Annotated in this window: 58 protein-coding genes (1 of these 58 only partly in view); 43 read left to right on the top strand and 15 right to left on the bottom strand. The window is 43.5% G+C overall.

Annotated elements, in window-relative coordinates:
• The 21 genes from WA256_RS05465 to WA256_RS05365 form a co-directional block, all read left to right on the top strand.
• Positions 1 to 1,979, top strand: partial view of a hypothetical protein gene (locus WA256_RS05465; protein ID WP_335989576.1) — the 3' portion only. 100 nt of this gene lie to the left of the window's left edge; the window shows 1,979 of its 2,079 coding nt (coding positions 101-2,079); its start codon lies beyond the left edge, outside the window; the stop codon is at positions 1,977 to 1,979.
• Between the two features lie 61 nt (positions 1,980 to 2,040).
• Entirely contained in the window at positions 2,041 to 2,766 is a 726-nt protein-coding gene (locus tag WA256_RS05460) for a hypothetical protein (RefSeq protein ID WP_250660484.1), read from the top strand.
• A 1-nt stretch (position 2,767) separates the two neighbouring features.
• Positions 2,768 to 3,127, top strand: coding sequence for a hypothetical protein (locus WA256_RS05455; protein ID WP_250660483.1), 360 nt, complete (start codon positions 2,768 to 2,770; stop codon positions 3,125 to 3,127).
• A gap of 62 nt (positions 3,128 to 3,189) precedes the next feature.
• The gene (locus WA256_RS05450) at positions 3,190 to 3,408 is read left to right on the top strand and encodes a hypothetical protein (protein WP_250660482.1); all 219 of its coding nucleotides are present in this window, start codon (positions 3,190 to 3,192) and stop codon (positions 3,406 to 3,408) included.
• 219 nt (positions 3,409 to 3,627) lie between these two features.
• The gene (locus tag WA256_RS05445) at positions 3,628 to 4,521 is read left to right on the top strand and encodes a DUF932 domain-containing protein (protein WP_335989573.1); all 894 of its coding nucleotides are present in this window, start codon (positions 3,628 to 3,630) and stop codon (positions 4,519 to 4,521) included.
• A 270-nt stretch (positions 4,522 to 4,791) separates the two neighbouring features.
• The gene (locus WA256_RS05440; RefSeq protein WP_335989571.1) at positions 4,792 to 7,449 is read left to right on the top strand and encodes a primase-helicase family protein; all 2,658 of its coding nucleotides are present in this window, start codon (positions 4,792 to 4,794) and stop codon (positions 7,447 to 7,449) included.
• Positions 7,446 to 7,664, top strand: a complete 219-nt coding sequence (locus WA256_RS05435; protein ID WP_335989570.1) for a hypothetical protein — start codon at positions 7,446 to 7,448, stop codon at positions 7,662 to 7,664. Before WA256_RS05440 ends, WA256_RS05435 begins: the two co-directional genes overlap by 4 nt.
• Positions 7,664 to 8,692, top strand: a complete 1,029-nt coding sequence (locus WA256_RS05430; protein ID WP_335989568.1) for a PD-(D/E)XK nuclease family protein — start codon at positions 7,664 to 7,666, stop codon at positions 8,690 to 8,692. Before WA256_RS05435 ends, WA256_RS05430 begins: the two co-directional genes overlap by 1 nt.
• A complete protein-coding gene (locus WA256_RS05425) occupies positions 8,679 to 10,058 on the top strand; it encodes a DEAD/DEAH box helicase (protein WP_335989566.1) in 1,380 nt (459 codons plus the stop codon). Before WA256_RS05430 ends, WA256_RS05425 begins: the two co-directional genes overlap by 14 nt.
• 40 nt (positions 10,059 to 10,098) lie before the next feature.
• Positions 10,099 to 10,491 carry a hypothetical protein gene (locus tag WA256_RS05420; RefSeq protein WP_335989565.1) on the top strand — a complete coding sequence of 131 codons (393 nt, stop codon included), beginning with the start codon at positions 10,099 to 10,101 and terminating at the stop codon, positions 10,489 to 10,491.
• Between the two features lies 1 nt (position 10,492).
• Positions 10,493 to 10,915, top strand: coding sequence for a hypothetical protein (locus WA256_RS05415; protein ID WP_335989564.1), 423 nt, complete (start codon positions 10,493 to 10,495; stop codon positions 10,913 to 10,915).
• Positions 10,916 to 11,113: 198 nt separating this feature from the next.
• Entirely contained in the window at positions 11,114 to 11,821 is a 708-nt protein-coding gene (locus WA256_RS05410) for a hypothetical protein (protein WP_335989563.1), read from the top strand.
• Between the two features lie 398 nt (positions 11,822 to 12,219).
• Entirely contained in the window at positions 12,220 to 12,777 is a 558-nt protein-coding gene (locus tag WA256_RS05405) for a 3'-5' exonuclease (protein ID WP_335989561.1), read from the top strand.
• Positions 12,777 to 13,229, top strand: a complete 453-nt coding sequence (locus tag WA256_RS05400; protein ID WP_335989560.1) for a hypothetical protein — start codon at positions 12,777 to 12,779, stop codon at positions 13,227 to 13,229. Before WA256_RS05405 ends, WA256_RS05400 begins: the two co-directional genes overlap by 1 nt.
• Before the next feature lie 134 nt (positions 13,230 to 13,363).
• Positions 13,364 to 13,975 carry a helix-turn-helix domain-containing protein gene (locus WA256_RS05395; protein ID WP_335989558.1) on the top strand — a complete coding sequence of 204 codons (612 nt, stop codon included), beginning with the start codon at positions 13,364 to 13,366 and terminating at the stop codon, positions 13,973 to 13,975.
• Positions 13,976 to 13,997: 22 nt separating this feature from the next.
• Positions 13,998 to 14,408: a DUF3310 domain-containing protein gene (locus WA256_RS05390; protein WP_250660470.1), complete on the top strand. Its 411-nt coding sequence runs from the start codon at positions 13,998 to 14,000 to the stop codon at positions 14,406 to 14,408.
• Between the two features lies 1 nt (position 14,409).
• Entirely contained in the window at positions 14,410 to 14,592 is a 183-nt protein-coding gene (locus tag WA256_RS05385; protein ID WP_335989555.1) for an excisionase, read from the top strand.
• Complete coding sequence (locus WA256_RS05380; RefSeq protein WP_335989553.1) at positions 14,573 to 15,481, top strand: FAD-dependent thymidylate synthase; 909 nt, start codon at positions 14,573 to 14,575, stop codon at positions 15,479 to 15,481. The genes WA256_RS05385 and WA256_RS05380 overlap by 20 nt, the downstream gene beginning before the upstream one ends.
• Before the next feature lie 177 nt (positions 15,482 to 15,658).
• Positions 15,659 to 16,399: a hypothetical protein gene (locus tag WA256_RS05375; protein ID WP_335989551.1), complete on the top strand. Its 741-nt coding sequence runs from the start codon at positions 15,659 to 15,661 to the stop codon at positions 16,397 to 16,399.
• Positions 16,399 to 16,800, top strand: a complete 402-nt coding sequence (locus tag WA256_RS05370; RefSeq protein WP_335989549.1) for a hypothetical protein — start codon at positions 16,399 to 16,401, stop codon at positions 16,798 to 16,800. The genes WA256_RS05375 and WA256_RS05370 overlap by 1 nt, the downstream gene beginning before the upstream one ends.
• Positions 16,801 to 16,884: 84 nt before the next feature.
• Positions 16,885 to 17,418: a hypothetical protein gene (locus WA256_RS05365; RefSeq protein ID WP_335989546.1), complete on the top strand. Its 534-nt coding sequence runs from the start codon at positions 16,885 to 16,887 to the stop codon at positions 17,416 to 17,418.
• Between the two features lie 86 nt (positions 17,419 to 17,504).
• Here the strand turns inward: WA256_RS05365 and WA256_RS05360 are convergent, their stop codons facing one another.
• Positions 17,505 to 17,870: a LexA family protein gene (locus tag WA256_RS05360; protein WP_335989544.1), complete on the bottom strand. Its 366-nt coding sequence runs from the start codon at positions 17,868 to 17,870 to the stop codon at positions 17,505 to 17,507.
• A 150-nt stretch (positions 17,871 to 18,020) separates the two neighbouring features.
• On the opposite strand from WA256_RS05360, the gene WA256_RS05355 reads away from it, so the two are divergent.
• Positions 18,021 to 18,572, top strand: a complete 552-nt coding sequence (locus WA256_RS05355) for a hypothetical protein (protein WP_335989542.1) — start codon at positions 18,021 to 18,023, stop codon at positions 18,570 to 18,572.
• A 28-nt stretch (positions 18,573 to 18,600) separates the two neighbouring features.
• Here the strand turns inward: WA256_RS05355 and WA256_RS05350 are convergent, their stop codons facing one another.
• Positions 18,601 to 19,038 (bottom strand): thermonuclease family protein, encoded by a 438-nt coding sequence (locus WA256_RS05350; RefSeq protein ID WP_335989539.1) that lies wholly within the window; start codon positions 19,036 to 19,038, stop codon positions 18,601 to 18,603.
• A 301-nt stretch (positions 19,039 to 19,339) separates the two neighbouring features.
• On the bottom strand, positions 19,340 to 19,873 hold the full coding sequence (locus tag WA256_RS05345; protein WP_063528008.1) for a lipocalin family protein: 534 nt from the start codon (positions 19,871 to 19,873) through the stop codon (positions 19,340 to 19,342).
• A gap of 104 nt (positions 19,874 to 19,977) precedes the next feature.
• Between WA256_RS05345 and WA256_RS05340 the strand changes: the two genes are divergently transcribed.
• The 12 genes from WA256_RS05340 (at position 19,978) to WA256_RS05285 (ending at position 28,173) form a co-directional block, all read left to right on the top strand.
• Positions 19,978 to 20,427 (top strand): YaiI/YqxD family protein, encoded by a 450-nt coding sequence (locus WA256_RS05340; RefSeq protein ID WP_062565438.1) that lies wholly within the window; start codon positions 19,978 to 19,980, stop codon positions 20,425 to 20,427.
• Entirely contained in the window at positions 20,424 to 20,966 is a 543-nt protein-coding gene (locus WA256_RS05335) for a DUF6942 family protein (RefSeq protein ID WP_335989534.1), read from the top strand. The genes WA256_RS05340 and WA256_RS05335 overlap by 4 nt, the downstream gene beginning before the upstream one ends.
• A 70-nt stretch (positions 20,967 to 21,036) precedes the next feature.
• Positions 21,037 to 21,405 (top strand): response regulator, encoded by a 369-nt coding sequence (locus WA256_RS05330; protein WP_063530004.1) that lies wholly within the window; start codon positions 21,037 to 21,039, stop codon positions 21,403 to 21,405.
• Positions 21,406 to 21,430: 25 nt separating this feature from the next.
• On the top strand, positions 21,431 to 22,243 hold the full coding sequence (locus WA256_RS05325; protein WP_335989528.1) for a substrate-binding periplasmic protein: 813 nt from the start codon (positions 21,431 to 21,433) through the stop codon (positions 22,241 to 22,243).
• Positions 22,244 to 22,385: 142 nt separating this feature from the next.
• Positions 22,386 to 24,083 carry a gamma-glutamyltransferase gene (gene ggt / locus WA256_RS05320; RefSeq protein ID WP_335989526.1) on the top strand — a complete coding sequence of 566 codons (1,698 nt, stop codon included), beginning with the start codon at positions 22,386 to 22,388 and terminating at the stop codon, positions 24,081 to 24,083.
• A gap of 525 nt (positions 24,084 to 24,608) precedes the next feature.
• The gene (locus WA256_RS05315) at positions 24,609 to 24,923 is read left to right on the top strand and encodes a hypothetical protein (protein ID WP_335989523.1); all 315 of its coding nucleotides are present in this window, start codon (positions 24,609 to 24,611) and stop codon (positions 24,921 to 24,923) included.
• 65 nt (positions 24,924 to 24,988) lie between these two features.
• Positions 24,989 to 25,291 (top strand): hypothetical protein, encoded by a 303-nt coding sequence (locus tag WA256_RS05310; protein WP_335989521.1) that lies wholly within the window; start codon positions 24,989 to 24,991, stop codon positions 25,289 to 25,291.
• Between the two features lie 582 nt (positions 25,292 to 25,873).
• Positions 25,874 to 26,269 (top strand): hypothetical protein, encoded by a 396-nt coding sequence (locus WA256_RS05305; RefSeq protein ID WP_235377424.1) that lies wholly within the window; start codon positions 25,874 to 25,876, stop codon positions 26,267 to 26,269.
• Between the two features lie 125 nt (positions 26,270 to 26,394).
• Positions 26,395 to 26,766 carry a hypothetical protein gene (locus WA256_RS05300; protein WP_235377425.1) on the top strand — a complete coding sequence of 124 codons (372 nt, stop codon included), beginning with the start codon at positions 26,395 to 26,397 and terminating at the stop codon, positions 26,764 to 26,766.
• Between the two features lie 288 nt (positions 26,767 to 27,054).
• A complete protein-coding gene (locus WA256_RS05295; RefSeq protein WP_335989515.1) occupies positions 27,055 to 27,315 on the top strand; it encodes a hypothetical protein in 261 nt (86 codons plus the stop codon).
• A gap of 105 nt (positions 27,316 to 27,420) precedes the next feature.
• Complete coding sequence (locus WA256_RS05290) at positions 27,421 to 27,762, top strand: hypothetical protein (RefSeq protein WP_335989513.1); 342 nt, start codon at positions 27,421 to 27,423, stop codon at positions 27,760 to 27,762.
• Between the two features lie 108 nt (positions 27,763 to 27,870).
• Positions 27,871 to 28,173 carry a hypothetical protein gene (locus WA256_RS05285; RefSeq protein WP_335989511.1) on the top strand — a complete coding sequence of 101 codons (303 nt, stop codon included), beginning with the start codon at positions 27,871 to 27,873 and terminating at the stop codon, positions 28,171 to 28,173.
• Between the two features lie 211 nt (positions 28,174 to 28,384).
• On the opposite strand, the gene WA256_RS05280 is transcribed toward WA256_RS05285, so the two are convergent.
• The 5 genes from WA256_RS05280 to WA256_RS05260 form a co-directional block, all read right to left on the bottom strand.
• Positions 28,385 to 29,047, bottom strand: coding sequence for a class I SAM-dependent methyltransferase (locus WA256_RS05280; protein ID WP_063528147.1), 663 nt, complete (start codon positions 29,045 to 29,047; stop codon positions 28,385 to 28,387).
• Between the two features lie 9 nt (positions 29,048 to 29,056).
• The gene (locus WA256_RS05275) at positions 29,057 to 32,710 is read right to left on the bottom strand and encodes an SbcC/MukB-like Walker B domain-containing protein (RefSeq protein ID WP_335989508.1); all 3,654 of its coding nucleotides are present in this window, start codon (positions 32,708 to 32,710) and stop codon (positions 29,057 to 29,059) included.
• Entirely contained in the window at positions 32,707 to 33,939 is a 1,233-nt protein-coding gene (locus WA256_RS05270; protein WP_335989506.1) for an exonuclease SbcCD subunit D C-terminal domain-containing protein, read from the bottom strand. Before WA256_RS05270 ends, WA256_RS05275 begins: the two co-directional genes overlap by 4 nt.
• Before the next feature lie 69 nt (positions 33,940 to 34,008).
• Positions 34,009 to 34,245, bottom strand: a complete 237-nt coding sequence (locus WA256_RS05265) for a hypothetical protein (protein ID WP_054553375.1) — start codon at positions 34,243 to 34,245, stop codon at positions 34,009 to 34,011.
• A gap of 134 nt (positions 34,246 to 34,379) precedes the next feature.
• A complete protein-coding gene (locus tag WA256_RS05260) occupies positions 34,380 to 34,616 on the bottom strand; it encodes a hypothetical protein (RefSeq protein ID WP_054563150.1) in 237 nt (78 codons plus the stop codon).
• 271 nt (positions 34,617 to 34,887) lie between these two features.
• On the opposite strand from WA256_RS05260, the gene WA256_RS05255 reads away from it, so the two are divergent.
• From WA256_RS05255 to WA256_RS05240, 4 genes are all read left to right on the top strand, one after another.
• Complete coding sequence (locus WA256_RS05255; protein ID WP_062565432.1) at positions 34,888 to 37,326, top strand: M1 family metallopeptidase; 2,439 nt, start codon at positions 34,888 to 34,890, stop codon at positions 37,324 to 37,326.
• Positions 37,326 to 37,829, top strand: coding sequence for a DUF6702 family protein (locus WA256_RS05250; protein ID WP_335989501.1), 504 nt, complete (start codon positions 37,326 to 37,328; stop codon positions 37,827 to 37,829). Before WA256_RS05255 ends, WA256_RS05250 begins: the two co-directional genes overlap by 1 nt.
• Before the next feature lie 124 nt (positions 37,830 to 37,953).
• Entirely contained in the window at positions 37,954 to 38,571 is a 618-nt protein-coding gene (locus WA256_RS05245) for an HAD family hydrolase (protein ID WP_055021253.1), read from the top strand.
• Positions 38,572 to 38,703: 132 nt separating this feature from the next.
• Positions 38,704 to 39,429: a YebC/PmpR family DNA-binding transcriptional regulator gene (locus WA256_RS05240; protein ID WP_335989497.1), complete on the top strand. Its 726-nt coding sequence runs from the start codon at positions 38,704 to 38,706 to the stop codon at positions 39,427 to 39,429.
• Between the two features lie 361 nt (positions 39,430 to 39,790).
• Here the strand turns inward: WA256_RS05240 and WA256_RS05235 are convergent, their stop codons facing one another.
• Positions 39,791 to 41,965: a malate synthase G gene (locus WA256_RS05235; protein WP_442961419.1), complete on the bottom strand. Its 2,175-nt coding sequence runs from the start codon at positions 41,963 to 41,965 to the stop codon at positions 39,791 to 39,793.
• A gap of 230 nt (positions 41,966 to 42,195) precedes the next feature.
• Between WA256_RS05235 and WA256_RS05230 the strand changes: the two genes are divergently transcribed.
• Positions 42,196 to 43,797, top strand: a complete 1,602-nt coding sequence (locus tag WA256_RS05230; RefSeq protein WP_335989494.1) for an isocitrate lyase — start codon at positions 42,196 to 42,198, stop codon at positions 43,795 to 43,797.
• A 953-nt stretch (positions 43,798 to 44,750) separates the two neighbouring features.
• Here WA256_RS05230 and WA256_RS05225 read toward each other — a convergent pair.
• Positions 44,751 to 46,772, bottom strand: coding sequence for a S9 family peptidase (locus WA256_RS05225; protein WP_253048961.1), 2,022 nt, complete (start codon positions 46,770 to 46,772; stop codon positions 44,751 to 44,753).
• Between the two features lie 162 nt (positions 46,773 to 46,934).
• Here WA256_RS05225 and WA256_RS05220 point away from each other — a divergent pair, with 162 nt between their 5' ends.
• The 3 genes from WA256_RS05220 to WA256_RS05210 all read left to right on the top strand — a co-directional run bounded on the left by WA256_RS05220 (position 46,935) and on the right by WA256_RS05210 (position 49,289).
• Positions 46,935 to 47,312, top strand: coding sequence for a VOC family protein (locus WA256_RS05220; RefSeq protein WP_063528517.1), 378 nt, complete (start codon positions 46,935 to 46,937; stop codon positions 47,310 to 47,312).
• Positions 47,313 to 47,582: 270 nt separating this feature from the next.
• Positions 47,583 to 47,897 (top strand): hypothetical protein, encoded by a 315-nt coding sequence (locus tag WA256_RS05215; protein ID WP_253048956.1) that lies wholly within the window; start codon positions 47,583 to 47,585, stop codon positions 47,895 to 47,897.
• 408 nt (positions 47,898 to 48,305) lie between these two features.
• Positions 48,306 to 49,289, top strand: a complete 984-nt coding sequence (locus tag WA256_RS05210) for a WD40 repeat domain-containing protein (protein WP_335989487.1) — start codon at positions 48,306 to 48,308, stop codon at positions 49,287 to 49,289.
• A gap of 56 nt (positions 49,290 to 49,345) precedes the next feature.
• Here WA256_RS05210 and WA256_RS05205 read toward each other — a convergent pair whose 3' ends face one another.
• From WA256_RS05205 to WA256_RS05185, 5 genes are read right to left on the bottom strand one after another with little or no spacing between them, the layout of a single operon-like run.
• Positions 49,346 to 50,203 (bottom strand): aminotransferase class IV, encoded by an 858-nt coding sequence (locus WA256_RS05205; RefSeq protein WP_062565426.1) that lies wholly within the window; start codon positions 50,201 to 50,203, stop codon positions 49,346 to 49,348.
• Between the two features lie 2 nt (positions 50,204 to 50,205).
• Positions 50,206 to 51,069, bottom strand: coding sequence for a glutamate cyclase domain-containing protein (locus WA256_RS05200; protein ID WP_335989485.1), 864 nt, complete (start codon positions 51,067 to 51,069; stop codon positions 50,206 to 50,208).
• Positions 51,054 to 51,785: a 5-oxoprolinase subunit PxpA gene (locus tag WA256_RS05195; RefSeq protein ID WP_063527743.1), complete on the bottom strand. Its 732-nt coding sequence runs from the start codon at positions 51,783 to 51,785 to the stop codon at positions 51,054 to 51,056. The genes WA256_RS05200 and WA256_RS05195 overlap by 16 nt, the downstream gene beginning before the upstream one ends.
• Before the next feature lie 6 nt (positions 51,786 to 51,791).
• Positions 51,792 to 52,589 (bottom strand): putative hydro-lyase, encoded by a 798-nt coding sequence (locus WA256_RS05190; RefSeq protein ID WP_063528520.1) that lies wholly within the window; start codon positions 52,587 to 52,589, stop codon positions 51,792 to 51,794.
• Between the two features lie 48 nt (positions 52,590 to 52,637).
• Entirely contained in the window at positions 52,638 to 54,446 is a 1,809-nt protein-coding gene (locus WA256_RS05185; RefSeq protein ID WP_335989482.1) for a glycoside hydrolase family 3 protein, read from the bottom strand.
• 350 nt (positions 54,447 to 54,796) lie between these two features.
• On the opposite strand from WA256_RS05185, the gene WA256_RS05180 reads away from it, so the two are divergent.
• Positions 54,797 to 57,661, top strand: coding sequence for an FAD-binding and (Fe-S)-binding domain-containing protein (locus WA256_RS05180; protein WP_335989480.1), 2,865 nt, complete (start codon positions 54,797 to 54,799; stop codon positions 57,659 to 57,661).
• The last annotated feature ends 10 nt before the right edge of the window (positions 57,662 to 57,671 follow it).

Raw genomic sequence — 57,671 nt, 5'->3', positions numbered from 1 at the left:
ACAAGTCGAAGGCCAACCAAGGTTCTAAGTCGTACAGCCTGAAGTCTCTAACCTACCCTGAGTACATCTTAGGTGAGCGTTTCCATGAGACAGGCCTAGGCTTAGCAATCGACCTTGACGAGACCATTCTGTACGGACACGGCAAAGATTTCTACCGTGAACAGATGGACATGATCAAACGTGCAAGAGCAGACGGCCTACGTGTTGGCCTTGTTGCCCACAATACAACGTTTGATGGTGCAATCTGTAACTGGGTGCATGGCGTTGAGTTTGACTTCTACTTCGACACAATGCTGATGCGTAAGTATCTAGCTGCGCACAAACCAGCACGCCTTGACGCGTGTGCTAAAGACGAGTGGCCTGATGACCCTGCATTGCGTAAAGGTAATGACTTGGCGGACGTTGACGGTATCAAGTACGAGTACATCACCGACGAGCAGCACGCATCGCTGGCTAAGTATTGTCGTCAGGACGTTAACTTAATGCGTCGCTTGTTCTTGGCTTACGTACCGCGTATTGGCCTTGGCGAAAGCATCGAGTTAAACGCTATGAACATCACGCTACGTGGTGCGATTGAGCCGCAGTTCGACATCAAAAACGAGCTACTGCATGAAGTGTTGGTCGAAGAGCGAGAGAAAGACGGCAAAGCGGTTGTTGCGGCTATTGAGTATTGCTTAGAGCATGACATCAAGGACGTTACACCTAAGACGTTCGGTTCTAACCAGCAGTACGAACAGCTACTACGTGAGTTCGGCCTAACTGTGCCTAAGAAGATTTCGAAGACCACAGGCCTACTGTCACCGGCACTGGGCAAAGGCGACCCTGAGTACATTCGTTTGCAGATTGACAACCCACAGCACGCGGCGCTCTACAAAGCCCGTGAACGTGTGAAGTCAACCATCGCGTCGAGTCGTGCCGAGCGTATGCTTAGCGTTTCAGAGACCTTCCGCAGCGTTGGTTTTGATGACGCATGTATGCCGTTTTTCCTTAACTACTATGGTGCGGGACAAACAGGCCGTTGGTCGGGTGGTCAGAAACTTAATCAGCAGAACAACACCCGTGGCGGCAAGCACCGTCTATCAATGTTAGCGCCTGATGGTTATCAGATTGGTGTGTGTGACTTATCGAACATCGAGCTACGTGTGAATATGTGGTTCTGTGGTCAAACTGACGTATTAGATCAGATGAAGGCCACCGATGACCTACCAGACGACCACCCAGACAAGTATGACTACTACTGTGACGTAGCGGGCGGCATCTTCGACCGTAAAATCACAAAGTCGCAGGACAAGAACGAGCGCCAAATGGGTAAGGCTGCGGGCTTAGGCCTAGGCTTCGCTATGGGCTGGTTCGGCTTCCAACAATACCTTGCAAGTGGTCCGCTGGGCATGGAACCGATGTTCAAAGACGATGCGTTCTGTCGCGGCGTAAAGAACTCGTACGACACCAAGCACTATGCAGTTAAGGCTATGTGGCACTACCTAGCGAACACTGTAATGCCAGTGTTGGTTAACGGTGGCGAGCTACGATTCGGCCCTAACGACTCGTACTTGGCACGCAAAGACCAGATTGTTCTACCTTCAGGCCGCGTACTTCAGTACAGCAACGCCCGTTACAAAGGCGAAGAGACTCAGTCAGGCGTGACGATGAAAGTCGTGTTCGACTCTGACAAGTACGACCGCTGGGGTAAACCAGTTCCTAAATACCTATGGCACGGCCTACTAATCGAGAACATCGCGCAGGCAACAGCTCGCGACATTCTTGCCGAACAGCTTGTGAACGTGAACGCAGAGCTTGAAGACACTGGCCTAGGCTGGGTTATGGGCAGCGTACACGATGAAATTCTAGCCGCTCTAACTGAGCGAGACCTTGACCGTGCGTACGCCGTAATGGAGCGACACATGGCAGTAGCCCCTAGCTGGGCAGTGGGCTTACCACTGGCTAACGACGGTGGCTACGCGAAAGAGTATTCAAAATAAGAGTAAACCAGAGGGCGGCGTCCTTGTACCCGCCCTATTTCCCCATTGAAGAGAATTAAATATGTCAGTTCAAAACATCGCAGACAACGCTACAGCAATCCTTGAAGAAATCGTAAAAGTAGCTGATGACCATAACAAAACCGTTGACCAATTTAACGAGGCCGTTGACGAAATCGAACGTCTACGCGCACAGGTGGACGACATGCAGAACGTCATCAATGAGAAGAACCGACTACTAGACAAACAAAGCATGGTGATTGACAAAGCCGTCGAGCACAAAGGCATCGACAAGGCAGAAATCACGCGCTTAAAGGCAGAGCTGAAGCACCTACAGCAGCTTGACCCTAAACGCTTGTTCAAAGTTAACAAGACCCAGAAAGCAACGATTGCTGACCTTAAGGCGACAATCAAAGACCTTGAAGAGAAGCGCAAAGACTCAATGCGCAAGGCTACTGAGATTGCACGCAAGGCCAAAGAAGAAGGACAAGCGCCGTTCTACGTTGACCCTGTGACGGGCAACAGCCTCCGAGCTATTCCACGCATGTATGTAGCTAAGAACAATGAGTACGGCGGTATGCCTGACACACCAGTTCTTGAGTTCCATCACCGAGACCGTGGCATCACACGCCAAGGCACATTGCTGCAGAACGGCAAGGTCGCATGGGCAGCAGCACAGAACTCAGCGCCGACCGAGTCTGACGCTCAAATCGCAAAAGATTATATCCTGACGGACGCTAAGCGCCGTGGGGTGAAAATTAAATTCACTAAAGAACTAGAGGCCGCATAACATGGCAAAGCCAAACAATTTCGCACAAACAAAACCAGTCGTTGTATTGCTTGTAGTACCTGACGAAGAAATCAAGGTACTGAAGGACGACAATAACGAAGTAATGGTATTCCCTAACCTCAAGAAAGCGCAGAAACACGTTTCTAACCGCATTGAGTCAGAGTTCCACCCTTTCATCCAATACGCCAACGAAATGCCTGTAGCGGGCGCAGGAGACCGTGAAGAGACCAACAATCGTCGTTGCCTTCGCTGCAAGGAGTTCCTACGACCGAGTTACCGCCAGACAATGTCGAAGATGCCTGACGGCTCTCAGATGGCAGTAACCGAGCTAGATTGTCCTAAGTGTGACTTAGGCGAGTAAATTCACAATAGTTCCTTGGGGGGTGTGCGGAAACGCCACCCCTTTTTTCTGTGGAGTAAAACATGAGAACAGTTGATCAACTAGTCGTGAATGGCGGCAAGAAAGTTTATTCAGTAATGAAAGAAGCAAATACCGGTGTATTCGTTTACATCGAAATGACGTACAGCAAGAAGACCGGTATCAAGCATAAGGTTATCCAAGCGCACGAGAAAGAGTGTATTCGAATGATGGATAAGGCCAAGTTACACGCACGCAAACAAGAAGAAATGAAGGCAGCATGATAACGCACCAATTCGACAAAAAGCGAGGGATGCTAACCCTTGAACACATTAATGACGAGCTGGCGATAGTAATCGAAAGTCGGTTCGTTCAATACCAGGGCACTACGACACATACCAGGATTAGTTCACCTTCTGATTCTGAGTCGTACTACCTTCAACGCAAGCAAGAACTATCACCGCCGAAAGTGCGGAAAGACCACAACACAAGGATTTAAAGACATGAGCGCAGTATTGAATTTCCCTACACAGCCATCGGCCTTGAACTTAATCAAAGCCCGTGACGAAGCAGCTAAGCAACATGCCGCAGCAGGCCTGTTCTTCCCTGTAGACTGTCAACCGCTGTCAGACCTAACAGGTATGCCAGACCGAGGCCTACAGGCCGTTGTACGTAAAGACACGGACACTGTACTGGCGGTGCATGGTCAACGTTACAGCCTAATCAAGAATAGCGAAGTGTATGAGCGTGTAGACGCTGCAATTCGTGAATCAGACGTACTCGATACGAACGGCATGGAGATTGTCGATTCTATCGCGTATGAAGGTGGTCGTTCGATTCGTTCGTACATCTTCCCTGAGCACAAGATTAGCATTGGTCGCGGTCGTCGTGATGTAACCAATCTGCGCTTGAATGTAATCAACAGCTACGACGGTTCGACGAACCTACGCATCAACATGGGCGGCTATCGCTTAGTGTGTGCGAACGGTATGGTCGTCGGGACTGACGTGTCGAACTACGTTGCCCGCCACACATCAGGCTTCAAAGTTGACGAAGTTAAGCAGCGTGTAGCCGCTTCAGTAGAGAACTTTGTGACTATGGGCAACCAGTGGCGCAAGTGGTCGAAAGAGCCATGTTCCGACGAGAAGGCAATCGGCCTAATCAGTGAGTTCGCTCGCGGTTCGTTAGCCATGAACAACAAGCTGTTCGACATTTGGATGAACGAAAGTAAAACACTCGGCAAGACCATGTGGGCGTTCTTCAATGCCCTGACCTACTGGTCTACACACGCCGAGATTAAAGAGGCCAGCATACCAAACGCCCCAGCTATCGTGCTTGAACGTGAAGCTCGCGTATCACGATTCTTGGGTAATCCGCTAATTAAAGCCGCAGCTTAGGTTTCATAATTATTAGTAATACTGTTAGAATACTAAATTTATTCACTAATAATCATAACAACAAATGCCCGACATTATAGATAACTCCGTGGCACAGCAGGAAATGATGCTTGCTGTCCACATACAAAACGCGCGGCTTAACACACCGCGCTTAACACCCAAAGAAGCTTGTCACAACTGCGATGAACCGCTGGACAACCCTGAACAGTTGTTCTGTGACGCAGATTGTGCCGAAGACTACGAAAAATACCCGAGGGAGGCTTAAATCCAATGAAACTGCACTTTGTTTCTGCACTAAGTAAGATCGGCCCCTTACGTAAAACAATCGGTCTAGCTGATGGTAGCTCGCGCTCGTACCCACTTGCCGCAAAGCTAACATCGCATGAAGCAGAGTTGAACGTCGAAGAAGACGGGTTAAAAGGCTACCGCAGTCTACTTGTAGAGAACGCTAACTTAGGTAGAGCACTTTACAAAGGCCAATTCGTACGCCCACTAAAAGCTGAGTCGCGCCGTGGTATGACAGACCAAGACGCTAAGACGCAGTTCCTTGTGTTGGACATCGACGGCCTGAAGCTAGAAGGTGGGATCAAAGACCGATACCGCAAATCGGACGTTGAAGCCGTAGCCGAATCAGTAATCGAAATGCTGCCGAAACAACTAGCCAATGTGTCATACGTGGCAATGGCGTCTAGCTCGTTCGGCCTGCACAAAGACGAAGTATCGGTACATATCCACTTCTTGCTTGAAAACCCAGTTAGCCACCGTGCATTGAAAGACTGGCTCACCTCGTTGAACTATACACAGTCTGAGATTTACGAACGACTCAAGCTTACAAAAACCAAGACACGTCTTAAAAGTGTTATTGACCCTTGTTTAGCTGAGCCGTCACGCCTTGTGTATATCGCACCGCCTAGTTTTGGTCCTAAGAAAGCAAACCCGTTTGTTAACGATGAAGACCGCTTTGTGTTGGTTGAGAAAGAGCATGAATTGCTTGACCTTGAACCACTGCTAGAAGAAGTGCTCGACAAGATGGAGCGCGTTAACCAAGTACGTGACCAACGCATTAAGGACTTACAAGCGGAAGCTGGCATCACCCGCCACAAACCGAAGTATGACCGAATTAATGTGAACGGTCGTGCGGTGAACGTCATGTCTAACCCGCCGCCTGCCCGTATGGAGTTTGCATACGAAGACGACGAGTTTGTTCGCTATAACGTTGGCGGTAGCCGTAATAACGCGTACTGGGTAGCCCGTTCTAACCCTGAGATTGTCCGCTGTTTCGTGCCTGACGAACCTGCGTTCTTGTTCAAAGCCGCTGACCCAGAGGCCTATGCCAAGCACGTTGAGAAGTACGGTGCGGCCTATGACGAAGTGAAGGACGAGGAAGTCGGTGTCGTACGTAAAGTACAACGCAGCATGTTCATTGACCAAACCACTGACGCTTATGTCACGATGGAATACGACAAGGAACACGACGAAATCGTTGAAATGAACGAGCGACGTAATGGACAGGTAGCCGAAGAGTGGATGAAGCACTACGGTCAACTTGTACCAGACCCAGTCCCTGCCCGTCATGTAGTTCTCGACCCTAACAACTCTAAAACGTTGTTTACCATTGGCGACAAAGACTACGTGAACCGATTTAAGCCAACTGTGTTTATGCGTGATAAGACAGTTCACGAACACCAAGACACGTTGCGCTACGGTAATGGCTGGATGCTCAGCTTAGACTGCCCAATTATCAGTGAAATCATCCTGAACATGCTCGGCGATGATATGGACTGTTTTGAGCACTTCATTAACTGGCTGGCCTTCATCATTCAGAAGAAGGACAAGACACAAACAGCATGGCTAGTACACGGTACTGAGGGTACGGGTAAAGGCCTGTTCTTCAAAGCTGTACTTCGCCCTCTATTCGGTCATGACTACGTTGCACAGAATACCCTACAAGGTATCGCTGACGACCAGTTCAACGGCTGGATGGAAGACTTAATGCTGCTAATGGTGGACGAGTTCAACATGCGTGGTGCGCAAAGTCTGACTAAGACTGCATCGCTACTTAAAACGCGCATTACTGAACCGACAATGATGCTTCGTAAGATGCAACAGCAACAGCGCGAAGTCGTGCAACGCTTGAACTTCATCTTTGCGACGAACGACCTAGATGCAATGCCTGTAGAAGACAAACGTCGTTACAACATCGCACCTAGACAACAACGTATGCTTGAGGCTCGATTAGCGTATCTTAAGGTTTTCCGAGAGCACTCTAACGAGTTAATCAAGGCCGAGCTGTTCAAGTTCGCTACGTTCCTACGCTCGTTCAAAGTTGATGTGAACCAATCAGGCTCGATCATCATGAACCAAGCGCGTATCGACACCCAGAAAGCGGGTATGAGTGCTGCTGACAGTTTCTTCGACGCTTTAACGACTGGCGATTTTGGTGCCTTCATCGGCATTTTAGATAAGTCAGCCGCCAACCTAGAAGCTGCGGACTTCACGCAACTATCACGCGTCAAAACGTTCCTGACTGCGAACCTAGAGCACGTAAACACGGGCAAGCCTTGTTACCTATTACCTGACGACCTAAAGATGCTGTACGGCTATCTGGCGGGCAAGGAAATATCAGACAACGCCCTATCACGAATGCTCAGTACGCATGACATCGTACGTAAACGCAAATCGACACCAGTAGGCGCACCTAAAGCCCTACCTACACGCCCTCGCTGTGTAGAGGTTGTCTGGAAGTACAACGACCTTGAGATTCTAGAAGAAATCCGAGAGGCCAACGCTGCACTGCCGACCAACGTGTCATCAATCAACAAAAGAAACAGCTCTGAAGAGTTCGAGCGTGCAATGGCTGAGGCTAAAGCAGAGCTAGAGCAATCGGCTGAACCAGAAATATATTCAAACGAAGGTTACGAACTATGACCCCTGTACTATTCAAAACAAAGACCTGTAAATTCTGCGGTGACGTCCGCGACTACGCAAATTTCGCTGGCGTTGAGCTAGAAGAGAAATTCATTGAAGAAGAGAACCCGCACAACCTACGTACTGCGCCTGTAATCGCTCATGAAGGTGAGCTTTTCACTGGTCTAGACGAATGTGCAGCGTTCCTTCGTCGTCAAGCAAAGCGAGCCGCCTAATGGGGTTCGCTGAAACGCTTAAGGCCAAAGCGAAAGAAACAGGCCAGCAGACTATTCAAGGCACGTCAATCGAAGGCCAAGCCAAGAAGGAGACAACGAAAGAAAGTTTCGCTGCCCGTCTTGGCGCAGTGGCTAAGGCGACGAAGCAGAAGGCCGTGAGCACCCCACCGCCATCTGCCCAACCCGTCGGCAAGTCGAAAGACCTTAAGAGCCTAGCTGACTCACTGAAGAAGGCTAAGGAAACACGTGACAATGAGCGTGGCGCAATGGTTGTAGACTTCCCTGTCGCAGCCGTTAAAGCATGGTCATTCTCAACCCTTAAGAAGTTCGAGAACTGCCAGTGGGCGGTGAAGCTTGGCAAGGTAGACAAAATCTACGTTGAGTCAGGCGAAGCAGCACAGCGCGGTACACTGATTCACGATGGTTGTGAGGCTTGGGTACGCGGTAAGATTCCTGAACTACCAGCCGACGGTCGCACTAAGTTCGACGCTTTCTCAGCCGACTTCGCACAGCTTCGTGAAGACTTCCGAGCTGGCAAGGTATCACTTGAGGACGACTGGGGTATTCGCAAAGACTGGTCGCCGTGTGACTGGGACGACGAAGAGTTGTGGGGACGCGCTAAGCTAGATGGTTTTGTGATGGAGAATGAGAACTCATGTGTGATCATCGACTACAAAACCGGTAAGAAGTTTGGCAACGAAATGAAGCACGCTGACCAAGGCCTAAGCTACGCATTGCACGCGATGCACCGCTACCCTGAGTTAGATGTGTTTAAAGTTGAGTTCTGGTACATAGACGAAGGCGTGAAGATGATTCGCTCATTCAACCGCCGTCAGTTATCAATGCTATTACTTCGCTATCATAACCGTGCTGTGAAGCTTACGACGACCCGTGACTTCATCCCATCAGCCAACGCACATACCTGTCGTTTCTGTGAGTACGGCTGTAACACTAACCGTGACGGTGTTGCATACGGCAATGGCGCATGTGGTTTCGACCACTATAGGGGGTTAGATGAAGCCGTCTAAGCCAACCTTTAAACCATTCACGCACCAAGAGCGCTTTGCCGCTCTTTGGGGCGCTAACGAACGCGTATTGAACTTCGACGGTTGTGGTACGGGCAAGACGCTTGCCTGTGTCCACACGGTCAAAACGTACTGGCCTGATGCCCGTGTGTTGGTTCTTGCTCCCCTTTCTATCCTCACGCCTGCATGGGCTAAAGACCTACGTTTCGGCTGGCCTGAAACGACATACGCTGTTGCTGCTGGTACTGCCGCTAAGAAGCGCAAGGCCTTTGAGAGCGATGCGCAATGGGTTATCACCAACCACGACACCATTAAGATGGTCGATAAAGAAGGCTATGCCGACAAGTTCGACGTTTTGATCATCGACGAAGGTGACGCATTCCGCAATAGAACGTCGATTCGTTCTAAGTCCCTGAACGCTGTTTCCGCAGTAATCCCACGAATGACGCTTATGACAGGTACGCCAACACCTAATACCATTTTAGACATTTGGCACTTGGCTTTTCTTGTTGACCGTGGCGAGCGCTTGGGTAAAAACTTCTTTGGTTTCCGCCAACAAGTTTGTGACCCTAAGCCTATTCTCGGAGCACCACCGGGGGCTATGGAATGGAAGGACAAAGCAGGCGCGGCTGACCACGTGACTTCAATGTTATGTGACATCACCTCGCGAGTAGCACTAGATGACGTTCAAGAACTACCAGACACCGTATTCCGTGAAGTGACCGTCGAGTTACCACCGAAGATACGCCGTGACTATGAGTTCCTGAAGCGTGAGTCAATGCTTGCCCTTGAGTCTGGCGAAATGCTAAACGCGGTTCATGCTGGATCACGTATGCAGAAGCTATTGCAAACACTGTCGGGCGGTGTCTACAACGAAGATGGTTCAGTGGTTAACGTTCACAAAGAGCGATACGAGCTGGTACTTGATTTAGTAGAAGAGACCGACCACGCCCTTGTAGCCTTCAACTGGACGCATCAGCGTGACGGCCTGATAGCAGAAGCTGAGAAACGCAAGCTTAAATACGCTGTAATTGATGGCTCTACGAAGACGCTTGAGCGCAACCGCATTGTCTATCAGTTCCAGCAAGGCAACATTCAAGTAATTTTCGCACACCCGCAGTCAGCGGGACACGGCCTTACCCTAACACGCGCTAACCGCATTATCTGGGCAAGTCCAACCTACCGCGCCGACCTATACGAGCAGTTCAACCACCGTATTGTCCGTACAGGCCAGCAACGTAAAACTGAGATTATTCATATTGCAGCCGAGAACACTGTCGAAGAAGACGTCTACGCCAAGATGCACGACAAGCAAATGAATATGATCGACCTACTGAACACAGTAGCAGGCCTGTTTCAAGCAGCCTAAAACAAGCAACCTAAACTAAACACTATAGAGAGAAACAGTAATGACTGATAAATCAAACCAAGCACCTAAAGCACCATTAAACGCATTTGAAATCACAGCAGCAGACTTCGACATGGACTTGTTCACGGACATTGTGAAAGACGTTCGTAACACCCGCCGTCAGGTTGTAGAGTTCGGTAGCGACTTCGACGAAACCCGCGAATCACTACGCAAAGCTGAAGATGGTCTGAAAGCAGCTATGGCTGACCTGAACCTTGAAGAAATCACGAAGCTAACAGCCGAGTGTAAACGCCTTAAGGCCAAGTTAGCCACTACGCCAACCATCAAGATTCAAGCGTTTGATGAAGCAATGGACAGACTGCACGCGTTCTATGAAGCGCAGTGTCGTACACCGGTAACAGAAACAGAAACAGCAGATAAGAAGGCAGCATAATATGTCAGCAGCACTACAATTAAACATCGAGCCAGAAGCAGTCGAGCAAGCACCAACACTTGACCGTAAAGAGATTGTCACGGAGCTTATGAACGTTCGTCGTGAAATCGCCCTAATCGAATCAGCAGAGCTGAAGTCACTGAAAGAGCGCAGAACAGAGCTTGAGAACCACCTTAAGGCTACCCTTGAAGTAGGCGAAAAAGTCTCTTACGCGGGAATTGGCATGGTTTCAATGAGCGAAGAAACACAACCATCAGTTCAAGATTGGGACGCACTATACGAGTACATCAAAGAGAATGATGCGTTCTACTTCCTTCAGCGCAAGGTGAACGGCGCACCATATCGAGAGCTTTTGAGCACTGGCGAATCACTGGCTGGTGTTGCCCCAGTCAAAGTCCGAAAACTATCGGTTAGAAAATCTTAGTAGTTACTGTTGACTTAAATTAACAGTAACACTAATATAGCGACCTCAACTGGTTCTCTCTAAGTGTCAGTTGTGGTTGCTTACTTGATGGCCCCACTTCCTCGTCAGTCGTGGGGCTTTATTGATCTTAGCGGATCGCAATTGACGAACTAACTAACGAACTAACGAACTAATTAACGAATAAACAGGATATAAAACATGTCTAAGAATACAGAAGTAGCAGTACAAGAAGAACAATTTGCTGGCGTAGCAACAATCGAAGAGCGTAACGAATACGTTGGTCGCGGTTCTGAAGCCGTAACAACTAACGATTTAGCGATTCCTCGCTTGAAACTACTTCAAATGATTAACGACGAAGTACAACCTGGTCATCCGAAGCAAGTTGAAGGCGCACAAGCGGGCATGATCATGAACAGCGTGACAGAAGAACTCTACACGTCGATGTTCGTAATCAACCTAAGCTTTACAAAGAAATTCGTTGTATGGCGCACGCGCAAGACTGGCGGTGGCATGGTAGGCACTTACGACTCACAAGAAGAAGCTCTAGAAGCTTTAGCTGAGCAAGGCCTTGCTGAAAAAGACCACGAAATCAAGGAAAACCCAACTCACCTAGTGCTATTACTAGACGACGAAGGTAGCCCTAAAGGCGTGGCGATGTTAGATATGCCGGGGGTTAAAGTCAAAAAGTCTAAGGTTTGGAACACCCGAATCAACGACGAAGAAAAACAAGGCAACCCTCGCTTTGGCTGTGTGTGGCAGCTTGGCGTAGTATCTGAGTCGAACAACTCAGGCAACTATTTCAACTACGACGTTACATTGGTCGCTCACGCACCAGACGACCTTTATGGCCAAGCAGTTGCAATCTACGACGGTCTGTTCGCAGCTCCTGCGGCTGAAGCAGCTTAACTCAGGCTAAATTGAGTCTTTCGCCGACCCCCACTTGGGTCGGCTTTTTTATGTGCAATGATCCCCATTTGGGAACAAAATACTAACATTTCCCGAAACAGCCGAATTTTTTAAAACTTTATCCAAAGTTCAAGCTTTTGTTCCAAACGGGCAACAAACTTAGGCCGAAATTGCACATAACTTATTTAAAGTTAAAGGCTAATTTTTACAGTAGAACTGTAAAGAAATGTAAACTTGTAGATCAATGTTTGATCAACGGTAACGTTTCCTTAAGGCATTGTTAAGCCTTGGTTAAATCGTTCCGATTTCGCAATTTTACCCTTTTCATTCACAAACCATTCAGATAGAGTTCGCCCCCCGTAGAGAGGTGAACGATCGTTCAGTAGAGGAAAAAACTCATGGCATACAAAGACTTCATGCTTGACTTAGAATCAATGGGGACTGACCCGAAAGACGCACTACTTTCTATCGGTATCTCACCGATGAACATCGAAGAGCGCACGATAGGCAAAGGATTCTACACTCGTATTAGCCTTGAGAGCTGCCAAGAACTTGGGATGAATATTAACGCCTCTACCGTTATTTGGTGGCTAGAACAGTCTCAGGAAGCCCGTGACGAGTTCAAAGGCAACTACGCACACACACCTATCACAACCGCATTGGCAGCTGTGTCGGAGTTTATCAGCAATCAGGCTGGTGACACGCCGCAAGATCAAATCCGCGTCTGGGGTAATGGTTCTATGATGGACAATGCCCTTCTACTTGCAGCGTACGACATGGCTGGCATGTCCGCCCCTTGGACACACAGAGGCGACATGTGTTACCGCACCCTAAGAGCCTTAGCGCCGAACGTTGAGCGAGTTAAGCCAACGATCGCGCATCATGCGTTAAGCGACGCAGAAGCACAGGCTAAAACGTTATTTGCCATCTTAGACGAGACTGGCCTAACCCTGTAATGATTGAATCTCAGTACACATCGAACGTTGGCAAGAGATTGCCAGCGGCGCTGTTTCGTAGCTGGAAGGTAAACGACAACTTTGCTGGCGGTGTCCCTGACGCCTTCTACCGCTCAAAGAGCGGTGTTAAGCCTCTATGGGCTGAGTACAAGTTCATCAAGCAGCTACCAAAGCGTGGAACAACAAAGATTAAGCCGAACCTGTCTGAACAGCAGTTGTTCTGGCTCAAAGAAGCCCTATCAGCCAACGAGCTAGCAGTAGTTATCGTCGGTTGTGAGTCAATCAAATATAAACGACAAGTTTGCGGCGTGGTGCTGACCGACCCTACAGAATGGGAGGAAGGTATTACCGCTGATGAATTTGCCCTACGTGCTGAAACCATGAACTACGACGCTATGGCTGAGTACATTTCAAAGGTTACAACACAAGGCGAAATAACAAACCCCGAGTAAATATACGGGTCGGGCACGGATTGCGCTGCTTATAATGGTGCATAAATTAGCATGAGTTAACACAAACGCTTTGACTTTTAACAGTAACCCTGATAATTTAATTATAAGCAACTACACTAAACATAGGCACGAGTATGGAATACGGTGAAGACGTACTCAAACGAGTACAAGCAGCTTGGCAGTCTCTTAAGCAGACTAGCAAACTGAGTCAAACATCTGCTGCACAAGCAATGGACATGAATCAGTCTGCATTTAGTCAGTATATTCGCGGTGCAATCCCGTTGAACACAGACTTTCTTAGAAAGTTCGCTGCGCTATCGGATATGGAGTTAGAAGATTTTGGCATTTCCAATGCCATCTCTGACACCGTTCCTTCGAAACCAATTAAAGTAATGGCGACCCTATCTGGACGCAAGCCGACTGAGAAGTCAATTCTTGTGAACACGATACTCGAAGCAAGCGGTTGCTACTTCTTAGAAGTAGACTACAACGACCACCCTTTCGAGCGAGGAACTATGCTACTGGTGAACCCTAAAGGGAAGATAGCCAGCGGCGATAGCGTCATCTACTTTAAAGGTGAAGGCGAGCGCAATGTGTTTGGCAAATTGGAATTAACCGAGGAAGGCTGGGAGCTGACAGAAAGGCTCTGGCAAGGCGGAAAGCGCTACTTGGTTGACAGTGTAGACCACGTCTACCGAGTATCTAGCGTTTACTTACCTAGTCAGGGGGGAAAACAATTTAGATAGTGGCGAAAGCCGCAGGATAGAAATGTCGAACGCAGTACAAAACGACCAAGACAACACAGAAAAAGCAACACATTACAACAGCCGAACGATCGAAGCTATCGAGTTCATCCGTGAACTGGACTTCGCGCTCGGCTCAGTGTTCAAATACGTTTGGCGCGATGGCCTTAAAGATGCCACGACCGTTGAGCGAAAGAAACGAAACTACTATATACGCGACGCGTTGATTCACCGCCCTGTTACAATCGGTGTTCATCACGCAGACACGCTTATTCGGAAGCTGTCACTTATTTGTGACCAATTCGAGAACGATGATTTCGAGTTACTGGTCGCTGTTCTATCCGCTGCCACTGGTGATTACACTCTACTAGCGGAGCAAGCCAAAAAGCATAAGCTGTTTTCGACCGCCGAAACCAAGTTTGTACTGAAGGCATAGTATGACCTTCAGAGTTGAGTGGGTGACGCTTAACGCTATGGCTGAGGCAACGGGCTACTCTGTTGCCGCACTAAGAGCGAAGATAAAGCGCGGACAATTATTTGAAGAGAAGCATTGGCGTAGAGCACAGGACGGTCGTCTTTTGATGCACGTCGAAAATTTTAATGCTTGGCTTAAACAGTAACACTAATAAAATAAGTAGTAGTATCATGATAAACGTAACAATCATAGCAGACTCAATCGCTGACGGCGTACGCATCACGACCGTTGAAATGGAATACCCGCGTTTCATCCACGCGGAGCTTATGACGCATCGTGTGTTCTCACGAAACGCAGCAAGCAGCCGAGCGATACCAGCAAAGAAAGTGAGACAACAAGTATGGGACAACCCAGCACGGCCTTTACATTGGGGCGCGAACCAGCGTGGTATGCAAGCGACCCGACAACTACTGGGCATGAAACGACGCTTAGCGAACGGTTTCTGGAACGCTGCATCAAAAGCGGCATGTATGTTACATTGGGGGATGGAAAAAGTCGGGCTACACAAGCAAGTCTGCAATCGTATCTTAGAACCGTTCCAAACAATGAAGGTTTTGGTTACATCGACGGAATGGGCAAATTTCTTGTGGTTACGGGATCATGATGACGCGCAGCCTGAGATCCATCGCCTTGCGGCTGAATTAGACGCGGCCATGAATAACAGTAACCCTGTTACTTTGGGTTATAAGGAATGGCATCTACCGTACATCACTGCTGCAATGCGCGAAGAGCTGGACTTACAAGACCAGTTAGCGTTGTCGGTTTCATGCTGTGCGCAAGTGAGCTACCGAGCGCTTGACCTATCAATGTCTAAAGCATATCGAATCTTTGAATCGTTGACGTCGGGCGACCGTGTTCATGCGTCACCGTTCGAGCACCAAGCGTCGCCGATTCCTAAGTTCCATCGAATTACAAACACTAAGGCGAAGCGCATTGGTGTAACACATACAGACAGCAACGGCGATCGCTGGTCGGGCAACTTCCGTGGTTGGGTTCAACACAGACAATTAATTAAAGGGCATGTGGTGGCGTAATTTAAAGCGCTCGTACATTACGGGCGCAATTTAAATGTAACCTTCTTCGTTCAAAAAACTACAACATAGTTACAACCACTTTGAATGGCATTATAACAGAACTCATTAGCTTTGCTTTATAGAGCTCTCAGACTATACTATGAACTTGTATATTTAAGGACGAATAACAGGTACTTCATGGCTAATAAAACAACTATTAAAAAGCTACTTGGCTTACTTAATAATAATTTAACAGAAATAGTCGAAAATACTCAAAGCGATGATGCCAAATGGGAGTTCCTATATACATACTCAAGACAATCTTTAGACGAAGAAATTGCTCGATATCAAATACTTGATGCAAAAGCTACGAAGCTTCTATCAACTTCATCGCTAATATTAACTACGTATTTATTTTTTTTTAAGTGGGTGGTTATTGACTCTCCTACTCAGTTTTCACTTTGTGTTTACACTACCGCAGCTTTTACTTTTGCAGCTCTTTTTACTTCCCTGTTTTTCTATTTCAGATCTATGAAATTAATGAAATCAAAGAGAATGCCTATTGATCCAAACATACTAGAAACCTTCAAGAACAATGATCTGCCTACTATTTACGTTTCCTTGTATAAGGCTTGTAGCGAATGTGAAGTTGAAAACATTAAACTAAACGAAAAAAAGGCCAAAGCTATAAAGAATGGTTACACTTTTACCGCTATAACAGGTTTATTGCTCCTAATACTCATATTAAGCATATTCTTTGAAAGAAATAACTACGCAACCGAAAAAACAACTACACATGAGGCTGTAACGATGACAAAAAAAGAGAATGAAAGTAAAAAGAAAACGAAGTCCCCTAATTTTGATGTCCCCCCTCCGCCTGTCAAGTTAGTCACTAATAATAATGACAAAGTAAATAATACAGAAAAAAAAGGCTCATAATGAAATACAAAAAAGTGAATTTTTTTAACCAAAGTTACAACCACGGAGATGTCACTACTAGCCTCTCAGGCGGTTACCATATCTATAACACGCTAGAAGAAGACACTTACCGCATACAGTTCAAACATGGGGGGAGCTTTTTCATTAAAATAGACACCTCAAACGAAACGGAGGATCAGAGCGAGATTTTTATTGTAATAAAAAGAAATGGAACTTCGAAAGAGCTTAAAATTGAGAGTTCAGTATTTAATGGAGATGGAGTATTAGACGAGCTAGTTGAGCAAGAGCTTTGCCTTATTGGTATTCAGCCAAGGCATGCTACGGCTCTTGACTATGCAGTGTTCGGACTTCTAAACAACGGACCTTTTTTAGAGTATCAAGGGGCATTCGAAGTGTCTTAAACTCACTTTTTTTAATAGCGTTGCTAATCAAACTCAGTATTTAAGCCATACTTTTTGTGTTTTGTTTTAAGGATAAAATTACTTATGAATTTAAATTTTCGAATATATTTTACATTTTTATTTTTTCTAATAACTGGGTGCGCTAGCAACTCTGGTACTGTAGAAATTAGAGGGGGTGCAGATAAGTTAGCTAATAAAATAGAAATATCTACATTCAACTTTGAAAGACCATTTATGGGCATAGTTAACCCTTATGATTATTTCCTTAGAGGCTTTATTGATAAAAGCTCTCAAAAAATAACGCACCAAGTTTACTTTATCGTAAATAGTGCGGATTGGATGTATTGGGATGAAGCAAGATTTATTTTCAAAGGTAACATTAAAAATGTCCCAGCCAGAGAAGCATCAAGTGATGTCTATTGCAGTGAATTTGGTTGCGCTCACTACGAAGATGTAGTTATTACACTAGACAGTAGTGTGCTGAAGGATTGGGCAGCCCAAACCGAGGATATTAAACTTAGACTTGTATCGTCGAGTTCCACCAAAGTCATCGATATTGCGATAAATCCCGATGAAGTGAAAGCTTACCTTGACGAGGTTACAAAAGCATCTAATTGAACCTAAATTATTACACATCCTGCTATAAATAAGCTAACACACGACTCAAAGGTAGCTTTTGTCTGTCTGGGGGGGAAACTTTTGAGTTATCCCAGCATTACACTGGGTCTGTGCATCCTAATAGACTGTCTGACAACTCCTTCTACACAATACTCATCACTCGATCTAATCTTTACAGGCTTGTAGTCTGGGCTAGCAGAGAGCAGTTGATTGTTCTTAAGATCAGCTATCTTGCAAATGAATAGACCATTGTAGCACGCTACAATAATATCGTAGTGGTTAACCTTATTCGCCCTATCTATCAGTAGTAGGTCGCCGTCAAATATACCAACCCCCTCCATACTTCTACCACTTGCTTGACCGATAAATGTTGAATTACTCAGCAAGCATTGGTCGAGGTTCTTTTCTAATGCCTTAACGTCGAGGCCGATAATTACATTTTCTATGAGCATAATTGGGGCTTCCTACATTTATAGTGTGAGAGTTAACATACCAATAGTACTGTATATAAAAACAGTATTCACTACATTTTTCTCTCCGAATTTACTTTTTTAATGGAGTGTATAGAATATGAAAGATCAGATTGATTAAATGGAATTTAAATGAAAAACAAATTACTGCCTTTTTTACTACTTTTTTGCTTGCCATTAAAAGCCGAACCAGATAAAACAGCTAGACAGCTGATAAATGACTCACCCTCAATGCTGGAATGGGGCATGTTTAAAATTGAGAATAAATTTTCAACTGTAAATTACAAAGCTTTAAAACCTGTTGTAGAGAACAGGTTTAATGTTGATTATGATTGGGACCGAAACGAGTTAGAACTTAGAATGGTGGTTTACCCGTCTTATGAAGTCATAAATGAACATGGGGCTAAAGAAATTTGCCGAAAAGTTTTAACTTCTATAAAAAATAGTTTAGGTTTTAGCTTTATTGACTCAGAATCTAACTATCTAAGTATAAGCAGATATTTTGAACACAGATCTTTTACCAGAACAAATAAGACAGATACGTTCAGTAAAGATATTGAAAAAATGACACGGGTAACCGTATCCGTTCACAGCAGTAAAGCGGATACCTATCCATTCACCAACAAAGCAGAATGTACAAATAAGTTTCTAGAGAAAGCAATCTACTTTGAAGATAAGCAATAACACTAGTATTTTTAAGGTGTAGACAATGCTAAAGGCACCAGTCTTTAGCTTTTGTACCACCATCGTAAGAAACTGCTAAGTCCGAGGCAATTAATGTATCTGAAAGTTTTTTGTCATCTACAAATACGTCAGCGACTATTCTGAAATATTTCCCTCGTTTTGTGTTGCGAAGCTCAATAACTTTACCTGAACGTAACATTTCAACCGTAACCTTTTTTGCTCGTCGGGCTAAATCTTTTTCTTTTTTACATTTACCACGTATTTCTGGAGTATCAATGCCTGCAACACGGATACTAATTCTCTCACCTATGAGGGAGTGTAAGCCTTTAATGTTCGCACGAAATGTATCTCCGTCGTAAATTGAAGTAACCTCTGACACTAACAAAGTGCCGTGGTTTTTATCTCTAATACTCGCAGCATCAACATGGCTTGTCAGAAACAACATCAAAAATAGAACTCTATACACTCGTTTCTCACCTTCCATCAAAGTTAATCTACGCAGATACTACTTAAAAAATTAATAACAGTCATGAATTACTTGAGAACGACACTACAGTGATAGATGGCCAATGACAGGCTAAAAAAGATCTTTCACCAAAAAGCGGGGTCATTGTGGGGCCATTTTGGGTCTGTTTTTTGGGGTGGGTCTATGCTGGGTCTGTCCCGTTTATAGTTTATGTTAAACCATGTCAACGCTACAGCCCAGCAAAATCGGGGGGTGTTAACTTATGATAATGTATGCTTAAACAGGTAGTCGTAAAGCCCCTTTACAAGCTCTCATGGTCAACATAAATAAGTTCGTCTGTTTTAAAACCATATTCTTTTGCTGTGTTTATAAAGTCCTGCATTTGCTGTTCTGTCACGGTCGGTGTGCGCGACAAAAACCATAAATACTCTTTGTTATAGCCAGTAATATAAGCGTATTGATAGTCTTGCTTATCTAATTCAAACACTACATATGAGCTATAGAATGGCCCAAAGAATGATACCTCTAAGTGACCAATGTCTTGTTGCTCTGCAAACTTCGCTTTACCTTCAGCTTGCTGCCATTCTTTATCTTCGGCGCTGTAACCTTTATTGATAACTTTTACACTGCCATCAGGGTTAATTGAGTATTCAGCGGTAATGCCCTCAAGGCCGCGTTCAAATGAATGATCTAAACGTGCAATTTCGTACCAGGTTCCTGTGTATTTGTTTAGCTCAAAATTATCGACGGGTTTGATGTTGTCTGGCACGCCTGTACAAGCAGATAAAATGGCTGTGATACATAAAACCCCGATTAACTTTAATGATGTTTGCACGTTTTTACTCCCTTTAAAAATTAAACAAATTAATACGTTAATAGCACTAATTTAGTTCAATTACGGTAAACTATTAATGTCTAAAATTAAAGATTGAGAACAGCATGAAGATTTGGGTTGATGCAGACGCCTGCCCCGTCGTTATTAAAGAAATATTGTTTCGTGCCGCAGAGCGCACACAAACCTTTACCACATTAGTGGCGAACCATGCGATGCGAGTGCCACCCTCAAAGTTTATTAGCCGTTTGCAGGTATCTTCTGGGTTTGATATTGCCGATAACGAAATTGTTAAGCGCATCGAGCCAAATGATTTGGTGATCACCGGTGATATTCCTTTAGCTGCTGAAGTTATCGAAAAAGGTGCCCAAGCGCTTAATCCACGCGGTGAGTTGTATACGACTGAAAACATTCGCTCACGTTTAAATGTTCGTGATTTTATGGAAACAATGCGCTCAAGTGGCGTTGAAATGGCCGGTGGCCCGCCGCCGTTAAGCCAAGCTGACCGCCAAAACTTTGCAAATAACCTAGATCGAATCCTCGCTAAAAAGTCATGAGTGTCGTTAAAAGTATGCCACTGCAGGGTTTTGGTGATGAAGCCTTTAGAGTCGCTGTTTATATAGAAAAGCGCCCGCCGATGCCTGCTTGGCAAGAGCTTAAGCATTTGCATGTAATGCAACCCGGCCACATAAACGAAATAAACCAAGCATGTGGCAATGGTTGGCGCAAAGTTTTTAATGTGTATGGCAAAGTACTTTTTGCACTACCAAGTGAATATTATGATTTTGCTAAAAGAGCACCTGATTGGCAGAGCTTTCGCGATGAACAACTACTGCAAACACATAGCCAAACTGCATTACTGTTTAGCCCACCGATATTAGGCAAACCAGAGCAATTACATATAATTGCAGGGCGAACCCATGCTAAGCAGCTTATAAATGACGGGCTTTTGCATTGCCAGCTAACTTGGCTTGACGATGAATTTGCTATTAGTAAATCAGATAAAGTGATTGTTTGCCCCTATTTTGATTACCGCCAGTTGAGCAATATTAAAATTGCACGACTTAGCCAGCTTGTTGCAGATATTTTTTCTTAGTTTCTGGTTTATTGCGTTATTGAGTTAGCAAACTAAGCTTTAAATACTGTAATACTTAATAGTACTCTAGATGAAAATACTGGTCGTTGACGATATGCCACTTATGCGCCATGTGTTGATAAACATGTTGCGTAGGCTTGAATATAAGGATATAACGGAGGCGACTGATGGCGCTCAAGCATTTGATTTACTAGAAAAACACAGCTTTGATCTGGTGATTACTGATTTGCATATGCCGAAAATGGATGGCAAATGTTTGCTTAATCATATTCGCGAAAACCCAGTCCTATGTGATTTACCTGTATTGATGGTAACCTGCGAAGACAGTAAACAAACAGTAAGCGAGATGATCACAGCAAAAGTGAATGGTTTTATCATTAAACCTTTTTGTTTAAATACACTGCAAAAGCAGTTAAGTCGAATTGTTAAACCAGAATAACCTGCAAAAACTGGAGTTAAGAGCGATGTTTAAGCATTTAACAATAGTGAGTTTATTCACTGCCAGCACTGCCATGGCGAGTGCTGAACAATTGACTTTATACACCGAAGTATTCCCTCCCTATAACTTTGTGCAGCACAATCAACTCACCGGTATTAACACCAAAATCATGGAATCTTTGTGTGAAAGAGCCAAGTTGAGCTGTACGTTTAGTGTATTGCCTTGGAAGCGCGCAATGTCACTAACACTCGCCCAACCCAATGCTGGAATTTATTCTACTTCACGCACCGCAAAGCGAGAAACTCAATTTTACTGGGTTGGTCCTTTGGTATCTGGGCATTCATGTTTATACCGTTTAAATGCTCGCAACGACATTAAAGTGACAAGTACACAGTCGTTGCAAAACTACACCATAGGCGTATCTCGTGGTGATGTTTATCAAACCGTTCTTGCTGATTTTAACCTTGCTGAAGGCCTGCAATTTTTAACTTACTCAAAAAAGTTTGAAGAGTTAAAAATGTTTAAGCAAGGTAAGCATGACTTGCTGATTGGCTCCTCTCTCACTCTTTCATCACAGTTGATGAATGTAGGTATGAGCCCAGACCAAGTCACGCCGGTATTTGAGTTAAAGCACCCTGCCTTAGTGGGTAATTACTTAGCACTTAACAAAAATACATCGCCGGAGGTGGTCAATAAGCTGCAACACGCCCTCGATACCATGAAGCAAGAAAACCTGATTGACCCTCTTGTTGATCAGTTTGTAGCAGAGGATATGCACTCTCACGGCGAAACATTGACAGTTGCACAGCAGTGCTTAAATGGTTCTGCTATTTACTAAATTGGAGTGGTTTTAGGTAAGTTAGCCGCTGTTTTTCTTATTTTTGAAGTCAATCGTGATTTTTCGCGCTAGAACGCAAAGCCATTGCCTCATCTTTAATTGCTTTTTATAGTGATAAAAATAACAAAAAGGGCAAAAAATTATGAAACCAACTCCACTATTTAAAAGCTTAGTGCTAGCAGTATGCTTAGGCGCAACAGGCGCCACTCAAGCTTACGATCGCATCACTGGCCATAACTTTGCTAGTCGTTCTGAAGTCATCGCACAATCAGGGATGGTTGCAACATCACAGCCGTTAGCTACGCAAGTGGGCTTACAAGTATTAAAAGACGGTGGTAATGCCATTGATGCAGCTATTGCGGCAAATGCAGTGCTTGGTTTGGTTGAACCGACCGGGTGTGGAATTGGTGGCGATTTATTTGCCATTGTTTGGGATAACAAAAGCAAGCAACTTTACGGTTTAAATGCTTCAGGCCGTTCACCACAAAGCTTGTCTTTTGATACTTTAAAAGCACAAGGTGACTACATTCCTGCTTATGGGCCATTGCCTGTGTCCGTACCTGGTGCAGTAGATGGTTGGTTTGAGTTACATAAAAAGTTTGGCAAAACACCAATGAAAGCCTTACTCCAACCTGCTATCGACTACGCTGAAAATGGCTTCCCTGTGTCTGAACTGATTGCTTACTACATGCAAAAAAGTGTGGCTGCACGAGGTAAATACCCAGGCTTTAAAGATGTTTATATGCCTGGTGGGGCAATGCCTGAAAAAGGTGAAATCTTTAAGAACCCTGCCCTTGCAAACACCTATCGCAAAATTGCCAAAGGCGGTCGCGATGCCTTTTACAAAGGCGATATTGCTAAAGAAATTGGTCGCTATATGAAAGAAAACGGCGGCTACTTATCGTATGAAGATTTAGCTGCGCACCATAGTGAATGGGTTAAGCCTGTGAGCACCGATTATAGAGGGTATACGCTTTGGGAATTGCCACCAAATGGTCAAGGTATTGCTGCACAGCAAATTCTGAATATTCTTGAAGGTTACGATATCAAAGCAATGGGCTTTGATAGCCCTGAATACGTACACACCTTTGTTGAAGCGAAAAAACTCGCGTTTGCAGATCGTGCTAAGTACTACGCCGATCCAGCGTTTAACACTATTCCCGTACAAACACTTATATCGCAGCAATATGCTGACCAAAGACGCAAACTGATAGACCCTAACAAAGCTGCAAAACGTGACCACGCAGGCCCATTAGAAGGCGATACCATTTATATGACGACCGCCGATAAAGACGGCAACATGGTTTCGCTTATTCAAAGTAATTACCGTGGCATGGGCTCTGGTATGACACCTGCAAAATTAGGCTTTGTATTGCAAAACCGTGGCGAAATGTTCGCCCTTAAAAAAGGCCACATGAATCAATATGAGCCAGGCAAACGACCATTTCATACAATCATTCCTGCTTTTGTCACCAAAGATGGCAAGCCATATATGAGTTATGGCGTAATGGGCGGCGCCACACAGCCTCAAATGCACGCTCAAATACTTATCAACATGATTGATTTTGGCATGAACCTGCAAGAAGCCGGTGATGCACCACGTATTCTGCACACAGGTTCATCGCAGCCAACCGGTGAGATTATGGAAGACGGTGGTTTTGTTAGCTTAGAGTCAGGTTTTTCAATGGAAACCCGCCGCGAGTTAATGACAAAAGGCCACACTTTACAAGACGCGGTTGGCCCATACGGTGGTTATCAAGCAATATTGAAAGACCCGAAAACCGGCGTTTATTACGGCGCATCTGAAACCCGTAAAGACGGACAGGCCGCGGGGTATTAGGCTTTCGGAATTAAAAAGAGCTGTCAGCTATCAGCCGTCAGCTCTCAGACTCAAAACCATTAGCTAATGAGTTTCAAGAGTAAAGAGTAAAGTTACATCGCGTAGGCGTGAAATTTATTTCGCGCGATGGTTTGTAGGTTGGGTAGAGCGGAGCGAAACCCAACAAGCTAGCGAGTTTCAAGAGTAAAGTTAGCGAGTTAAAAGAGCTGTCAGCTATCAGCCGTCAGCTCTCAGACTCAAAACCATCAGCTAGCGAGTTTTGAGGTAGCATCGATTTTACATCACGTAGGCGTGAAATTTATTTCGCGCGATGGTTCTAACTCCCAACCATATCCTCTGCAAGTATGATGAAAATCAGCGTAGAGCCATTTTTCTTTCTGAACATCTTTAGTATCAATAAAAATTTATAGTTAGCAATGCATTACCTTCTTTGGTAATAATAGAATTATTAAACATATGAGCGTGATATCAGCTGAAATACGCGCGAAGCGCACAATAAAATTGTTAGGTGGCTAAGAGTGTCATATGAACAACCTAGACTATTGGATTCCAAATTGTTCTCCTTACATATCGAAAATGCTCTATGACATTGATAACCGAACTTTTACGATTGAATTTGTAAATAACGTGAATGACTTCAAGCCATTGTTGAAATTTGTCTGTAAATCCGTTCTTTCATATTCTGAAAATACAGTGGATGAAGATTACGATGACGACCTAATAGATGGTGTTATAGACATTGCTTGGAATGAAGTTGATAAAACTCTAGTGGTGTTAACTGATAAAAAGGAAATGATACTCAAGCTTGGACAAGCACCCATTTGTGAAAGCGTCACGTAACAAACTTATAAACACTCGTTGCCTGTTATGCGGGGATATAAGTTTCTAGAGTAGGAGTGAATTAAGTGCCTGAAGAAGCAATTATGCTTGCGGAAAAATTACTGAAAAGCGATGAAAATTACTTAGATAATGTAATTGCACTTTGGCGCATTGGAAATCAAAAATATGTTCAGTGCTGGGACACTGAATTTCACATCTTTGGTGAAATTGAATCTGAAACAGACCATTTGCCTATAAATCATGTTAGATCGAAGTGTTCAGATGAGTTTTTGGCCAAAGCTGACAAAGAATTAGAAGAAACTATCGAATATTATCGGGCTAATGTTGTTAAAGCTTGCAACATCATTATCGGTAGTAAAAACCTATAACAAGCGCATGAAAGGATGTCTTAAGCTTGGCTTGAGCTCCTTCGTCGCAAATTTTAGCCAAGGGTTTTGTGATGCTTAACACGGCGTTATGTCATGAAGAATAGTATCCTAATTTTACTTTTGCTGTTGAGTGTAAGCTGGGCATGCAATGCGACAATTGATATAGAATATCGAATAACAGAAGTAGCAAATAGCAAGTCAAGCTACGGTCTTAGCGTAAGAGCTCCGGCTAGTGATTCTAAACAATTAGTTCCATATTGGCATCGGAAAGCTAAAGAGATATGTGGCTCACAAAATTATAAAAACTCGCAGTTAATAAAAAAGGAAACTCAATGTGGAGATGCACTAAGAGTTAATAGAAGCGGACAAAAATGCGAAGTTATTCCAGCCTCAGTATTTGGCACACTCCGATGTGAAAGCATATAACGAACTGTTTCATAGTGAACAAAATTCAGTTGGCTGATTTGGCTCCGCTCCAGTTTATAACCAAAAAATTTCATATTAACAGGGGGTTAGGTGCGCATAGCTAAACGTTTGAGTCTTTTATTATTTTTGTTTCTTCCTCGATTGGTTTGCGCTTGTATGTTACCAAATCAAGGTGAAGAATATGATTCGTTAATTAAACTTGAAAAGTTAGAGAGTGAAAACAGTTATCGTATCTCGATTCCTCGAGTTATTGAAAACTCTAGTGGCTGGCCAACTGTAACGTTAATTTATACTTCTCACGATTTAGACAAAGATTGTAAAGAAGAAATCCTTAGTGATGGAACTCAACTGTTATGCCTCCCTCAAGAAGAGAATCGTGAAGAGTTAACTCTAAATAGCACTTGGAAAAAGGCAATTGACTGGCTATCAAATAATAATTTGTACGAAGGAGAGATTCAAATCATGGAGCAAGAAAACTACTCAGTCGAAATTTCTGTAATGTGGGAAACCGAATTGTGTTTAACATTTGGGCGTAAAGCAATTGGCGGGTAGCAAGCATATCTAATAAGCGCATTAATTAATGAACGTCTTAAGCTTAGTTGGCGCTCGTTCATAGTTAATTATAGTCAAGCTTAATACGCCCTATTTTGCGGTATTATATTTCTTGGAGGTAGGGTTTGAAGATTATCTCTGCAAAATTAAATATTGAACCTTTTCACTCTCTTAATAAAAAAGATATAAAACGTATTTTTTCTTTGGTTCCTGAAGAGTGGAAAATGGCTATCGATCAGGTTGTTTTGAGCTCCGAGTTGTTCGAAAACTCTCGCTTTGATCGACCAGTAATTCATAGTTCAATAAGTCGCAGGTTAAACGTACTTTCTCGTGGTCTAACCAAACGACGCATGGTAAAAGAAGTATTACGTGAGCTGGCATTAAATGGAGGTGTAGCACAATCAGGCTTCGCAAACCATGTATGTAAAGCTGAATTAGTCAAGCTGGATGAAACAGTTGAGCCATTTGTTTTAGCTTTTTTTGAAGACGAAATATAGCAAACAAATGTTGTTGTTCACTGCGTTCCCAAGGATGTAAACACCTGAGCTCAGTTATTTAGCTCCGTATTTTAGCCAAGCTTAAAAGTGGCCCCTCTTGAGGTTTTGGTAGCGAATTACTAGAGTAAAGTTAGCAATGTATTACGTTATTTGTTTATAGTAGATTTACTAAATACATTAACGTGACGTCGCCAGAAATATGCGCGATGCATACATTGTAAAATTTTTATCTGCTATGAGGAAATCACTATCAGTTACTCCGAAAAAGCACTTATTGAATGTTGCAATTTGATTGCGGAAGACTTAGGTGTTTCAAAACCAAAATCAAACGACGTAGTAGATAAATTAACGGAAATTCTGGTTAACCGGGAAAGCTATATTTGCATGGAAAAAGGCATTATAACTGAAGACGAATTAGCTAATCTTGTGTTTCAACACCTCTATAGCTTGGTAAATAGGGAGTTAGCTTCTGCCCATTCAATAACCTGCTCAAAAGGTGTTGAAATACATGCCAAAATTAAACGAGCACTTTTACAAAATGCCACATAACAACCGTATGAACTTGTTTCCTTCGGCCACTCGGACAAAAACACGGCGCTGCTTCGCAATTATAGCTCAGCACCTTCTCCCTTTATGGGGGAGTAGGCATACTCTATGATGCAGATTAATAAAAATAGAATCGAGATAAATGGAAATATTGTTGAATTGCCATACTCAATTTTGGAAGCCAAGGAATTAGACCAGAGCATTTTAGTTATTTTCGACTACATGGAGTTTTCCCAAAATTCCGTAGCACGAAATTTCCAATGTATAAATCTAGATGGCTCTGTTTTATGGGTAGCAGAAAACCCTACAACTCAGAGTTCAGATGCTTATGTTAACTTTACAAGTATAGATCTAAACGGTAATCAGGTTGTCGTAAATAATTTTGCAGGCTGTACGTGCACAATAGATCTAGCTGATGGTAAGTTACTAAAAGGTGTGTTTTCAAAGTAGCGCCTAACAAGTAACTAAAAAGGACACAAAACCGCTGGCTTGTGCCTCTTCGTCGCCAATTATAGCCAGCTATTTTTTGCTTCTTAGTTGGGAGTTAGGTAACAGGAAATGGGAACTGAAGTACTTGTATTGACTTACTTAACGACTCCATTGATATTTGTGATCAATATAGCCTTGTTGTTTAAAGGCAAATTCCCCAATTCAAAAGCTCTAGTGCTATTGCTTCTAAATGTTGTTTTCATGGGTTATTTTATCTTGACAGGACTATCCAGCGAGCACTTTATCCAAGCCTACTTCGTAGGCGGCTTTTTTCTCATTCCATTTCAAATTATAGCGGTATTAGTTGCTACACTATTAAGCTGTAAAATCAGCAAGTTAAAAGAGTTAAATAACATAAATCGCGCGAAATAAATTTCACGCTTACGTGTTGTAGCTTTACTCTTTGCCCTCGTAGCTCGCTAACTAGTTGGGTTTCGCTGTGCTCTACCCAACCTACAACACATCGCGCGAAATAAATTTCACGCCTACGTGTTGTAGCTTTACTCTTTCCCCTTGAAACTCGCTAACTTGTTGGGTTTCGCTGCGCTCTACCCAACCTACGAGCTGACAGCTCTAGTTACCCCTAACTCCCAACCACATACCCAGCAAAACCAAGCACTTTAAAATACTGTTTTGGGGTGCTGTAGCGGGTTTCATTCATTAACTCTGCAAAACGAATGCGGTCTAATGGGTAAAACTCGTGCTCTAGGTTGTGGCGCATGCGTTCTACGCCGACTTCGGTCAAACCAAACTGCGTACAGAGCTGTAGTTGAGATTCGCGCTCAAAAGCGGTTTCTGGGCGCATTAAATCGGCAATGTATAAGTTGCTCGATTTTTTAAGTTTGCTGTGAATCGCTTTTAACAGCGCTTTTTTATCGCCATTATCTTCAACAAAGTGCATTACCAGTAAACACAGTGCGGCGTCACATTGAGTGTCGATGTCGTTGATATCACCGCAGTGTACTGTCACGCGGTCGCTGATGTTATGCTGGCCAAACTGTTGCTCGGCAATATCGAGCATGTCTTGTGAAATATCTTGAGCAATAAATTGCCAGCTTGGTTTTAGCGCCGCTAATTCGATGATTTCTTTACCAGTTCCGGCACCAACCACTAAAATGCACGCATCATCGTTCAGCGTGGTTGCTAATTGGGCTGCGGTTGCTTGATGTAATAGCTCATAACCTGGAACTAGGCGCAAAATGCGTTCGTCGTAGTGATTTGCTTCTTCGTGATTAAAAGTTGGCATGCTAATCCTTTAAATAACTGAGATGGTCGAATAACCACCTGGTTTTTTCGCTACATGCACTTGCGTGGCAACGCGTTCGGTCATTTCTGATACGTGAGAAATAACCCCGACTTTGCGGCCTTGTGCTTGCAGAGAATCAAGAGCATCCATCGCGATGCTTAACGTTTCACTGTCCAACGTACCAAACCCTTCGTCGATAAACAAAGAGTTTATCTGTACTTTATTTGACGACAACGAAGCAAGCCCTAATGCCAGTGCTAACGACACTAAAAATGACTCACCGCCAGATAATGTATTAACAGAGCGCTGCTCATCGGCCATGTCTTTATCGATAATAGCGATATCGAGCGTTTGCCCTATGGCTGTTAATTTGTAGCGTTTATTTAGTGTCTGTAAGTGACTATTCGCATAATGTAGCAGTATTTTTAAAGTTTGCGTTTGCGCTAAATTACGCATGGTTTTACCGCTGGCATCCCCGAGCACCTTATTGAGTAAATGCCAGTGCTCATAGCTTTTTTGCTGTTCAACTAATAGCTTTTGTTTATCAGCCAGCGCTTCGCTATTTTGTTGATGGGTTTTAAGCTCAGTCGCAACTTGCAATAGTGCATTATTCGCTTGTACTTGTTGCTCTGTGGCTTGACTAAGCTGTAATTGCAGCTCATCTTCACCGAGAGCTGGCTTATCATTTTGATGCTGAGCCAGCGCTTGTTGTCGTTGTTTTAAAAGAGCCTCAGCGTCTTTTAAGCTACTCTCGGCGGTGTGGTAATCTGCCAGAGTTTGTTTGATTTCAGCGGGGCTTATTGTTAATAACTGACTAACGGCTTGCTCATCCAAGCTTGGGTGCTGCGCTTTAAAATCGTTAAACCACAGACTAAAGCGCTCATTAAGCGCTGCTTGCTCAGCGGTGAGCTCTTTTTCACGCTCGTCAATATTGGCGATTTGAATGGCTTGTTCGTCACGCGCCTTCACCGCATTACTATGGTTAGTCTGGGCAAGTTGCAGTGCCTGCTGCGCTGAATCTATCGCCTTTTCAAGCTCTGCTATAAACTCATCTACCGATATCGCCGCGTTACTAAATAAGCCCTCGCGCTTTGATTTTATCTGCGTGAGTTCGTTTTGAGTTTGGCTAAGTTGCTCGTTGCACTGAGTTAAGGAGGTATGTGCTTCGTTTAGCTGCGGCGTTACATGTGCAAGGTGCTGCTCGATGGCTTTTAAGCTAGTTTTAAGCTCATCTGCCGTTTGCAGCGAAACTTGATAAGCCTCTACGTGCTCTGCAATGTTCTCTAAAGAAATGCTTTGTGTATTGAGTGCCTGCCACCAAGGTGCACTAGTGAACTGTTGATTCAGTGTCGTATAAAGCTGCTGATACTCATCATTGAGCTCGTTTAAACGTGTTTGCTGATTATTCAGCTGTTGCTGTAATTCGTTTAACTGCTGCTCTTTGCTATGAAGCGCTTGCCCTTGCTGATTATACTCAGCTTGCTTAGCCGAAAGCGTGTTTTGCAGCTGCTGTTGCTGTTCAAGGGTTTTGTAGTACTGCTGTTTTTGCAAGCTTAGCTGTTGCTGACGCTCGTTTAACTGATCTTCGGTTAAATCATTTAGCTCAGTACGATTAGCCGCCATGGTTTCTTTGAGGCTCTGTTGATGAGCGCTCAGTTCCGAGATTTGCCCAGTTAACGAGCTTATCTGTTGGCTGCATGCCGCCAGCTCATTACTTTTAGCTTGCTGTAATGCTTGCTGAGCTTTTAAGTGCTGTTTGGCGTTAGTTAACTGGTTGGTAAAGTCGTTAATAAGTTGACTAAATTGCTCGTTAACCATTTCTTCATGCATAAAGGGGTGCTCTTTTGAGCCACATACTGCACACGGCTCCCCTGCCTTTAAAGTGGCGCGTAACTGGCTAACCCCTTCACTGGCTCTTAACTGCACTTGCTGTAAGTTTTGCTCACAAAGCGAAACCTGCTGCTGTGCTTGCTCTGCACCTTGCTGCGCATCTTTTAATGCTGTTTGTAGTTGCTGCTCAGTTTGGCTTAATGTGTTTAGCTGGGTTTGCCAATTTTTTAACTGCTGATGATTAGTTTGCCACACTTGGCGCTTTTCAATTAGGTGCTTAATCGCTTCAAGCCCCGCATCAATATCTGCCATTGATTGGGTGTTTAAACTCGATTTAAAGGCGGTATCTTGATCAACTAAGCGCTTAATTTCTTGCTCAAGGGCTTGGTATTGAGTTTTACACTGCTGCGCGGCTGCTTGCTGCTCATCAATTTTTGGTTGAAGAGCTTTTACGTTTTGCTGTGATTGGCTAATTGTGCGTTGTTGCTGGCTAAAGCGGCTTAACTCACTTTTAAAGAATGACCAGTCTTTTGCTAATGGTTGCCATTGTGCATGTGTTTCTAAATAGCTATTTATTTGTGCTTGTTGATCGAGCTGTTTTTGCTGCTCTGCTTTATGGCTATTTAGTGTATTAGTCAGCTCTTGATGATGGTGCTTAGCTTTCTCTGCTTGTACTTTTTGCGCCGCTGTTTGCTGGTTTAATACAGCAAGTTGCTTATCTAACTCTCGGGCCTGGCTAATAATAGGTTGCGCGTCTTTTTGTGCTTGCTTTGCTTGGTTTAGTTGTGCGGTTTGCTTTTCAAGCGTTTGCTCAGCGTCTTTGATCAGTGTTTTATGATCAACATTTAAAAGCTGCTCACGGTTTTTAATTAGTTGCCCATGTTGAGAAGCAATCGAAGTAACGCGCTCGCGGTTATCTTTTATTTCTAGGCATTGCTGGGCTTGTTTCGCTTCAGTCGCTTTTTCAGCAAGCGCGTGCATTTGTTGCTGTAATTCTTGCTTTGCTTGCTCAGCTTGGTTTAGCTGTTGTTGCTGCTGAGACGCTTGCTTGTACCACCCTTGGTACTGTTCAAATTGTTTTATTTGCTTTTGTAATTCAGCAAGTTTAGCCTCAAGCGCTTTTTGTTCTGTTTGTTTCGTTTCGACCTCTTCAGGGCTTAAAACCTGATAGTTACTTAAACTTAACTTTAACTGCTCTAATGCTTGAAGCTGTTCACGATGGCGTTCAAAAATTCGCTGACCAATACGGCTAAATTTATCGGTGCCTGTTAAGCATTCAAGTAGTTGCGCACGCTCATCCCCGGTTGCTTTTAAAAATGCTGCAAATTCATGTTGAGCAAGCAGCACAGCGCGTGAGAACTGTTCAAAGCTTAAACCGATAATACGCTCGATTTCTTTACTTGCAGCACTCCTATCAGCGATGAGGGTTTCATCAGGTAAAGAGTGCAGGCTATGTTGTGCAGGTTGTAACTTGCCATCGGCTTTATTACGCGCTCGGCTAAAGCTTAACCTTGCTCGGTACTGTAGTTTATCTTGGCCAATAAAGTCGACCTCAGCATAGCCCTGCCCTGCCCCGCGGCGTAATAAGTTTCGCGAGTCATTGAGTTTGATATTGTCGCCGTTAAACTCAATTTTATTGCCTGTATCGCCGCGTAATCTTGCGGTTTTGTTATAAAGCGCTAAGCAAATGGCATCGAGTAATGTGCTTTTACCCGCGCCAGTATCACCGGTGATGGCAAACAACCCTGCTTCTTTTAAAGGCGAAGCGCTAAAGTCGACTTCGGCGTCTAAGATAGAGGCTAGTTGGTGAACACGAATCGCTAAAATTTTCATAGTAGGTCCTCTGCATTCAACTCATCGATCACTTGGCTTAGTAAGCCTTCTAGTTCTTTTGGCACCACCTGCCCTGCCATATCTTTATTGTTTGCAAATGCTTGCTCTAAAAGTGAATGTGGGTTTAGCGCTTCAATTTGCGAGACATCTTCAAATAGAGTTTGTTCATCGTCTTGCTGGTTGCTTTGCTGACGTACTCTTTCAATGCCACAAAACTTAACCTGCTTACCTTCTAGGGCTTGTTCTATTTGTTCTCTAAAAGTGGTGTCAATGTCATGGGCGCTCAATTTAACCCGCAGGTATGGCGCTAAATCTTCATCTGTTAAATCGAGCTGTTTTATAAGCTCACAGAGTTCGTTCAGTGGTACGCAGTCTTTTTCTGGTAGCAACATGACTTTACAAAAGCTAGGAATGTAAAGGGGGTTTACAGATGTACCTGAGTCACTAAGCTCGACTAGCACAACTTGATGCTGATAGCGTCTTTCAGAAAATGACATCGGCATAGGCGTGCCACTGTAGCGAATAGTTTCTTTTTTCGCGACTGTCTGAGCTTTATGAAGATGCCCTAGTGCAACATAATCAGGTTGATCAGTAAATATGCTTGCCGATATCGAATCTTCACCACCAATCACTAAGTTACGTTCAGAATCAGATGAGATGTCTCCACCTTTTGCATGCAGGTGGCCCATAGCAATTAATGGCGCGTTTGGTAATTCGCTTGCTGCTTGTAATGCATCTTTGTAGGCAAGGGCAACTGCTTGGTTGTAACTTAACGGTTGCTCTTGTTGGCGGTTATAGCTGCTTAAATCACTACTACGTAAAAATGGCATGGCAACAACATTCGCATCGCCGTTTTTTGTGATGATTGGCAGTACAACCTCATGAGGAGCATTGCTATCAAAGCGGCCAACAACATGGGTATCAAACTGAGCTAATAAAGGTTTTGCCGCCATAATACGATTTGCTGAATCATGGTTGCCAGCAATAATCACTATGTGTAAGTCAGGACAATGCTGCTTAGTGGTTTTAATAAATTGGTAGAGTTGGTTTTCTGCGCTGGCAGGTGGCGTTGCCGTATGATAAATGTCACCCGCAACCAGTAGTAAGTCGATCTGTTCTGACACAAGCGTATCGGTTAACCAAGCTAGAAATGCTTGATGCTCATCGAATCGGGAATGCTCGTAGAATTGTTGGCCTAAATGCCAATCAGATGTATGAAGGACTTTCATTAAACGCTCTTATTATTTATTAAGAGCGTCAATATACCTAAGCTGAGCCAAGATGCCCAGCCTGGTTTGTTAACTTAAGCTATACCAAGCAAAAACCACCATAGGCAATGCTAACAATGCCATTATCATAGGTACTTTAAGCGCTTTGGTTTGCTTAGCTTGTAAAATCTTAAGGGCATTTGTTTCATTACATGCCGCTACTTTGTCGATATAAAAATACCCTGAATCTAGGTACTGCTTACAATTTTGTTCGTCCGCTGGAATTGCAATTAGTTCTTGTTGTTTTTTTAGGATATAGAAATCCATACGCTCACCGAATTCTATGCTGATTACCAAACATTTTGGGGTTTAAAATGCATGCTTCGCAGACCCCAAAATCAAAAAAGTGGGCGATTTTAAATACAAATGGCAGTAAATTTCAATAGCAAATGTCGCAAAATTTAATTTATTGCAAAAATAATGGCAATTAAGGATAAAATTACCAGTGCAGTCGGGTAAATTAGCCACTTTTTAGACCCATTTACACTCGGGTTCGTGCGAGATAATGCATCTGACTCATCACAAGCTGCAATCACTTCGACAAATTCAAATCCGCGTTCTTTGTACTCGTTTAGAATTGATTCTTGAGCAGGAATGGCTGCTAAACGAGAGTCTTTTTTTACAATATAAAACTTCATCTAATCACCCTTTCATTATTAACTAGAATTTAAGCAGAGTATCTACTAATCAACTGTAATACTTTGGGATGAATTAGTGCTGAACTAAAATTAACCAGTGTTTTGTAAAGGGGGTTTACAAGGTGTTAATCAAGGTAATTTTTTTGTGAAAAATAGGTCTTCAATAAAACATCGAATACTACCCGAAAAATCCCGCACTTTATCGTTATTTTATTGCAACTTTGTTAGCAGTTTGCGATGGTACGCTGGCAAATTAATTACAGGATTAACAATGAAAAAAGCAGTTCTCAAATTGAGTGCTTTGGTATTGCCTTTAGCAGTATCTTCAGCTGTGATGGCGTCATCTGTTGAGCAAACTAAAGGCTCATTCGTTGACAAGTTCCGTCAGCTAGATGAAGCACTTCCAACTCCAAACGTATACCGTAGTGCAGCCGGTGAACCCGCTGAAAATTACTGGCAACAGCAAGTAAACTACGACATCGATGTAAAGCTTGATGAAAAGAAACGCCGCTTAACAGCAAGCCAAACTATCGAATACAAAAATAACTCGCCGCACACGTTAAAGTACCTTTGGTTACAACTAGACCAAAATATCTTTAAATCTGACTCAATTGCTGAAATGACATCTACTTTCAATGGTAAAACATTGCAAGGTGACCCTCAGCCAAAATCAACTAAATTGAGCTTAGGTCAGTTACGTCGTCAGCAATTCATGGCCGACAACGAGCTGGGTTATCAAATCGCCAATGTTAAAGACGAAGACGGAAAAGAGCTTAAAGTTACTGTAGTAGATACCTTAATGCGTATCGACTTAAACGAGCCGCTTAAACCGGGTAAAGACGTTGAGTTCAGCATGGACTTCGCCTTTAACATTGTTGAAGAAGACGCCGTTGGCGCGCGTTCAGGTTATGAACACTTTGAAGAAGATGGTAACGATATCTTCTTATTAGCGCAGTGGTTCCCTCGTCTTGCTGCATACACTGACTATGAAGCCTGGACTAACAAAGCTTTCTTAGGAAGCGGTGAGTTTACGCTTGAGTTTGGTGACTACGATGTAGAAATTACAGTACCTGCTGATCACATCGTATCGGCAACAGGTAAGCTTGATAACCCAAGCAGCGTTCTGACTAGCACACAGCGTAAGCGTCTTGAACAAGCTGAAGATGCTAAGCGCCCTGTTTTCATCGTGACTGAAGAAGAAGCGTTAGAAAACGAGAAAGAAGGAACAAACAAAACTAAAACATGGCACTTTAAAGCTGAAAACGTACGTGACTTTGCGTGGGCTTCTTCACGTAAGTTTATGTGGGACGCAAAAGGCTATCATCAAGGCGGTAAAGATCAGCCGTTAGTAATGGCAATGTCTTTCTACCCGAAAGAAGGTGGCGACCTTTGGAAGAAGTACTCTACTGAAGCTGTTGTTCATACAATGGAAGTGTATTCACGCTTCTCGTTTGACTACCCTTACCCTGTGGCTCAGTCTGTAAATGGTCCTGTAGGTGGTATGGAATATCCAATGATCACCTTCAATGGCCCGCGTACTGACCTACAAGACGACGGTACACGTACTTACTCACAAGCAGAAAAGCGTTTCTTAATCGGCGTTGTTATCCACGAAGTAGGTCACATTTACTTCCCTATGGTGGTTAACTCTGATGAACGTCAATGGACGTGGATGGATGAAGGTCTTAACAGCTTCTTAGATGGTGTTGCTGGTCGTGAATGGGACCACACAATTCCTTGGGGTGTTGAGCCTCGCGATGTTGTTGCATACATGAAGTCTGAAAACCAAGTGCCTGTTATGACTCAGTCAGACAGCGTATTACGTTTAGGCCCTAATGCTTATACTAAGCCTGCTGCTGCACTTAACATTTTACGTGAAGTGATCCTTGGCCGTGAGTTATTCGATTTTGCATTTAAAGAATATGCACAGCGTTGGAAGTACAAGCGCCCTACTCCAGCTGATTTCTTCCGCACTATGGAAGAAGCATCAGGTGTTGACCTTGATTGGTTCTGGCGTGGTTGGTTCTACACCACAGATCACGTTGATATCTCGTTAGACAAGGTTTACCAACTTCGTTTAGATACCAAAAACCCTGATATCGACTTTAATCGTTTACGTGATATCGAAGCTGACAAGCCAATGCCGTTATTCGTAAAACGTAATAAAGAAGAAGGCAAAAAACTGTGGGTTGAAGAAAACCCAGACGTAACTGACTTCTACGACGAAAACGACCGCTTCACAGTAACTAACAAAGAGCGTAACGCGTATAACAAATTCCTTAAAGGTTTAGAGCCTTGGGAACGTAAAACGTTTGAGCGTGCAATCAAAGAAGATAAAAACTACTACGTACTTGAGTTCTCAAACTTAGGTGGCTTAGTCATGCCTATCTTACTTGAGCTTACTTATGAAGATGGTACGAAAGAAGAGCAGTACATTCCGGCTGAAATCTGGCGTCGTAACCACAAGCATGTACAAAAGCTAATTGTTACAGAAAAAGGTAAAAACCTAGTGTCTGTTACAGTCGATCCACGCTGGGAAACAGCGGATGTTGATGTAGAAAACAACAACTACCCGCGTCGTATTATTCCATCGCGTATCGAAGTGTACAAACGTGAGAAGAGTAAAGCGAAAGTTAGCCGCGATATCATGCAAGATATTAAAACTGAGCTGAAAAAAGACGACGAAAAAGATGCTGAGGAGCAACAATAATGCGCTTTGCAGCCATTATTTTTGCTTTATTACTGAGTGCGCCAACTATGGCGCACCAGTTAAAAGCGTCTGTGACTACCGTGTTATTTAACAAACGGACTAACAACATAGAGCTGATGCATCGTTTTTATTTACATGATACAGAACACGCCGTTGAACATTTGTTTGACGGCAATGCTGATATATTAAGTAATAAAGAAGATCAAAAGCGTTTTGCTGATTATGTTGAGTCACATATTGCTCTACAAACTTTAGGTGGCAAACCACTTGAACTTAAAGATGTGGGTGCGCAAGTTGATGGTAAATTCTTTTGGGTTTATCAAGAAGTCACGATACCAGAGGGAATTCATGGTATTCGTATGAGCAACGGAGCACTTCGTGACCTATGGCCAGCACAAGTAAATATGGTAAACATTGAAGGCAAAGGAAAGGTAAAAACACTGACCTTTAGCCAAGATGATACCTGGCTTGAGGCTAGGTTTGAGTCGGTCAATCCAGAGTAATACCAATCCAAAAGGATTAAAAAAGTTCCTTTTTTAATCCTTTGATCCTTTAATTAACCCATTTCGTAAACTATCTTATTAATGGGCTTCAAAATTTTCCCAACTCTCATATACAGGGATTTATATGACTATCCATGACAACAATATCCGTGGTGTAATCTTTGACTTAGATGGTACTTTGGTTTCATCAGAGTTGGATTTTTCGCTTATCAAAGCGCAGGTAGGCTGTCCTGTTGAGAATGACTTACTTGCTTACATTGCATCATTACCTTCGCCTTACATGCGTGAAGAGGCGATGAACATAGTTCATCAGCATGAACTCATAGATGCACAACACGCTCATTTATTGCCAGGTGTTGCTGAGGCAATTACTAGGCTGAAAGAAAATAATATCCCGATGGCGATTGTAACTCGTAACTACGACCGTGCAGCTGCTATTAAATTAAAGAATAACCCCTTACCAATAGAAACTGTGCTGACTCGCTCTGATGCGCCAGCTAAGCCTGATCCAAGTGCCTTGAATGCGATTGCTACACTATGGGAGCTTGATCAGTCTGAGTTACTATATGTTGGCGATTACTTATTTGATATTCAGGCTGCGCATAATGCCAATATGCGTGCTTGCTTGTACGCTCCGGATGAAATTCCCGAGTATGCGAATCAGGCCGATTATGTAATGCATCATTTTTCAGAACTACCTACTTTGGTTGACTCATTCCAAGAAAATAAGGTGTTATGTTAAATAGCCTTGTTTTTAATTTTTCCTGAGATTTATTGTTAGTTTTTTATTTTTCTAAATGTCCTAGTACTAGCCCAAGCCGTCATGAGTTGCTAAAATATCGGCAATTATCAAATGTATTCATAGAGGCATAAGATGGGCAGAGCATTTGAAGTCCGCAAAAACGCCATGGCTAAAACAGCCAATGCAAAAACTAAAGTAAATTCTAAGTACGGTAAAGAAATCTACGTTGTTGCTAAAAATGGCGAACCAGATCCAGAAGTTAACCAAGCGCTAAAACGTATTATTGAGCGTGCAAAAAAAGACCAAGTTCCAGCACACGTAATCGATAATGCAATCAAAAAAGCAGCCGGCGGAGCAGGGGAAGACTATTCTCCAGCACGTTACGAAGGCTATGGCCCTGGTAACTGTATGGTAATTGTAGACTGTTTAACTGATAACCCTAACCGTACTATCAAAGATGTACGTTTACCGTTTACAAAAACAGATTCAAAAATTGGCACACCGGGTTGTGTAGCGCATATGTTCGATCACTTAGCTGTTTTAGGCTTTGAAGGTGATGACGACGAAGTTGTACTTGAAGCGCTAATGATGGCTGATGTAGACGTAACGGATGTAGAAGTAGAAGATGGCAAAGTGTCAGTTTTCGCTCCACATACAGAGTACTACAAAGCAAAAACTGCTCTTGAAGAAGCATTTGAAGGTATTAACTTTGAAGTAGACGAAATCACGTTTGTTCCACAAGTTCATACTGACATCACTGAGCCAGATGATATCGCAAACTTTGAAAAGTTTATTTCTATGCTTGATGACTGTGATGACGTGCAAAACGTTTATCACAATGCGATTGTCAAAAACTAATTTTAAAAAAGTTAGTACGTATTAGTACGTAAAAAGGGGCATTTGGTAACAAATGCCCCTTTTTTAATAGATTTTTATTATGCCGTGAATGATGAGTATTCACTGTCGTTATGAGTTTATACCAATACGCTTAATTTAGTGGTCTATTTTGAGGCAATAAAACCTCGTTGATAACAAGGCAAAAATTTCGTTATTTAGTTGTTCTAAATCAGAAATTTTTAACGCAGGTAGCGACAGGTTTAATCCCTCAAAATAATTAAGTATTATTGCGGATTGGTATCAGTTGATATTAGTCAAAAAAAAAGCAGCCCTTAGGCTGCTATGAACGACACATGAAACTCGAAGGAGAGTTGTGTAGTGGCTAATTTAACGACTTATATTTTATACGGAACGCATGCAATAATGGTTCAGTATATCCACTAGGTTGTTTAACTCCATCTAAAACAAGGGCTAACGCTGCTTGATAAGCAACGCTTTGCGCTAAGGTTTCGGCTGAATCAGCCATATTTTTGTAAGCAGGATCACCTTCATTTTGGCCATCAACGACTTTCGCCATGCGTGCCATGGTTTTTCTAATTTGCTCTTCAGAACAAACACCATGATACAGCCAGTTGGCCATGTGTTGGCTTGAAATACGCAGTGTGGCACGGTCTTCCATTAAGCCAACATGGTTGATGTCTGGTACTTTTGAGCAGCCAATACCTTGGTCAATCCAACGCACAACATAACCTAAAATACCCTGTGCATTGTTATCAAGTTCGGCTTGAATATCTTCTTTGCTTAAGCTGCTGGCATCTTTCATAAGCGGTGGAGTGAGTAAGCTGGTAAGGCTTGCTTCTTTACGGTCCATAAGCGCTTTTTGACAAGCAAATACATCAATATCGTGATAATGCATTGCATGCAGCGTTGCAGCAGTAGGAGAGGGCACCCACGCGGTATTTGCACCACTTTTCGGGTGACCACTTTTTTGTTCCATCATTAACGCCATTTTATCTGGCATTGGCCACATACCTTTACCAATCTGTGCTTTACCACTGAGACCTGTAGCTAAGCCAATATCAACGTTGCGATCTTCGTATGCGCTGATCCAAGGCTCAAGTTTAATTGCGCCTTTTGGCAATACCACACCTGCTTGCATTGAAGTATGAATTTCGTCACCAGTACGGTCTAAGAAACCGGTATTGATGAATACAACACGGTTTTTAGCCTCGAAAATACAGGCTTTTAAGTTAGCTGAAGTGCGGCGTTCTTCATCCATAATACCCATTTTAATGGTGTTTGCAGGCAAGCCTAGCAACTGCTCAACGCGGGTAAATAGGGTATTAGTGAATGCCACTTCTTCTGGGCCATGCATTTTTGGTTTTACAATGTTAATGCTATTAGCCGTTGAATTTTTAAGGCTGCCTGTGCCTTTTAAATCATGAAGCGCTGCGGTGCTGGTGATAATGGCATCCATAATGCCTTCAAACACGTCATTGCCTTCACTATCTTGGATAGCTGGGTTAGTCATTAAATGGCCAACGTTACGCACAAACATCATGCTACGGCCTTTAAGCGTGATTGTTTCGCCATTTACACCTTGATATTGGCGGTCTTGTGCTAAACGGCGCTCAATGGTTTTGCCATCTTTGTTAAATGCTTCTACAAGGTTTCCTTGCATTAAACCAAGCCAGTTTTGATAAACATTTACTTTGTCTTCGGCATCAACGGCAGCAACGGAATCTTCACAGTCCATAATCGTTGTGAGGGCCGCTTCAAGTAGTACATCTTTTAGGCCTGCTTTATCTGCTTGGCCTATTGGGTTATGGTGATCGATTTGCAGCTCTATATGTAAGCCATTATTTTTCAATAAGATAGCGCTTGGGTTTTGCGCTTCACCTTGGTAGCCAATAAGTTGTTCAGGATTTGCTAAACGAACCTGACTACTGTCACGTAATGTGATTAAAAGCTCATTATTTACCACCGAATAGCTGGTGCTTTCGATGTGTGAGCCATTTGCTAAAGGCAATGCTTTATCGAGGAACTGGCGGGCATAAGCCATTACTTTAAAGCCACGTACTGGGTTGTATGTAGAGCCTTTCTCAGCGCCGTCGTCTTCACTCAACACATCAGTGCCGTATAGCGCATCATACAAAGAGCCCCAGCGAGCATTTGCTGCATTTAAGGCAAAGCGTGCATTGCTTACTGGCACAACAAGCTGCGGCCCAGCTGTACTTGCGATTTCAGGCTCTACTTGCTCTGTTTCTATGCTGAAGCTAGCGGGTTCAGGAACGAGGTAGCCAATGTCTTCAAGGAATGCTTGATAGTTAGTTGCATCCCATACCGGCTGCTGCTTGTGGTAGTCATCAATCTTAGCTTGAAGTTGTTCGCGTTTTTCTAAAAGTGCACGATTGATTGGCGTTAGTTCATTGACGATATCAGCAAAACCTTGCCAAAAGGTGTCTGTGCTAATGCCTGTTCCAGGTAAAAGTTGCTGTTCAACAAACTGTGCAAGTTGTTGATCAACGCTTAAACCGTTAAGTGAGAGAGTGGTCATAATAATGTCCTTTAAACGAGCTTAATTTGATCATTCATGGTTCAACCATATCGTAAAAAAGGCTAATAAGCAGGCTATTTACCATTCACTAAAAATATAGTGGCAATAACAACTATAAATTTACTAAATCCAAAAAATCCGCCTAATGTTGAATTAAGCGCTACGAAGCAAATGCCAACTAGCCACTCTCACTAACAAAAAATAGATAACCCGTTCGAAGGATTTTTATTATGACAACATATCAACGCGAAACCGATAACCTAGCTACTTTATGTCAAACACAAGGCAAAACGTGGCAGTCAATCAACCCAGAATACGCAAGCCGTATGCGCTTACAAAACCGTTTTCGTACGGGTCTAGACATTGCTCAATACACTGCAGACATTATGCGTGCAGACATGGCAACCTACGATGCTGACCACAGCCAATACACACAATCATTAGGTTGTTGGCATGGTTTCACTGCACAGCAAATGATGATGGCAATTAAACGTCATAACAAAACAACCAAACGCAGCTATGTATACCTAAGTGGCTGGATGGTTGCGGCACTTCGCTCTGAGTTTGGTCCATTACCTGACCAAAGTATGCATGAAAAAACATCTGTTCCAGCGCTAATCGAAGAAATCTACACTTTCTTAAAGCAAGCTGATGCACGTGAACTTGACCACCTTTACAAAGACCTAGACGAAGCGAAAGCAAACGGCGGTGATGTTCAAGCTGTACTAAATAAAATCGATAACTTTGAAAGCCATGTTGTGCCAATTATTGCTGACATCGATGCGGGTTTCGGTAACGAAGAAGCAACTTACCTACTGGCTAAAAAGATGATTGAAGCGGGGGCATGTGCTATCCAAATCGAGAACCAAGTATCTGACGCAAAACAATGTGGTCACCAAGCTGGTAAAGTAACTGTACCGCATGAAGATTTCCTAGCAAAAATTAACGCTGTTCGTTACGCATTCTTAGAGCTTGGTATTGATAACGGTATTATCGTTGCTCGTACTGACTCATTAGGTGCAAGCCTTACTCAAAAAGTGCCTGTATCTAAAACACCTGGCGACCTTGCTAGCCAATACACGTCGTTCCTTGAAACAACACCTGTAAACAGTGTAGATGACTTAAATGAAGGCGACACAGCAATGAAGCTGAATGGTCAGCTTTGCAAACCAACACGTTTAGATAATGGTTTATACCAGTTCCGTGAAGGCACAGAGAAAGACCGCGTAGTTCTTGATTGTGTAACTAGCTTACAATCAGGCGCAGACTTACTGTGGATTGAAACAGAAAAGCCAAACGTTAAACAAATCGCTGAGCTTGTAAACCGCGTTAAAGAGCAAGTACCAAATGCTAAGCTGGTATACAACAACTCACCGTCGTTCAACTGGACACTTAAATTCCGTGAGCAAGTATATGCTGAGTGGCAAGAACAAGGTAAAGACCTATCTGCTTACCCAAGCATCGATGACAATAAAGCATTAATGGCGCCAGAAATGGATGACACAGAGCTTGCAGCGGCAGCAGATGTACTTGTACAAAACTTCCAAAAAGATGGTGCACGTGAAGCGGGTATCTTCCACCACCTAATCACGCTACCAACTTACCATACAGCGGCGCTAAGCACTGATATTCTATCAGAAGGCTATTTCGGCGACCTTGGTATGCTAGCGTATGTTCGCGACGTACAACGTCAAGAAATCCGCCGTGAGCAAGCATCAGTGAAACACCAAGACCTAGCAGGTTCTAACATTGGTGATACGCATAAAGAGTACTTCTCTGGTGAAAATGCGCTTAAAGCCGGTGGTGAAGCAAATACTATGAACCAGTTCTAACCAAGTTGTAATTTCCTTTATAGCTATTCAATAATGTTGTTAGGGGTCTTCGGGCCCTTTTTCATTTGTAGCCATCAGCTTTCAGCCGTCAGCCATCAGACTCGCATCTCACATCTCGAACCTCGCACCTCGCATCTCGCATCTCGCATCTCGCATCTCGCATCTCGGATCACTCTTTAACCAAGTCTTGGATCAGCTATTTACTAGCTTATAAAAATACAGATCACGCATTTACCAGCTTAAGAATTTTAGATCAGGATTTAACTACCTCCGCCTCATGAGCCTTAATTTAGGGCTTATTGGCAGAGCACAGCCTCTAGAATGGCCAAAATTAGGTCATATAAACGGCAATTTAATACTGTTTTGTAAAATCTTGCGATTTACAAACCGATTTTTTATTAACTCACCCAAGCTATAAACCGATTTTTTACCAACTCAACATCCTCACAAACCAAAATTTTACTAACTGAAGCTAGGTTTTTAGCGGCACAAACCGATTTTTTACTAACTCAAGTTACTGATTTTGGCTATAAACCGATTTTTTACTAACTGCTTTTGGATTAATGTCCGATATTTGAAAAATGTATGTAAGGAGTTACTCACATTGTGACTGTAAAGGGGGTTTACAGGAAAAGAGAGCTATCAGCTTTCAGCCGTCAGCTATCAGATTGAGATTCAAAAGTTAGCAAGAATAAAGTTAGAAAGGGGAAAGTTAGCAAGAGTAAAGTTAGAAAGTAGCAGCGGGTTTACCCCGCGTTATGGTTTTATTAAATGACGCGGCATAAAGCTGCTGCTACAGGTAAGTGTGAAACTATTTTATGTTTTGTGTATGGCGCGGCATAAAGCCGCACCTAAACTATTGCTCGCAACTCGCAACTCGCAACTCGCAACTCGCAACTCGCAACTCGCAACTCGCAACTCGCAACTCGCAACTCGCAACTCGCAACTCGCAACTACTTACTATGTTTATCAAACCACCATTGAATATAGGCTACTTTGGTCATCAGGTTTGATGGACGCGCGGTAATACCATGTGAGGCATTAGGAATACGTACCATCGCTGTATCAACACCTTGCAGCTTTAACGCTTGGTAAAATTGCTCGGTTTCAGAAATAGGGGTGCGATAGTCTGATTCGCCGGTTAACAGCATAGTGGGTGTTTTTACATTGCCCACATAGCTAATTGGGGAGCGCTTCATATAATGCTCAATATTGTCCCATGGTTTACCTGGGAACCAATAGTCAGCAAAGAAAGGGTAGAAGTCAGCAGTTAGTACAAAGCTGATCCAATTGATAACTGGTTTAGCAACAACAGCTGCTGCAAAGCGGTCTGTATGACCCACAATCCATGCAGTTAAAACACCGCCACCTGAACCGCCGGTAACAAACAACTTACTCTCATCAATAAAGCCCTTATTGATGACAGCATCAACACCTGTCATTAAGTCATCAAAGTCATTACTAGGGTAGTTATGATGAATTGTTTGCGCAAATTCTTTGCCGTACGAGTCACTGCCGCGCGGGTTCATATACAGCACAACATTCCCTTTGGCTGCGTATAATTGCACTTCAGGGCTAAAGTGAGGGCCGTAGTTTGCAACAGGACCGCCGTGGATCTCTAGTACAAGTGGGTACTTTTTGTTTTTATCAAAGCCCGGTGGGTAGGCAATCCAACCTTGAATAGCCAAACCGTCGTGGCTTGATTTAACCCAAATTTCTTCAACCTTAGCCAGCTCTTTGTCGCCCAGCGCATCTTCGTTTAATTGCGTTAAACGTGCGGTTTTACCACGCTTAATTAATGCTACATCAGCTGGGCGCTGTGTATCTGCGAGTGTGAATGCAACTTCACCACCTTCGCTCACATCAAAATCACCACCTGAATACGGACGACCAAAGGCGACACTACCAATCTCTGAGGTAATCACCTTATGTTTACCACTACGCGGCTGGTAAGCTAGGTGTGTTTTGCCTTCGCTATCGTAGCTAAAATAAAGACCTCTGCCGCTATCATCCCATTTTATATCTTCGACACTACGGTCTAAATCAGCAGTGAGTACTGAGGTTTTTCCTGATTTCAAATCAAGTAAATAAATGTCGCTGTTTTCATAGTTAGTCTTTTTGTCGTCATAGCCTGTGTATGCCAGATAACGACCATTTGGCGAGACTTTTGGGCGTGAATCTGGGCCTTTACGGTCTGTTATTTGGGTAATTGAACGATCCGCTAAGCTAAGTTTATAGATTTCAGATTCAGTTGGGTGTAATTCATTATCTTCATAACGATTAGCCGAAAAATAAAACGCATCGCCTTTTTCGTTAAAGCTAATAGCACCACCATGATCAAAATCACCAGAGCTTAATTGACGTGCATTGCCGCCCGTTGCACTGATGATAAAAAAGTGACGATAACCTTTTTCAGAGTAGCCACCGCCATCGGCACGGTAATAGGTATCGTCAATATATTTAGCTGGCTCTGCCCACTTAGCGCCTTCTGGCTTACCCGGTAAAGACACAGGGCTTGCTGATTTTGCTGGCACAAACTGGCTAAACACCAATTGTTTGCCATCTGGCGTCCAAGTTAATCCGCCAGGGCTTTGCGTTAGGTTACTAATTTTTGCTACGTTACCGGTTTTTAACCATTTTACATAGATTTGGCTGCTACCGTCTCGGGTAGAAATAAACGCTAAACGAGTTTCATCAGGCGACAATACCGGAGAGTAGTCCATATGCACGCCAGACGTTAGCGGTAGCATGGTTTTACCATCTGGGTTTACTGACCAAATATTGCTGACTTTACGGTCGCTTTTGATATCCATGCGATTACGCACAAAGTAAATTGTATCGCCATTTTTTGTCATTTCTATTTGGTTGGCGTATTCAAGATCAAAAACATTTTCAAGTTGAAAGGTATTGCTAGCTCCTGCATGGCTGTAAAAGCTAGCTGCTGCAAGCAGTGCTAAAGACGTTTTAAACTTCATTTTATTTCCTTGTTAGTGAGCAGAAATTAGGGCGTGTTAACCTGTTATAAAGTAACAACCATCAGAAATATAGTCCATTGCGATGAATGGAGAAATCAATAGACAGATGGTCATTTCCCTTTTATGTTGAGTACAGACACTTTTAAACGTAAGGAGCACACAATGATAGGTTACATCATGTTAGGCACTAACAACCTAGCTAAAGCAGTAAAGTATTACGATGAATTGTTCGCCACTCTAAACGCCGAGCGCTTTTTAGAAACTGACCGCTTTGTCGCATGGAGCACAGGCCAAGATAAGCCCGGTTTTGCGGTTACCAAACCTTATAACGATGAAAAAGCCACAGTGGGTAACGGCACTATGATTGCTCTGGCAGTCGACACCCCAGCCCAAGTAGATGCCTTTTATAAGAAGGCCATAGAACTAGGTGGCACAGACGAAGGTGCCCCCGGCCCACGTGAAATGCCCGGCTTTTATGCGGGATACTTTAGAGACCTAGACGGTAATAAACTAAATGTGTTTTGTTTTACGCATGGGTAAAAAAAGTTAGCAAGGGGAAAGTTAGAAAGAGTAAAGTTAACAGGCGCTAGGCTCTAGGAAACAGGGCCTAGCTTATGTAGCCGAGGTTTTAGATAATAAAGAATAAGTTTCACCAGCTGAGAATATTATGGCTCATTTACACTGCTTTTCAGGTAGTTATCAGTAGAACTCTTACACCTTTGTAAAGTATGCATGCTCAAAATTGACAAGCTCCGGTGCTTTATACACATGCTAGTGATAACAATTCATTTAAAGTAAATGTGCAGAATTATGAAAAAATTAGTGTATCTCATTGTCTCTTGCTTAGTTTGGCATCCCGTATACGCAGAAGAACCTGACGATCTTTTTGGTGCCTTGAGTGGCTTATACTGGTGTTTGAAGAAAGAAACTCCAACAAGCTTCGAGCAAATTGATTCTGCGTTTGGATTTGAATTACCAGCTAGTGCAACTAAAGCCAGTTTTGATGATTGGTACAAGAATGTAAGTTTAACCGTTGAAAACGAGGAGCTTTTAGTGACTCGGAAGTTAGATAAAACATCAAAAAAATCGGCTGTTAATTGTGAATCTGTTTCAAGTACCAATTAAAACAATAGCTCTCATGGTAAGCAAAGCGAGCTTTTTTAGAAAACGCGCTAAAGCACGACCTACAATTCGCAAAAAGTTGCGCGAAATAAATTTCTTGTTTACAAGAAAGTAGTGGGGTTATCTTAAGCTGTGATTAGGAAGCTGTTGTTCGGCGCTAAAGCACCTCCTACCTCACATCTCGTACCTCGCATTTCGCACCTCGCACCTCGCACATCGCACCTCGCACCTCGCATCTCGCACATCGCACCTCGCATCTCGCACCTCGCACCTCGCATCTCGCACCTCGCATCTCGACTCTCAACCTGATGGCTGACGGCTGAAAGCTGACAGCTAGTTCCCCTACCAACTTCCGCTTATTTTCATTACACTGCTCCAATACAAAAATAATTATAAAAATTGAGAATGATCATGACGTCGAAACTGCTTAAACCTCTTTCTTGTGCATTTGCACTGAGCCTTGTGGGCTGTGGTGGAGGTGAGGTGTTTACTGCCCCTGCTAGTAGTGAATTTGCCCATGGCAATGAGCTACTAAGTGCCACGGCGCTAACCGAGGATGCTAGTCACGCGTTAGTGGCAACCCAATCTGAGGTGTGCGTTTGGGATAATCAGTTAAAAGCGCGTTTATACGATTGTATAACAGGGCAGGGCGCTGAACATGTTGAACTTGTGGGCTTTAGCGCTAACAAATCTCGTTTTTTCATTTCAAATAGATTATCGGTGACTTTATACGATACTCGCACTGGGCGTAGTATTGGTACTTGGCTTACCGGGCAAGAAATCGCTAGAGACATCGCTATTTCAGCCGTAGGCGATACTTTGGTTATCGCTTATCGTAGCGGCAAGGCTGAGGTAATAAATACTCGCACAGGTGATACTAAGCGTTTTGATATTCATCGCTTAGATATTAATAGCGTGGCGTTATCGGCTGATGGTCAGTGGGCGTTTACCGGCTCAAGCGACAAGTACGTTAAGCTTTGGTCAACAAGTGATGGTAGCACTCGCTTTGAAGAGCGTTTAGCGACTAGAGTGAATCACGTTACTTTAAATAAAACAGCAAGCTTGGGCTTTGCAATTGACTCGGTTGATGATCGTGTATTTTTTGATTTAGCCAATCAAAAAGAGCTATCAGAAGTGGCCTCATACTCTAACTTTATTGAATTCACTGCATCGCAATTTATTAATCAAGATAAATGGCTATTAACGGCCTCACCAAAAATGAAGATGCGTTTATATCGCGTTGCAGATGGTGAATTAATCGCTGAATACGAAGCTAAACAACAGCGCCAACGTACGTCAGTACTGAGTGTGGCGTACGATGGTAAGCAACTATATTCAGAAACCAGTGATGGCCTATTGCAAGCTTGGCCATTTGATAAAATAAACACTAAATAACAGCTAAAACAAAAACGCCTACTTTAAGTAGGCGTTTGTTTTAAATGGCGATGAAATTAGTAATCAAACTTATGCTTGGTAAACAAGCTTTGCACTTGTTGCCAAACTGCACCAGGTTTACCATCGCCAACTAACTTGCCATTTACTTTTACAACTGGGCCAACTTCTTTAGTGGCGCTGGTGATCCATACTTCGTCGGCATCAAGTAACTCATCTTTACTAATAATGCGCTCTTGCACTTTAAAGTCACTGTAACTGTGAAGAATATTGAGGATTAACCAGCGGGTGATCCCCGGTAAAATTTGGTTATCAAGTGGTGGCGTACTGATCACACCATCTTTAACAATAAACACGTTACTTGAACTAGCTTCGGTAATTTCTTCTAAGCGGTTAAATAGAATGGTTTCTTTGTTACCTGCTGCTGCACCGTGCTGGTAATGGATCACGTTGCCAAGCAGTGCCGTTGATTTAATATGGCAGCGTTGCCAGCGACGGTCTTGCTCAAGCGATACAGTGTAAGTTGTTGCATTGTCGATATCGCCTTGTGGCTCTGCTGGAATTTCAAAAGCAAACGCGAATACGGTCGGGGTAATATTAGTTGGGTAACCGTGGGCACGCTTAGTGTCGGCGCCGCGGCTAACGTGCAAATAAATCCCTAGATTATCACCTTGGTTTTTCTCGCATAAATCATTACAGATTTTACGCCACGTATCGGCACTGTAATCGAGCTTAATTTCAAGTTCGTTTAAACCGTTATTCATACGCTCAATATGTGCGCCAAAGCCAAGCATTTTGCCTTGGTATGATGGGATCACTTCATAGATGCCATCGCCAAATAAGAAGCCGCGATCCATGGGTGAAATCTTTGCTTCATCAGCGCCAAGGTATTCACCGTTTAGGTATACCGTGCCCATTGTTAAACCTCATTCTCTGTCGTAAAGCCGCCAAGTTGGCGAAGCCGAGTTATTAATTGTTGACCATGCATTGCATGCAGGCCGTCTTCGGTGAGCTCATTTTTATGGGTGACGCCATCGACACTACCGCGCTCACTTAGGTAATGCAAAATGTTGAGTGGCTCAATATCAGCCAGCAAATCAGTGTTATGCCAGCGACTTAAAAAGGCAATGAGCCCGTATGCTGCCCAGTTAGATACATCGGCAAGTAACAGCTCATCACAGGTTGTTAAACAAGGTGTGATGTTTAGCGCTTGCATATGCTGTGCAAGGTTACCCATGCCTATTTCGTTACCGCCATCACCAATCGCTATGGTGGGGCAAGGTGCTTCTGTCACAAAAAAATCAAAGCAGCCGCAATGCTCCGAAATATCAATACCGCGCATATTATAATAACGCTGATGTTCGTTAAGCCCCGGGCGTTCTATTGATAAAACACAATCAGGCTTTAGCTGCGCAAGGGCTTTAATGCTAAAAGTGTGTGCATTATCAATGCTATTAATTGGCAGCTCAAAACAGTTAAAGTCATTTTTTAGGGCACTGTAAAGGGGGTTGCCAGTAACCAAAATAGGCTGTTTACCAAGCTTTTCGAGCACCTTGTAAAGTGCAATTGCACCAACCGGACCATCGGTTTCGAAAGTATTGTTAACCGCAAAGCCAGTACCTATCAACACAGTACCTTGTGCTTGATGAAGGTATTTTGCTGCGCGTAAATACGTCCCCGTTAGTTGGTTTGCGTATAAATGCTGCATTCCACGCGGGTTTTGTTCAACCATCATGGTTTCAATGTGTTGGCTGAGCGCTGCGTCGCTTAAGCTTGCTGACATAATGCTTTGATCTCTTGAATGAGTGCAATACCCGCTTCATTATCGCCATGTACACACAGGCTATTGGCATTAAGTGCCAGCTGCTGACCACTTCGCGTTGTAACTGTGCCATGTGCAACTAACTGTTTAACTTGCGCCATTAGTGCCGCTTTGTCGTGTACACTGCCGGCTAAAGAGCGTGCAACAAGTTTACCTTCGTCTGTGTATTGACGGTCGGCAAACGCTTCTAAAATGAGTTCTAGTTGAAGATCGTTTGCTTGTACTTTGTGTTTGGCAGCTTGGTTGGTAGCTAAAATCATTAATTTTAATGGCTTTGCATAACTTGCCACTGCACGCATAACGATATTCAGCGTTTGCTCGTCACTCATCATGTCGTTATACAATGCGCCATGTGGCTTAACGTATTCAAGCGTTAAACCATGTACTGCAGCCATACCATCAATTGCAGCAATTTGATAATGCAGGCAATTGGTCAGCTCTTTTTCGCTCATAGCCATTGAGCGGCGACCAAAGCCTTGCTTATCTGGGTAACTTGGATGTGCGCCAACCATTACTTTGTGTTGCTTGGCGAGGGCTAGGGTGTTTGCCATCACATCGGCATCGCCAGCATGAAAGCCACAAGCAATATTTGCCATATCAATATGTGGCATAACTTGCTCGTCTAAGCCCATTTTCCACATGCCAAAGCTTTCGCCAAGGTCGCAGTTTAGTTTCATCGTCATTTATAACGCTGCCATTTTACTATTTGGAATATCGGTGATCAGCATGTGCCCTGGGCTATGCGTGATACAAAAATCAGGAGCCGCGTTGGCAATCGCAACTTGTGGAGTAACACCACAGGCCCAAAATACTGGTACTTCGCCTTCTTTAATGGTTACCGCATCACCAAACTCAGGTTTGTTGATATCTTTAATGCCAATTGCTGCAGGGTCGCCAAAATGCACTGGTGCACCATGTACACTTGGAAAACGGCTGCAAATTTGGATCGCGCGAATGGCATCGGCAGGTTTCATTGGGCGCATGCTTACAACCATATTGGCGTGAAAAATCCCTGCACTTTGGCAAGCCATATTGGTCACATACATAGGCACATTTTTTTGTTCGCTGATGTTTCTGATCTCAAGACCCGCAGCAATAAGCGCTTCTTCAAATGAGAACGAGCAACCAATTAAAAAGGTGACTAAATCGTCGCGCCAATGATTCGTAATATCGGTAACCTCTTCAACCATTTGGCCTTGTTTAAAGACGCGGTAACGGGGTAAGTCGCTACGAATATCAATGTCTTCACCAACAGTTGGCATATCGGTAACGCCCGGTATACGGCTAGTTGCAATGATTGGGCAAGCTTTCGGGTTTGCTTGGCTAAACTGCAAAAAATCAAACGCGTATTGTTTAGGTAAAATCACTAAATTAGCTTGCACAAAGCCCGGTGCAAAGCCCGATGTATTGCCAGTGTAGTCACCCTCGCGTACCATTTTACGAATAGCCGCTGGAGTGGTTAAAGATGCATTTTTTTGCATGTGACTCTCCTTGAAATTAACACTTGCCCATTGTTGCTACAATAACACTCAGTTCAGGTCATTAATAGTAACCGGCAGTTGCCCTTTAGCAGGGGCTTTCCCTAGTAAAACGTTTGCCAGCGCTGTAAAAGCAGGGCCAGCAATCTTTTCATCTGTATCTACATCTATATTGTAAGCATAGGTGGCAAGTACAGCATCGCCAAATTTTCCAAATTGGGCAATATCGTAAGGGGCTCGTAAGCTGACAAATACGGTCTTTTTATGGGCTAATTTTGCTTGTTTTAACAATGACTCTAATGCCGCTGATTGATCTGCTTTAGCAATTGCAAACTCAGGGTTATCAGCTAAATCATCCATCCCGCCGACTTCAACAGCACTTTGTTTTGGTGACGCATTTGCGGCAATGATAATGTCGGCTTCGTTAATTTCTTTTAATGTTGCAAGCGGCTCATAACCTTGCAAACTCGTACAGCTAAAGCTAATTAGCTTATCGGTGTTATCAATTAACGCCTGCTGCAGAGCATAGCATTTGCGGGTGTCTGGCATAATAATATGCACTTTGCTGCCCGATTTAATGCTAAGCGGTAGGGTGTTTTTCTCGTTTTTCACTTCGGTGATAGCTGCCAATGCTAATTCGGCTTCTACTTTTCTATGGCTTTGATCACCCAGTAGAAGCTGCGCTTTTTTGATGGCTGCTTCGTCATCAAGTGAAGAGGTAAGTTTAAACTTTTCTTTAAGTTTTAAAATACGTGTTGCAGAAGCACTCATTTCGTTGGCATTTAACGTGCCACGTTGTACTTCTTGCTCTAATCGCTCAATCAGGGCTTCAAGTACTGCTAAGTCTTTAGGGCTTCTGATTTCGATTGGCATCAGGGCAATATCAACACCCGCTGCAAAGGTATTTACTACCGCTTCGATTGGTTCAAAAAAGTGGCTGATCCCCGCCATATCGAGGGCATCTGTGATCACTACACCTTGATAACCAAGTTCATCACGTAATAAGTCGGTGATGATTTTGCGCGACATCGTTGCAGGTTTGATCATGGTTTTGCCTTCTTTACTGACAAACGTGCTGTCGTCGAGGGCAGGGTATTGAATATGTGCAGTCATGATCATACCCGGTTGTTGGTTTTTAATAATTTCTTTAAAAGGGGGGAGATCTTGCTGCCAAATGGTTTCTTTATCATGTATTACTTTTGGCAGGCCTGTGTGGCTATCTACATTGGTATCACCATGACCCGGAAAGTGCTTCAATGATGAAATAACGCCGTTGTTTTCAAACCCTGCCACTTGGGCACCACCTAGTTTTGCAACCAATTGCGGATCTTCACCGTAAGAGCGCACGTTAATAACTGGGTTATCTGGGTTCATGTTTACATCGACCGTGGGTGCATAGTTAACATTAACACCCAGTGCCAATAGCTCGTCGGCAATTATGCGTGCAGATTCAGTTGCGAAGTGGGTACCATGTTCTTTATAGGTGGCGCCAATCGACATGTTACCGGTAAACGACGTACCAACATCACGAGGAATTCGGGCAACTCGGCCACCTTCTTGGTCTATCGAAATAAACAGCGGTAAGCCTAACTCTGACTTAGCAGCGGCTTTTTGTAGGTCATTATTAAGTTTGATCACTTGCGGCACGGTATCGATATTTTCTGCAAATAAAATCACCCCACCAATATTATGTTTAGTGATGATATTCGCCAAATCGGCCGGCAGCTCTGTCACCGGTTTACGGCATTTTTGCTCACCTGGGTCTTGCTCGCAGTAATAACGTAGGTCAAGCATGAGCTTTTGCCCTAACTGTTGTTTTAAAGTTAATGCAGACTCAGCAAATGATGATTGTAATGGCATGAAACATCCTAATCCGATAACCAGTGACGATAGTGCAAACTTATTTAACACAGCAAGCTCCAAAGCAAAACGCTTATTTAGTTTTTAGAATAAATTATTCTTGATGTTAATGGGTTTTTAAATATAAATACAGTATTTTTTTGCTACCCTAGCGGTTTTTGAGTCCGACTGCAAAAAGCTAAGTTAGATCACCAAATAGGGCTAATAGGCTTAGATAACCAAACCTTTATACTGATGAAAAGCGTGGCAAGTTGATAATTTATCAATTTAATGGGTCGCTTTTTAGTACAATTTAAAGTAATAATATATTCCATAATCATCAGCGTAAATATGACAAGCCTGGGGGCGAGATGGCTTTAACTCGATTACACGCATTTAAACAGCAAATTAAACCTTTTTTACCAGAGTCAGCATTAATAGAAGATTACTCGCGCCGTTATGCGTACGGAACAGACGCCAGCTTTTATCGATTAATCCCTGAGTTAATTGTATTAGTGAGCAATCAAAATCAAGCACGACAAGTGATCATTGCTGCCAACGAGCAACAGGTACCCATCACATTTCGCGCCGCTGGAACGAGTTTATCTGGGCAAGCAATTACCGACTCTGTATTGGTTTTACTTTGTGATAGTTGGAGCAAGTTTGAAATCCTTGATGACGCCGAGGCAATACGTTTACAACCGGCGATCATTGGTGCTCGAGTAAATCAAGTATTAGCCCCGTTTGGTAAAAAGATTGGCCCTGATCCCGCTTCAATTAATAGCTGCAAAATAGCCGGTATGGCGGCAAATAATTCATCAGGCATGTGTTGTGGAGTGGCGCAAAACAGCTACCACACAGTAAAAGATATGACCCTCATTTTTGCCGATGGCACAGTGCTTAATACGGCTGATAGCCAAAGCTGTAATGCCTTTTTGCAAAGCCATAGCCCTTGGGTTGATGAGCTAATGAGCCTAGTTGATAGCATAAAGCAAAACCCCGATTTGAGTGAGCGCATCGCCCATAAATATCGTTTAAAAAATACCACAGGCTATGGTCTAAACGCGCTGCTGGATTTTTCTGATCCAATCGAAATCATTAAGCACCTCATTATTGGCTCTGAAGGTACGTTAGCTTTTATCGCCGATATCACCTACCACACTGTGGTTGAGCATAAGTACAAACACACAGGTTTCTTTATTTTTGACGATATCAGCAAGGTGTGTGAGCTGGTACAAAGGCTGAGTGAACTTGATGTTGCTGCTGTTGAACTGCTAGATAAACGTGCCCTGATGTCGGTGTCTGAGCATGCCATAATGCCAAAAGAAGTGGCCAGCTACCCAGAGCAATCAGCAGCACTGTTAATTGAGTTAAGAGCTGAAAATGCACAGGCTCTCGATGCGCTCACTAAGAGCACTGAGCAACTTCTTGCCGAGTTTAAGCAAAGCCAACTGGCAGCGATTGAGTTTTCAGCAGACAGCGCCCGTAATGCGGCACTTTGGAATATTCGTAAAGGCACCTTTCCTGCGGTTGGCGCAGTGCGCGAAACTGGCACTACAGTGATAATTGAAGATGTTGCCTTTGCCCTTGATAAACTAGCTGAGGGCGTGAATGCGCTGCATCAATTATTTGTCAAATATGGCTATGATGAAGCCATTATTTTTGGGCATGCACTTGCCGGAAATCTACACTTTGTATTCACCCAAGCTTTTGATACACCAGAGCAAGTAAGCCGATACGAACAATTTATGGCTGATGTGGCGAACTTAGTGGCGGTTGAACTAAAAGGGTCATTAAAAGCTGAGCATGGCACTGGGCGTAACATGGCGCCGTTTGTTGCTACTGAATGGGGAGACGATGGCTTCGCGGTGATGGTTGCGCTTAAAGCACTATTCGATAAACAAAATATTCTTAACCCTGGGGTTATTATTAATCACGACAAAAATGCCCACACTCAGCATTTAAAAGTCATGCCAAAAAGTGATGATATTATCGATACCTGTATTGAATGTGGCTTTTGCGAAGTGGTTTGCCCATCAAAAGGGCTTAGCTTAACACCGAGGCAGCGTATTACTTTATGGCGACACCGCACAGAGCTACACAATCAATTACTAACAACCGAAGATGTAGCAAGCAAACAGAAGTTAAATCAAAAGCTCAGTGTTATCGAGGCCGACTTTAAATACCTTGGTATTGATACGTGCGCGGCAACGGGTCTTTGCGGTCTTAAATGCCCGGTGGGAATAAACACGGGCGAATTTATAAAATCGCTCAGAGCAGAGCAAGCCTTATCAAGCAAGGTTGCACGGTCATTATCACGCTTTGCCAACAAGCATTTTGCGGTTGTTGCAACGGGTGCACGATTTGGTTTAACCGTGATGCAGGTGCTCGAAAAAGCAATCGGCAGCAGTAACCTAAGAAGCCTGAGTAAACCTGCTAATAAGTTACTTGGTACACCGCTGTATTACTCGGCATGGCCAAGAGCTGAGCAACCAATTAATAGAAAGCTTCAACAACCCCAACAAGCGAAAAAGTTGGTGTATATGCCAAGCTGCGCAAGCCGAGTTTTTGCGGCTGATAAACTTGCCGATGATAAGCGCCCACTGCTAGATGTTATTTATTCACTCGCTGCCAAAGCTGGCTATGAAGTGCTACTTCCGAAACAAGCCGATTCACTTTGTTGCGGTATGCCATTTGCTAGCAAAGGCTTTAATGAAGAGTTTAAAAGCAAAAGTGAGCAGTTACTTACTGAGCTTGAGGCGCTTTCAAATAATGGCCAATACCCCATTGTTTTTGATGCCAGCCCTTGTGCACTTACTACTCTTAATGCCGCGCAAAATACGGCACTCACAATTTATGAAAGTGCTGATTTTGCAGCGCAGCATTTACTGCCTAATTTGCAAGTAACGCCCGTAAATGAGCCGGTGATGCTCCATGTTACTTGTAGTTCTAAGCGATTAGGTAAAGAGCAAAGCCTAGTATCACTTGCCAAGGCATGTAGTAATGAAGTGATTATTCCAGCTGATATTGAGTGCTGTGGTTTCGCCGGTGATAAGGGCTTTAACTTACCAGAACTCAATAGCAACGCGTTAAAAACCCTTAAACAACAAGTACCAAAAAACTGTAATCGCGGCGTGTCTAATAGCCGCAGTTGCGAAATTGGTTTAACTGAGCACAGTGGCATTAGTTATCAATCAATTTTGTATCTGCTCGATAAACAAAGCCATGCAATATAACAGGGCGTAA

It is taken from the genome of Pseudoalteromonas sp. CH_XMU1449-3, from assembly GCF_037027245.1.
Lineage (GTDB): Bacteria > Pseudomonadota > Gammaproteobacteria > Enterobacterales > Alteromonadaceae > Pseudoalteromonas > Pseudoalteromonas shioyasakiensis.
This window is presented reverse-complemented; position numbering and strand designations above follow the sequence as displayed.

Bases quoted from the DNA above. Each gene is read 5' to 3' on its own strand.
- WA256_RS05460 (WP_250660484.1), top strand. From the start codon at position 2,041: ATGTCAGTTCAAAACATCGCAGACAACGCTACAGCAATCCTTGAAGAA.
- WA256_RS05455 (WP_250660483.1), top strand. From the start codon at position 2,768: ATGGCAAAGCCAAACAATTTCGCACAAACAAAACCAGTCGTTGTATTG.
- WA256_RS05450 (WP_250660482.1), top strand. From the start codon at position 3,190: ATGAGAACAGTTGATCAACTAGTCGTGAATGGCGGCAAGAAAGTTTAT.
- WA256_RS05445 (WP_335989573.1), top strand. From the start codon at position 3,628: ATGAGCGCAGTATTGAATTTCCCTACACAGCCATCGGCCTTGAACTTA.
- WA256_RS05440 (WP_335989571.1), top strand. From the start codon at position 4,792: ATGAAACTGCACTTTGTTTCTGCACTAAGTAAGATCGGCCCCTTACGT.
- WA256_RS05435 (WP_335989570.1), top strand. From the start codon at position 7,446: ATGACCCCTGTACTATTCAAAACAAAGACCTGTAAATTCTGCGGTGAC.
- WA256_RS05430 (WP_335989568.1), top strand. From the start codon at position 7,664: ATGGGGTTCGCTGAAACGCTTAAGGCCAAAGCGAAAGAAACAGGCCAG.
- WA256_RS05425 (WP_335989566.1), top strand. From the start codon at position 8,679: ATGAAGCCGTCTAAGCCAACCTTTAAACCATTCACGCACCAAGAGCGC.
- WA256_RS05420 (WP_335989565.1), top strand. From the start codon at position 10,099: ATGACTGATAAATCAAACCAAGCACCTAAAGCACCATTAAACGCATTT.
- WA256_RS05415 (WP_335989564.1), top strand. From the start codon at position 10,493: ATGTCAGCAGCACTACAATTAAACATCGAGCCAGAAGCAGTCGAGCAA.
- WA256_RS05410 (WP_335989563.1), top strand. From the start codon at position 11,114: ATGTCTAAGAATACAGAAGTAGCAGTACAAGAAGAACAATTTGCTGGC.
- WA256_RS05405 (WP_335989561.1), top strand. From the start codon at position 12,220: ATGGCATACAAAGACTTCATGCTTGACTTAGAATCAATGGGGACTGAC.
- WA256_RS05400 (WP_335989560.1), top strand. From the start codon at position 12,777: ATGATTGAATCTCAGTACACATCGAACGTTGGCAAGAGATTGCCAGCG.
- WA256_RS05395 (WP_335989558.1), top strand. From the start codon at position 13,364: ATGGAATACGGTGAAGACGTACTCAAACGAGTACAAGCAGCTTGGCAG.
- WA256_RS05390 (WP_250660470.1), top strand. From the start codon at position 13,998: ATGTCGAACGCAGTACAAAACGACCAAGACAACACAGAAAAAGCAACA.
- WA256_RS05385 (WP_335989555.1), top strand. From the start codon at position 14,410: ATGACCTTCAGAGTTGAGTGGGTGACGCTTAACGCTATGGCTGAGGCA.
- WA256_RS05380 (WP_335989553.1), top strand. From the start codon at position 14,573: ATGCTTGGCTTAAACAGTAACACTAATAAAATAAGTAGTAGTATCATG.
- WA256_RS05375 (WP_335989551.1), top strand. From the start codon at position 15,659: ATGGCTAATAAAACAACTATTAAAAAGCTACTTGGCTTACTTAATAAT.
- WA256_RS05370 (WP_335989549.1), top strand. From the start codon at position 16,399: ATGAAATACAAAAAAGTGAATTTTTTTAACCAAAGTTACAACCACGGA.
- WA256_RS05365 (WP_335989546.1), top strand. From the start codon at position 16,885: ATGAATTTAAATTTTCGAATATATTTTACATTTTTATTTTTTCTAATA.
- WA256_RS05360 (WP_335989544.1), bottom strand. From the start codon at position 17,870: ATGCTCATAGAAAATGTAATTATCGGCCTCGACGTTAAGGCATTAGAA.
- WA256_RS05355 (WP_335989542.1), top strand. From the start codon at position 18,021: ATGAAAAACAAATTACTGCCTTTTTTACTACTTTTTTGCTTGCCATTA.
- WA256_RS05340 (WP_062565438.1), top strand. From the start codon at position 19,978: ATGAAGATTTGGGTTGATGCAGACGCCTGCCCCGTCGTTATTAAAGAA.
- WA256_RS05335 (WP_335989534.1), top strand. From the start codon at position 20,424: ATGAGTGTCGTTAAAAGTATGCCACTGCAGGGTTTTGGTGATGAAGCC.
- WA256_RS05330 (WP_063530004.1), top strand. From the start codon at position 21,037: ATGAAAATACTGGTCGTTGACGATATGCCACTTATGCGCCATGTGTTG.
- WA256_RS05325 (WP_335989528.1), top strand. From the start codon at position 21,431: ATGTTTAAGCATTTAACAATAGTGAGTTTATTCACTGCCAGCACTGCC.
- ggt (WP_335989526.1), top strand. From the start codon at position 22,386: ATGAAACCAACTCCACTATTTAAAAGCTTAGTGCTAGCAGTATGCTTA.
- WA256_RS05315 (WP_335989523.1), top strand. From the start codon at position 24,609: ATGAACAACCTAGACTATTGGATTCCAAATTGTTCTCCTTACATATCG.
- WA256_RS05305 (WP_235377424.1), top strand. From the start codon at position 25,874: ATGTTACCAAATCAAGGTGAAGAATATGATTCGTTAATTAAACTTGAA.
- WA256_RS05290 (WP_335989513.1), top strand. From the start codon at position 27,421: ATGATGCAGATTAATAAAAATAGAATCGAGATAAATGGAAATATTGTT.
- WA256_RS05285 (WP_335989511.1), top strand. From the start codon at position 27,871: ATGGGAACTGAAGTACTTGTATTGACTTACTTAACGACTCCATTGATA.
- WA256_RS05280 (WP_063528147.1), bottom strand. From the start codon at position 29,047: ATGCCAACTTTTAATCACGAAGAAGCAAATCACTACGACGAACGCATT.
- WA256_RS05275 (WP_335989508.1), bottom strand. From the start codon at position 32,710: ATGAAAATTTTAGCGATTCGTGTTCACCAACTAGCCTCTATCTTAGAC.
- WA256_RS05270 (WP_335989506.1), bottom strand. From the start codon at position 33,939: ATGAAAGTCCTTCATACATCTGATTGGCATTTAGGCCAACAATTCTAC.
- WA256_RS05265 (WP_054553375.1), bottom strand. From the start codon at position 34,245: ATGGATTTCTATATCCTAAAAAAACAACAAGAACTAATTGCAATTCCA.
- WA256_RS05260 (WP_054563150.1), bottom strand. From the start codon at position 34,616: ATGAAGTTTTATATTGTAAAAAAAGACTCTCGTTTAGCAGCCATTCCT.
- WA256_RS05255 (WP_062565432.1), top strand. From the start codon at position 34,888: ATGAAAAAAGCAGTTCTCAAATTGAGTGCTTTGGTATTGCCTTTAGCA.
- WA256_RS05250 (WP_335989501.1), top strand. From the start codon at position 37,326: ATGCGCTTTGCAGCCATTATTTTTGCTTTATTACTGAGTGCGCCAACT.
- WA256_RS05245 (WP_055021253.1), top strand. From the start codon at position 37,954: ATGACTATCCATGACAACAATATCCGTGGTGTAATCTTTGACTTAGAT.
- WA256_RS05240 (WP_335989497.1), top strand. From the start codon at position 38,704: ATGGGCAGAGCATTTGAAGTCCGCAAAAACGCCATGGCTAAAACAGCC.
- WA256_RS05235 (WP_442961419.1), bottom strand. From the start codon at position 41,965: ATGACCACTCTCTCACTTAACGGTTTAAGCGTTGATCAACAACTTGCA.
- WA256_RS05230 (WP_335989494.1), top strand. From the start codon at position 42,196: ATGACAACATATCAACGCGAAACCGATAACCTAGCTACTTTATGTCAA.
- WA256_RS05225 (WP_253048961.1), bottom strand. From the start codon at position 46,772: ATGAAGTTTAAAACGTCTTTAGCACTGCTTGCAGCAGCTAGCTTTTAC.
- WA256_RS05220 (WP_063528517.1), top strand. From the start codon at position 46,935: ATGATAGGTTACATCATGTTAGGCACTAACAACCTAGCTAAAGCAGTA.
- WA256_RS05215 (WP_253048956.1), top strand. From the start codon at position 47,583: ATGAAAAAATTAGTGTATCTCATTGTCTCTTGCTTAGTTTGGCATCCC.
- WA256_RS05210 (WP_335989487.1), top strand. From the start codon at position 48,306: ATGACGTCGAAACTGCTTAAACCTCTTTCTTGTGCATTTGCACTGAGC.
- WA256_RS05205 (WP_062565426.1), bottom strand. From the start codon at position 50,203: ATGGGCACGGTATACCTAAACGGTGAATACCTTGGCGCTGATGAAGCA.
- WA256_RS05200 (WP_335989485.1), bottom strand. From the start codon at position 51,069: ATGTCAGCAAGCTTAAGCGACGCAGCGCTCAGCCAACACATTGAAACC.
- WA256_RS05195 (WP_063527743.1), bottom strand. From the start codon at position 51,785: ATGAAACTAAACTGCGACCTTGGCGAAAGCTTTGGCATGTGGAAAATG.
- WA256_RS05190 (WP_063528520.1), bottom strand. From the start codon at position 52,589: ATGCAAAAAAATGCATCTTTAACCACTCCAGCGGCTATTCGTAAAATG.
- WA256_RS05185 (WP_335989482.1), bottom strand. From the start codon at position 54,446: ATGCCATTACAATCATCATTTGCTGAGTCTGCATTAACTTTAAAACAA.
- WA256_RS05180 (WP_335989480.1), top strand. From the start codon at position 54,797: ATGGCTTTAACTCGATTACACGCATTTAAACAGCAAATTAAACCTTTT.